46 protein-coding genes are annotated in these 49,813 nt (G+C 56.7%); 23 read left to right on the top strand and 23 right to left on the bottom strand.

Annotation, left to right across the window (positions count from 1 at the left end; genetic code table 11):
• Positions 1–660, top strand: a 660-nt coding sequence (locus WCS52_17130; GenBank protein ID MEI6168907.1) for a hypothetical protein, incomplete at its 5' end; no start/stop codon positions are given.
• 7 nt (positions 661–667) lie between these two features.
• Here the strand turns inward: WCS52_17130 and WCS52_17125 are convergent.
• The 6 genes from WCS52_17125 to WCS52_17100 all read right to left on the bottom strand — a co-directional run bounded on the left by WCS52_17125 (position 668) and on the right by WCS52_17100 (position 7,050).
• Positions 668–1,054 (bottom strand): hypothetical protein, encoded by a 387-nt coding sequence (locus WCS52_17125; GenBank protein MEI6168906.1) that lies wholly within the window; start codon positions 1,052–1,054, stop codon positions 668–670.
• A 377-nt stretch (positions 1,055–1,431) separates the two neighbouring features.
• Entirely contained in the window at positions 1,432–2,295 is an 864-nt protein-coding gene (locus WCS52_17120) for a leucine-rich repeat domain-containing protein (GenBank protein MEI6168905.1), read from the bottom strand.
• A 129-nt stretch (positions 2,296–2,424) separates the two neighbouring features.
• Positions 2,425–4,413, bottom strand: coding sequence for an endonuclease/exonuclease/phosphatase family protein (locus WCS52_17115; GenBank protein MEI6168904.1), 1,989 nt, complete (start codon positions 4,411–4,413; stop codon positions 2,425–2,427).
• A 7-nt stretch (positions 4,414–4,420) separates the two neighbouring features.
• On the bottom strand, positions 4,421–5,170 hold the full coding sequence (locus WCS52_17110) for an AAA family ATPase (GenBank protein ID MEI6168903.1): 750 nt from the start codon (positions 5,168–5,170) through the stop codon (positions 4,421–4,423).
• A 71-nt stretch (positions 5,171–5,241) separates the two neighbouring features.
• Entirely contained in the window at positions 5,242–5,931 is a 690-nt protein-coding gene (gene lepB / locus WCS52_17105; protein MEI6168902.1) for a signal peptidase I, read from the bottom strand.
• A gap of 36 nt (positions 5,932–5,967) precedes the next feature.
• Positions 5,968–7,050 carry a tetratricopeptide repeat protein gene (locus WCS52_17100; protein ID MEI6168901.1) on the bottom strand — a complete coding sequence of 361 codons (1,083 nt, stop codon included), beginning with the start codon at positions 7,048–7,050 and terminating at the stop codon, positions 5,968–5,970.
• A 241-nt stretch (positions 7,051–7,291) separates the two neighbouring features.
• Between WCS52_17100 and WCS52_17095 the strand changes: the two genes are divergently transcribed.
• Positions 7,292–8,440, top strand: a complete 1,149-nt coding sequence (locus WCS52_17095) for an XRE family transcriptional regulator (GenBank protein ID MEI6168900.1) — start codon at positions 7,292–7,294, stop codon at positions 8,438–8,440.
• A gap of 214 nt (positions 8,441–8,654) precedes the next feature.
• Here WCS52_17095 and WCS52_17090 read toward each other — a convergent pair whose 3' ends face one another.
• From WCS52_17090 to WCS52_17060, 7 genes are all read right to left on the bottom strand, one after another.
• Positions 8,655–9,002 (bottom strand): hypothetical protein, encoded by a 348-nt coding sequence (locus WCS52_17090; protein MEI6168899.1) that lies wholly within the window; start codon positions 9,000–9,002, stop codon positions 8,655–8,657.
• 12 nt (positions 9,003–9,014) lie between these two features.
• Positions 9,015–9,752, bottom strand: coding sequence for an AAA family ATPase (locus WCS52_17085; protein MEI6168898.1), 738 nt, complete (start codon positions 9,750–9,752; stop codon positions 9,015–9,017).
• A 128-nt stretch (positions 9,753–9,880) separates the two neighbouring features.
• On the bottom strand, positions 9,881–10,090 hold the full coding sequence (locus WCS52_17080) for a DUF5808 domain-containing protein (GenBank protein ID MEI6168897.1): 210 nt from the start codon (positions 10,088–10,090) through the stop codon (positions 9,881–9,883).
• 23 nt (positions 10,091–10,113) lie between these two features.
• The gene (locus tag WCS52_17075; GenBank protein ID MEI6168896.1) at positions 10,114–10,671 is read right to left on the bottom strand and encodes a DUF4395 family protein; all 558 of its coding nucleotides are present in this window, start codon (positions 10,669–10,671) and stop codon (positions 10,114–10,116) included.
• Positions 10,672–10,763: 92 nt separating this feature from the next.
• A complete protein-coding gene (locus tag WCS52_17070; protein ID MEI6168895.1) occupies positions 10,764–11,993 on the bottom strand; it encodes a hypothetical protein in 1,230 nt (409 codons plus the stop codon).
• A gap of 137 nt (positions 11,994–12,130) precedes the next feature.
• Complete coding sequence (locus tag WCS52_17065; protein MEI6168894.1) at positions 12,131–12,589, bottom strand: putative toxin-antitoxin system toxin component, PIN family; 459 nt, start codon at positions 12,587–12,589, stop codon at positions 12,131–12,133.
• Positions 12,586–12,861 (bottom strand): hypothetical protein, encoded by a 276-nt coding sequence (locus WCS52_17060; GenBank protein ID MEI6168893.1) that lies wholly within the window; start codon positions 12,859–12,861, stop codon positions 12,586–12,588. Before WCS52_17060 ends, WCS52_17065 begins: the two co-directional genes overlap by 4 nt.
• 150 nt (positions 12,862–13,011) lie before the next feature.
• Here WCS52_17060 and WCS52_17055 point away from each other — a divergent pair, with 150 nt between their 5' ends.
• From WCS52_17055 to WCS52_17040, 4 genes are all read left to right on the top strand, one after another.
• Entirely contained in the window at positions 13,012–13,728 is a 717-nt protein-coding gene (locus WCS52_17055; protein MEI6168892.1) for a hypothetical protein, read from the top strand.
• Between the two features lie 15 nt (positions 13,729–13,743).
• Positions 13,744–14,460, top strand: a complete 717-nt coding sequence (locus WCS52_17050) for a hypothetical protein (protein MEI6168891.1) — start codon at positions 13,744–13,746, stop codon at positions 14,458–14,460.
• 535 nt (positions 14,461–14,995) lie between these two features.
• Positions 14,996–15,406, top strand: a complete 411-nt coding sequence (locus WCS52_17045) for a zinc ribbon domain-containing protein (GenBank protein ID MEI6168890.1) — start codon at positions 14,996–14,998, stop codon at positions 15,404–15,406.
• A gap of 144 nt (positions 15,407–15,550) precedes the next feature.
• Positions 15,551–16,468, top strand: coding sequence for a hypothetical protein (locus WCS52_17040; GenBank protein MEI6168889.1), 918 nt, complete (start codon positions 15,551–15,553; stop codon positions 16,466–16,468).
• 9 nt (positions 16,469–16,477) lie between these two features.
• Here the strand turns inward: WCS52_17040 and WCS52_17035 are convergent, their stop codons facing one another.
• A complete protein-coding gene (locus WCS52_17035) occupies positions 16,478–17,452 on the bottom strand; it encodes a hypothetical protein (protein ID MEI6168888.1) in 975 nt (324 codons plus the stop codon).
• A 398-nt stretch (positions 17,453–17,850) separates the two neighbouring features.
• Between WCS52_17035 and WCS52_17030 the strand changes: the two genes are divergently transcribed.
• Together WCS52_17030 and WCS52_17025 are read left to right on the top strand one after the other, a co-directional pair.
• Complete coding sequence (locus tag WCS52_17030) at positions 17,851–18,009, top strand: DUF3309 family protein (GenBank protein MEI6168887.1); 159 nt, start codon at positions 17,851–17,853, stop codon at positions 18,007–18,009.
• A gap of 753 nt (positions 18,010–18,762) precedes the next feature.
• Complete coding sequence (locus WCS52_17025) at positions 18,763–19,233, top strand: hypothetical protein (protein ID MEI6168886.1); 471 nt, start codon at positions 18,763–18,765, stop codon at positions 19,231–19,233.
• Between the two features lie 88 nt (positions 19,234–19,321).
• On the opposite strand, the gene WCS52_17020 is transcribed toward WCS52_17025, so the two are convergent.
• The 5 genes from WCS52_17020 to WCS52_17000 all read right to left on the bottom strand — a co-directional run bounded on the left by WCS52_17020 (position 19,322) and on the right by WCS52_17000 (position 22,767).
• Positions 19,322–19,573: a hypothetical protein gene (locus WCS52_17020; protein ID MEI6168885.1), complete on the bottom strand. Its 252-nt coding sequence runs from the start codon at positions 19,571–19,573 to the stop codon at positions 19,322–19,324.
• 139 nt (positions 19,574–19,712) lie between these two features.
• Entirely contained in the window at positions 19,713–20,072 is a 360-nt protein-coding gene (locus WCS52_17015; protein MEI6168884.1) for a hypothetical protein, read from the bottom strand.
• A gap of 33 nt (positions 20,073–20,105) precedes the next feature.
• Positions 20,106–20,345 carry a hypothetical protein gene (locus tag WCS52_17010; GenBank protein ID MEI6168883.1) on the bottom strand — a complete coding sequence of 80 codons (240 nt, stop codon included), beginning with the start codon at positions 20,343–20,345 and terminating at the stop codon, positions 20,106–20,108.
• A gap of 34 nt (positions 20,346–20,379) precedes the next feature.
• A complete protein-coding gene (locus tag WCS52_17005) occupies positions 20,380–21,090 on the bottom strand; it encodes a plasmid pRiA4b ORF-3 family protein (protein ID MEI6168882.1) in 711 nt (236 codons plus the stop codon).
• Positions 21,091–21,408: 318 nt separating this feature from the next.
• Positions 21,409–22,767 carry an aminotransferase class I/II-fold pyridoxal phosphate-dependent enzyme gene (locus tag WCS52_17000; GenBank protein ID MEI6168881.1) on the bottom strand — a complete coding sequence of 453 codons (1,359 nt, stop codon included), beginning with the start codon at positions 22,765–22,767 and terminating at the stop codon, positions 21,409–21,411.
• Positions 22,768–22,901: 134 nt separating this feature from the next.
• Between WCS52_17000 and WCS52_16995 the strand changes: the two genes are divergently transcribed.
• The 4 genes from WCS52_16995 (at position 22,902) to WCS52_16980 (ending at position 28,389) form a co-directional block, all read left to right on the top strand.
• Positions 22,902–23,792, top strand: coding sequence for an EamA family transporter (locus tag WCS52_16995; protein MEI6168880.1), 891 nt, complete (start codon positions 22,902–22,904; stop codon positions 23,790–23,792).
• A 96-nt stretch (positions 23,793–23,888) separates the two neighbouring features.
• Positions 23,889–26,102 (top strand): hypothetical protein, encoded by a 2,214-nt coding sequence (locus WCS52_16990; protein MEI6168879.1) that lies wholly within the window; start codon positions 23,889–23,891, stop codon positions 26,100–26,102.
• 35 nt (positions 26,103–26,137) lie between these two features.
• Positions 26,138–28,051, top strand: a complete 1,914-nt coding sequence (gene speA, locus WCS52_16985; protein ID MEI6168878.1) for a biosynthetic arginine decarboxylase — start codon at positions 26,138–26,140, stop codon at positions 28,049–28,051.
• 17 nt (positions 28,052–28,068) lie between these two features.
• On the top strand, positions 28,069–28,389 hold the full coding sequence (locus WCS52_16980; protein ID MEI6168877.1) for a hypothetical protein: 321 nt from the start codon (positions 28,069–28,071) through the stop codon (positions 28,387–28,389).
• Between the two features lies 1 nt (position 28,390).
• On the opposite strand, the gene WCS52_16975 is transcribed toward WCS52_16980, so the two are convergent.
• Genes WCS52_16975 through WCS52_16965 form a run of 3 tightly spaced genes read right to left on the bottom strand, consistent with a single transcriptional unit; the run spans position 28,391 to position 35,174 of the window.
• Entirely contained in the window at positions 28,391–29,539 is a 1,149-nt protein-coding gene (locus WCS52_16975; protein MEI6168876.1) for an ABC transporter permease, read from the bottom strand.
• A 9-nt stretch (positions 29,540–29,548) separates the two neighbouring features.
• A complete protein-coding gene (locus WCS52_16970) occupies positions 29,549–33,577 on the bottom strand; it encodes an archaeosortase/exosortase family protein (protein MEI6168875.1) in 4,029 nt (1,342 codons plus the stop codon).
• Complete coding sequence (locus WCS52_16965; GenBank protein MEI6168874.1) at positions 33,567–35,174, bottom strand: hypothetical protein; 1,608 nt, start codon at positions 35,172–35,174, stop codon at positions 33,567–33,569. Before WCS52_16965 ends, WCS52_16970 begins: the two co-directional genes overlap by 11 nt.
• A gap of 341 nt (positions 35,175–35,515) precedes the next feature.
• On the opposite strand from WCS52_16965, the gene WCS52_16960 reads away from it, so the two are divergent.
• The 11 genes from WCS52_16960 (at position 35,516) to WCS52_16910 (ending at position 48,784) form a co-directional block, all read left to right on the top strand.
• Positions 35,516–36,106 (top strand): Hsp20/alpha crystallin family protein, encoded by a 591-nt coding sequence (locus WCS52_16960; GenBank protein ID MEI6168873.1) that lies wholly within the window; start codon positions 35,516–35,518, stop codon positions 36,104–36,106.
• 109 nt (positions 36,107–36,215) lie between these two features.
• On the top strand, positions 36,216–37,202 hold the full coding sequence (locus WCS52_16955; GenBank protein MEI6168872.1) for a MoxR family ATPase: 987 nt from the start codon (positions 36,216–36,218) through the stop codon (positions 37,200–37,202).
• A gap of 41 nt (positions 37,203–37,243) precedes the next feature.
• A complete protein-coding gene (locus WCS52_16950) occupies positions 37,244–38,134 on the top strand; it encodes a DUF58 domain-containing protein (protein MEI6168871.1) in 891 nt (296 codons plus the stop codon).
• A gap of 2 nt (positions 38,135–38,136) precedes the next feature.
• Positions 38,137–39,135: a hypothetical protein gene (locus WCS52_16945; protein ID MEI6168870.1), complete on the top strand. Its 999-nt coding sequence runs from the start codon at positions 38,137–38,139 to the stop codon at positions 39,133–39,135.
• 3 nt (positions 39,136–39,138) lie between these two features.
• A complete protein-coding gene (locus WCS52_16940) occupies positions 39,139–40,170 on the top strand; it encodes a VWA domain-containing protein (GenBank protein ID MEI6168869.1) in 1,032 nt (343 codons plus the stop codon).
• Positions 40,167–42,956 carry a VWA domain-containing protein gene (locus tag WCS52_16935; protein ID MEI6168868.1) on the top strand — a complete coding sequence of 930 codons (2,790 nt, stop codon included), beginning with the start codon at positions 40,167–40,169 and terminating at the stop codon, positions 42,954–42,956. The genes WCS52_16940 and WCS52_16935 overlap by 4 nt, the downstream gene beginning before the upstream one ends.
• Before the next feature lie 16 nt (positions 42,957–42,972).
• Positions 42,973–45,549 carry a BatD family protein gene (locus WCS52_16930; protein MEI6168867.1) on the top strand — a complete coding sequence of 859 codons (2,577 nt, stop codon included), beginning with the start codon at positions 42,973–42,975 and terminating at the stop codon, positions 45,547–45,549.
• Positions 45,546–46,082 (top strand): nitroreductase family protein, encoded by a 537-nt coding sequence (locus WCS52_16925; protein MEI6168866.1) that lies wholly within the window; start codon positions 45,546–45,548, stop codon positions 46,080–46,082. The genes WCS52_16930 and WCS52_16925 overlap by 4 nt, the downstream gene beginning before the upstream one ends.
• On the top strand, positions 46,073–47,020 hold the full coding sequence (locus WCS52_16920) for a TIGR01777 family oxidoreductase (protein MEI6168865.1): 948 nt from the start codon (positions 46,073–46,075) through the stop codon (positions 47,018–47,020). Before WCS52_16925 ends, WCS52_16920 begins: the two co-directional genes overlap by 10 nt.
• Before the next feature lie 2 nt (positions 47,021–47,022).
• Positions 47,023–48,066: a radical SAM protein gene (locus WCS52_16915; GenBank protein MEI6168864.1), complete on the top strand. Its 1,044-nt coding sequence runs from the start codon at positions 47,023–47,025 to the stop codon at positions 48,064–48,066.
• 100 nt (positions 48,067–48,166) lie between these two features.
• Positions 48,167–48,784, top strand: coding sequence for a DJ-1/PfpI family protein (locus WCS52_16910; protein MEI6168863.1), 618 nt, complete (start codon positions 48,167–48,169; stop codon positions 48,782–48,784).
• A gap of 6 nt (positions 48,785–48,790) precedes the next feature.
• Here WCS52_16910 and dapA read toward each other — a convergent pair whose 3' ends face one another.
• On the bottom strand, positions 48,791–49,660 hold the full coding sequence (gene dapA / locus WCS52_16905) for a 4-hydroxy-tetrahydrodipicolinate synthase (protein MEI6168862.1): 870 nt from the start codon (positions 49,658–49,660) through the stop codon (positions 48,791–48,793).
• Positions 49,661–49,813 lie beyond the last annotated feature (153 nt).

The following is a 49,813-nucleotide window of genomic DNA, read 5'->3' as shown; positions in this document are numbered from 1 at the left end:
CCTCCGGTCTCAACACCTACCGACCCAGCAACTCAGCCACCGTCCGCCGAGCCGCCGGTGTCTGTCCCTGCCGTCGAGGCGCCAGCAGAAGAAAGGCCGGCACCCGAGCCCGAGGCCGAACCGGAACCCGTGACCCCCGAGGAACCGGCGACACCGGATTCGGAGCCTGAGCCGCCTGCGATTGAGGACCCACCGCCTCCGGCCTCAACGACTAACAACCCAACAACTCAGACACCGCCGGCCGAGCCGCCGGTGTCTGTCCCTGCCGTCGAGGTGCCAGCTGAAGAAAGGCCGGTACCAGAGCCTGAGGCCGAACCGGAAACCGTCATCCCCATGGAGCCGGTGACACCGGACCCGGATCCTGAGCCGCCTCCGGCCTCAACAACCACCGACCCAGCAACTCAGACACCGCCTGCCGAGCCGCCGGTGTCTGTCCCTGCCGTCGAGGCGCCAGCAGAAGAAAGGCCGGCACCTGAGCCTGAGGCCGAACCGGAACCCGAAACACCAGTTGAGACGGTGACACCAGATCCAGTCCCAGAGTCTCCTGTGATTGAGGGCCCAACGCCTCCGGCCTCAACAACTAACAATCCAGCAACTCAACAACCGCCTGCTGAGCCACCGCCTGCCGAGCTGGCACCCATACTCGGGACTCACCCATGACGGCATCTTACCGGGCAGGTTGAGAAGCAGGTTGGGACGTCATCCATTCCTTCATTCCCTGCCTCACCTTGGCATTTGCTTCTGCCTGAGCGGAGCTGTCCGGGAGGGTTAAATTGTTATTCAAGACATGGCTCTTCTTGTCGGTCTTCCAGATCCTGATGACGCTCCACTCCGCAGTTTCTTCCTGTTTCTCGACGATGAACCAGTAGATGGCATCCCTGTCGTTCAAATTCACTGCAAGCCTGGCGGAGAACGGATAGAAAGCGGTCTGCGACGGGTTCACGACAGGCATCGTCTCGATGTTTCCGTGTTCACCTTTCTGCTTTAATTCAGGAAGCACGCCAGCATCTTTGAGGACTGACAGATACATGCCGGCTTCAGCCAATTGCATCATGGTCTGATTGTTTTGAGGCATCACTGTGCAAGGAGGTGATGTCCTACACCCACTGATGGCGACTCCGAGAACAAGGGTTGTCAACAAGGTGAGGTATCTGGTCATGGTCTTCTCCTTTACTCTTATCATCGGATTCTCCTCCTCCGGGAGGGATTGTCAAGGGAGAGGCATTTCCAATCGGGTGATCACCATATCAACGTCCCCAAATAGCCCAACTGCTCACCTTTCCTGCATTTCCTCTTCATGATCACATACTGCCCTGCCCGCTGCTCGTCATCCCAGATCTTCATCACGACGGGAGACCATCCCATTTGCACCAGTTGTGCCCTGATACCCGCGTATGATACTTGCCAGGGCATGAACCATCTGCATGGATTTCACGGGGCACTGAACCGGTAGAAACGGGAAGGGCGGTTCGTCCAGGAGGAATCACTGAAATAAGCCGAACCACTCGTGAGGGTGTTGGTTTTCACATCCGACCAGTTTGGACTGCCCAGGTTCGTGCAGACTTGTACCACGATCTCCAGGTTGCTGGTTCCTGCAATGGTGAACCCGAATCCGTTGGTGCTAACACCAAACTTGGAATCTGCATTCGCGTGAGGATTCCACAAAACGGCAGGACGACCGGCATAGGTATTGGTCCATCCGATAGTGTCAGGCATATAGTAGACCGTGGCACTTGAAGAGTCACCGAACAATGATGCCCCCGGAGCAGGAGTATTGCCGGTGAAATAGACTTTCTGCAGCCCGCTGCAATAATCAAACGCATTACTCCCAATCGTCACAACGGAGCTTCCGATAACAGCACGGGGAACCGAGAAGCAGTAACGGAAGGCTTTGTAGCTGATATTGGTCGTGCTGTTGGGAATGTTTATATTTTTTAGATTGTAGCACTGGTTGAATGCCCTGTAGCCAATGTTCGCGACGTTCTTTCCGATGACGACATCAGTCATCCAGCATTGATTGAACGAATCAAATTGTATATCGACGACACTATCGGGGATGACCACCTTTGTCAGCCCTGACAGACCATAAAACGCCAAAGGTGCAATGGCGGTGACGGGACAACCGCCCAACATGTTGGTGATCGCCAATTCCCCTGTGTAGGAGGAATCGCAGGATATAATGGTAGCCCGTCCATTGGCGAGGGTGTAACCGTATGGGGCAACGTAGTCGGCAGAACAGATGACCGGCATGGCGATCAACATCAGGCATGTAATCAACATTCCGAACAGTTTCATGCGATTCCTTCTATCAGATTGATGTGTCTGGTCATGATATCTCCTTTATCGGCATCCCCGGATTCTCCTCCTCCGGGAGGGATTGTCAAGGAGGAGGGTCCCAATCGGATTGGAGTCAGGACAAGATTGCTAAGGCATGATGGCTGGATCCGGGAGTGTCCCTGACAGCACAAACCGTATTCCCTTGGGAGACCATACAAATCTCGTGTGAACTTTTCTCTGACTGATTACCGCCTCATTATTCTTGTCGTCGACCGATTTCTTGGTGATCGTATGCAATACCGTCACTTCCGCCAATCCCTGCGAGATGTCCCCTTCAATCTGTGATACCTCATACTCGTCGAGCATCCCTGGGGCAGTGAAATGGTCACCTTCAGAGTAGAACCTGGCAAAAGACATATATGACAGGTCAATCTTGCTGACATCGTCCAATGGATGCCAGTCCTGCCCTCTCATGAAGACGCCTGTGCCATACTCCGTGACATGCGTAATAGTCACCCATTCGCGATTCGAGATCGAAATGTACTCACACTCCGGCACCTCATAATGGGCATCCTTCACATCCACACTCCCGGCAAATTTCCAATTTCCCTTTGTGCTACACTTGAAGATCAGGAACTGGCAATTGGATGGCCATATGTCAATCAAGGAGAGGATCGAAATTCGTGGAGTGAGGGTAAGCACTTCGGCTTTTGGTGGTTTCTCAAACAGCCTGCTGTCTCCCTTCATCCCGAGGGCTTGCCACAACCGCACATGGTCAACAGTGCCGTCGGGGTGGCCAAAACGATCCAACAGAGTATCGGGAGTGGTTTTCTTCAGGGAGGATATCGTCTCCCTGAATTCTTCGTCAGAGATCACGGGGATGTGAGCCCTGTAAAGGATCTCGCCACGATCCGTGCAGCAACAGATCAGTTTTGATCGCGTTGCCCCCTCCGGCAGACCCACCTCATGTGCTTCATTGAGGATTGTGAACGCCATGTCCCGGACGGTAATTTCCGTCCCATCCAGGTCGACATAAATCACTTTCGTGTTAGTCAACAGGGGAGCGAAACCGGACTCCAACGACCGATCCTTCGCCAGGGCAGACGCCTGATCATAAATGGCTCTGGCGAGGGCATGGCCATCTGAATAGATTCGAGTGTGCCACGGCAACAAGTCACTCCTCTCCTTCAGGCCGAACTCCACAATCACCGGTAAATGGTCGGAACCGACGGACCTGCCGACCCGCTCCGACTTGATGGCAATGCCCGTGTTGTGCAGGCAGTGGTCGATGGGGATGAGGAACAGGGGCGAGAATGACGGCCAGGACGGGTGAATGGCCTTTCCCCGGGAACTGTTCTCCAGTCCACTCCTCCTGATAAAATCCCCATAGATGGGTGACCAGGGGGTGATGTTGAGATCACCAAGGAGGATCAGGGGGCCGTTGTTCGTTTTGACATAGCCAGCCACGCAGTCAAGCTGCTCATTCCTCAACCGTGAGTATTCAGCCCCTCCGGGAGGCAGGGGATGGGTTGCGACGAGGGTGAATGGTTGTCCTCCAAGGTCCATCGTGGTAACGATCGATGGGAGATCCGCCGTGCCGAAATAGACCACCTGAGTCGAGAGGATCCCAGTCCGGGCGAACACACCGATGCCGAAATTGTCATCCCTGGTCTGGACGATCCGGCCAGGATAACTGTTCAAGGAAGGGGCGAGGCGTCTCATCCAGTCGTCGTTGATCTCCTCCAGAATGACCACATCAGGGTTCTCCTGTTGCAGGAACCTGGCCACCTCGTCAGGCTTGCCCATCTGGGTGTTGACGTTCATCAGGGCTACCTTCATGGATGGCCCTTTGACCCTATCGTACTCCCTTGTCGGGAAACGATAGGCCGCCACGGGGATAAAGTTGATGGCCGCCAGCAAAAGGTAGGCAAGTGCCCATCTCCGTTTCTTGCCCGCCAGGTAACAGGCAGCGAGCACGGCAAACAGCATGGTGTATTGGACACGGAAATGAGCGCCGATGTCCAACCACCAGGCGTGCCGGCCAAGGAAACCTGCAAGCGATCCCAGAAGGCCAAGGAAGCCTGCCGCCGTCAGGAACCCCCAAGGCCTGATCCTCAATTTGAAGAAATCACGCATATCTCGTCTATTCCCCGAGAAGTTCCTTGAGTATGGTTTCGTGCCTGTTCAGGAATTCACGGGTAACGGCATAGTGCTCGGTGTCCGTATACCGCACCTTGGTGATCGCCTGCTCCGTCAGGGAATATATCACCGCATCCGGGTAGGCCATCAGGATGGGCGAATGGGTGGCGATGATGAACTGGGAGTTCAATTTGACCAGTTGATGCAATCGGCTGAGCAGAGCAAGTTGCCTGCTGGGAGAGAGGGCGGCCTCCGGCTCATCCAGAAGATAGAGTCCATTCCCACCGAATCTTTTGGTGATCAACGTGAAGAAGGATTCCCCATGGGACTGCTCGTGCAGTGAGACACCCCCGTAAGAAGCAATGATTGGCGGTCCTCCGAATGGCTCAGCATCGAGCCGCTCAATTTCCGTGGCCACATTGAAGAAGCTCTCCGCGCGGAGGAAGAAGCCGTCCCTCGGTCGCTTGATCCCCCTGCTCAGGTTCAACACCTCGTGCAGCGGGGAATGCGAGGCTCTGGTCGAGAAGTTGAAATTCCTGCTCCCGCCTTCAGGGTTGAAGCCCGAAGCCACCGCGATGGCCTCCAGCAAGGTCGACTTCCCTGTGCCGTTCTCTCCGACGATGAAGGTTACGCTGGGGTGGAACTCGATGGTGGTCAAGTTGCGGATCACGGGGAGACAGTAAGGGTAGTCGGTAAAGGACGGTACCTTGTCCTTTCTCAGAGACAAACCCAGCAGATAGTGTTTTGCATCCAGTGCCCGTGTCATTTCGTCGTCCTCAACTCAGTCGTATCTTCGATAAGATGTATCTAGTCACGGTCATCTACTTAATTCGTCATGGATTCTCCAGGCAGGATAGATGGTAGAGTGGGGCCATTACTGGTCACGGTTTGGAGCCTGTTAAGCGGCCAATAAATAGCGATTACACGACCGACGATGTTCTTTCGGGGTACAGGCCCCCAGTATCGGCTATCCCAGCTGTTTCTCGTGTTGTCACCCAGGACATAGAACTCCCCTTCGCCAAGGAAAACCTCATTGGTCGGCGAAGTCAGGAGAGCCCCCGGGGTGACGGGATCCGCAGGGGAAAACCCTCCATACCCGCCCCGGCATGAAGAGATTGTGGCAAATATGGCAGGCTCCTTGAGTGGTTGGCCATTGACGATGAGATTGGGCGGAACGATCCCGATCCTGTCACCCGGTATCCCGGCAACCCGCTTGAAATAGTAGGTGGACTTTATTACTCCAGGGGTTGGAATACCATCTGTCCTGAACACGATAATGTCACCCCGTTGCGGATCATGAAACATATAGGTCAGTTTCTCGATGTAGAAGCGGTCATGGGGCCGTATTGTCGGACTCATGCTCCAGGCGGGGCTCTTGAATGGCTTGATGAACATAGCCGCTGACAGGTAGACCAACAACGCGATTGCTGCGACCACCACAGTGGTGAGTAGGTTAGGCGTTCTTGTCAGGGGGGTGTCATCAACCGGCATAGGGGGTGGGGTTTCGCGTGTCATGATCGTATCAGTTTGCGTTTGAGGGCTCGGCACAGGTCATGGTTTCCCCTTGGTCAACGACTGCTTTCCTTTTGCCCTTAACTCACATTTATCCCTCTCCCGCTGATAGTACTTGCTATCTGGGACAAGGGTTGCAGCAGTTGTCCAATCCCCCAGAGCACTGTCATATTGGCCTTGCATAGCCTTGAGCTTGGCCCGTTCTGCGTAGGCCATCCCGCTCTTGGGGTCGATTTCTATCGCCTTGTTCAGGTCGGCAAGGGCCAACTCATGTTTGCCTTGGCGGGAGTAGTAACCGCCTCGCTCGCAGTAGGACATCGACTTCCCTGGCTCGACCTCGACTGCCTTGTTGAACTCGGCAAGGGCAAGTGAGTTCTCGCCCCGTACTGAATACATGGTAGCCAGTCTGCGGTGGGGAAATGCCGATGATGGATCAAGAGCGATGACCTTCCTGTAATCGGCCAGTGCCCGCTCCCAGTTCCTTGAGGAATAGAACTCGGCACGGAAAAGCAGGGTGTCAATATCGCCTGGGGCAAGTTCTACAGCCCTGTTCATGTCGGCTTCGGCCAACTTGTCAGTAACTTGTGCTCGATCACAGTCGCCTGACATCATGGCCTGAGCACTCCAGAGACCGTAGAATTGTGACCTGTCTCGATAGGAACGTGAATTTGTGGGAGCCAATTCAATGGCCTTCTGGTAGTCAGCCTGTCCCTGTTCAAATTTACCATACGTAGCTTGAATGAGGCCCCTCTGCACATACACGCGGGGATTCCGCGAATCAAGTTCAATGGCCTTGTTGATGTCGGCCAACGCCAGATCGCTCTTGTCCTGGTGAAAATGGCTGTTCGTGCTTCCAAGATACATGTCTTCAGCACTCAACCCTAGGTACAGGCCGCTTCTATCCGCGTACCACTCTGACTGCTTCGGGTCAATCCCGATGGCCTTGTTGATGTCGGCCAACGCCAAACCCAGCCTACCCAGTCTCCTGTAGGCCTTCCCCCGGGTGTAATAGTTCCGTGCGTTGCCGGGATCACGTCCAATTGCCTCGGTCGCCGTGGCAATGACAGCCTCCGGTGATGCGTTGGTCTGAGACTCTCCAGCGGCGATGGCACCCGCAGTCATCCCAGACAATAGGCAACACATGAGAATAAAGTTTTTGAACATGGTGAAAACCTCCTGTGCTTGACGAGTAGGATTCTCCTCCTCTGGAAGGGTTTGTCAAGGCAAGGGGCCTTCAATGATGAGCTCTATGTTATTCGAATACAATATGCGGGATATCGATAACTTGTCATTATCTCTTTATATTGACAAAATGACAAGTTGTGACATACTGGTTTCAGTGAATAGCAACCAGGGAAATCAAATGAACAGCGTCATATCCATCAATCTTCGTCGCCTTCGCAGTATTAAGGGAAAGACTCAGGATGAGATCGCGGCCGCCGCCGGCATCAGCAGGGTGGCCTACAGGAACATTGAAACGGGTTCTTCGGTACCTCGCTCAGGCACTCTGGATGCCATTGCAGGGGCCTTGGGGGTAGATATCCTCGCATTGGCTACGCCCGTACCCCAACCGACCACGCTTCGCTTCCGAGCCCACAAAGGACTGTCTGCCCAGGAGCGGGCAGAAAGGACTCAACTGGTTACGGATACCCTAAACTGGCTGACGGACTTCAAGGAACTTGAAAACATGCTGGATGACCGAATTTCTTCCGTCCTAACGTCGAAGAGCAGGGCTAACTCAGATATAGCAACCTTGGCAGAAGAAGTCCGTCGTGAGGATTTTCATGTCGAATGCTCGGACTGTCTTCCTGATATATGCGACATTCTTGAAGCCGGGGGGGTCAAAGTTCGTGTTCTTCAGTCCAACATCAAAGGATTCTCCGGTTTCTCCGTCGGCAAGGCCGATGGCGGACCTGCCGTCGTGGTCAATACCCTTTCCACCATTCCGGTCGAACGGCGGATCTTCACGGCAGCCCATGAGCTTGGCCACTTGATCCTTCATCGCAACTCCTTCGACCCTACTGTCGAAACGGAGGACAGCAACGAGGAGCATGAGGCTGACATTTTCGCATCATACTTTCTCATGCCGAGCAAACAGTTCCAGGACGAATGGTCTCGCAACCGTGGCCTTCACTGGGTTGATCGGGTGCTGAAGACCAAGAGGGCATTCCGTGTCAGCTGGATGACCGTCCTTTTCCGCCTTTGTGAACTCAAGCAGGCTGACAGGAAAAAGATCTTCTGGCAGTTCTCATCGGCCTACAAGAGCAGGTTCGGCAAGGAATTGAGCTACAAGCATGAGCCGGATTCACAGGCGACCACGATGGCTGCCACCCAACCAAGCCAGGAGCCCGACCGCCTGACCGAATATGACTTCTACGAGGATAGGTTTGACCGGCTAGTTCGCAAGGCACTTGAAAAAGACGAGATCAGTGTCAGCAGGGCCGCCGAGATGTTGGCGATAAGTGTCAAGGAAATGCAGGAATTGGTGTTGGAATGGAGGGAACACGAGTGACCTCCCCGCAACCTGCATCCATAAAATCGATCCACATTACATCACAACAGAAGTGTTGGAGGACTTCTTCAGGAAACTGACAATGTTGAAAAAGTAAAAAGGGAGGGAGGCAACCGTCCGCTTAAGAGAAATTCCGTACGGGAACATTCGGATTCCAACGCGGCAACCAGCCAGAAAAATCTCCACCTGACCGGTGCCCCTTCACCGGTGCAGTTCACGGGTGCCTTTTCCATGGTCGCCACACCCAGTCATTTTTTGTCTTTAGTCGGCTGATGACCGCCTGAATTGTTGTCGCCCAGAATACCCCGCTCAGAATGTAGAGGGTGATAAAGAGCGGGACGGCAACCCATTCGGGAATTCTCATGCCAAGACGGAAAAGCAATACCATTCCAGCCCACAGAGGCCAGCCGAGTATCGTGATGAGCACTCGTGCACATTCCTCCCATAGGGTCCACGGTCTGGTTTGCCATGGTTCTGGAGCAAATACGATCACGGCAAAAAGCCACCCGATGGCCAGCATGGCAACAACAGTCATTATCAGAAATTGGATTAAACGTTTCATCTCTAGACAAACTCATTCTTCGAGAAGGTCCTTCAGCATGGCTTCATGCCTGTTCAGGAACTCACGGGTCACGGCAAAGTGCTCGGTGTCCGTGTAACGCACCTGGGTGATCGCCTGCTCCGTCAGGGAATATATCACCGCATCCGGGTAGGCCATCAGGATGGGCGAATGGGTGGCGATGATGAACTGGGAGTTCAATTTGACCAGTTGATGCAATCGGCTGAGCAGAGCAAGTTGCCTGCTGGGAGAGAGGGCGGCCTCCGGCTCATCCAGAAGATATAGCCCATTCCCTCGGAAACGCTCCATAACCAAAGTCAGGAATGATTCGCCATGGGAGAGTTCATGAAGCGACCGTCCGCCATAGGAGTCTGATACGCCCAGCCGCTCAATTTCGGTGGCCACATTGAAGAAGCTCTCCGCCCGGAGAAAGAAGCCATCCCTCGGTCGCTTGATCCCCCTGCTCAGGTTCAACACCTCGTGCAACGGGGAATGCGAAGCCCTGGTCGAGAAGTTGAAATTCCTGCTCCCGCCTTCCGGGTTGAAGCCCGAAGCCACCGCGATGGCCTCCAGCAGGGTCGACTTCCCTGTGCCGTTCTCCCCGACGATGAAGGTCACGCTGGGATGGAACTCGAGGTTGGTCAAGTTGCGGATTACGGGAAGGCAGTAAGGGTAGTCGGTAAAGGACGGTACCTTGTCCTTTCTCAGAGACAAACCCAGCAGATAGTGTTTTGCATCCAATGCCCGTGTCATTTTACCGCCCTCAACTCAGTTTCCTAAAGGCCCGTGTCCACCTCGTAGGCGTCAATTGCAGTCCCGAGACCCTGTACACGTTCACGACCTGGCGAGATCCTCAGGGGGCAGGGGTTCTGGTGCAATGATTACGAGAGCAGAATGATGAGGACAGGCAGGCCGATGATGAACCCCAACAGCCAGCACGCCCCTGCCGGTTTACCGATGTTCAGCGTCCAGCCCATCCACGGGATTGACTTCGGCACCCATGTCCGGCTGTCCTTCTTGCTGAAGTAGAAGCCACAGGACCAGTTCGCGGGATCACTCCACTCCGCTTGGTTGATTTCCTTCTGTTCCATAGAGACCTGTCTTCAGTTTTCGATCAGTTCCGGCAACCTGCCTTTGGGTCATGTTCCCGTTCAAATAGCCAGGCATAGATGGCGGAGGCAAAACACCATTGGGTCAATCCCGCTATCGTCGCGAATACGACCATGAACACAGCAGGGATGAACGCCAGCCAGTAGTTGCCGAGAAGGAACCCTATGCCGCTCAAGACATACATGATCCCCCCGATGGCACAGCCGAACTTCCTCGGCGAACCGTGCTGGGGGATGGGTGGTGTGCGAAACAGGTGTCTCAAGGTGGCATTATAAAGGCGGTCATAGATACTCCGGGCAGTCATTCCTCCTGTAAGTGTCAGAAGACCGAGGGCAATGAAGAACCATCCGCTCCCCAGCCACAGCCCCGTGATGCCCGTTATCACGCAGGGGCAGAGGAAGCCGCCGATGGGAAGGATACCTTGAAGCCAGATTCCCACCGTTCCGAAAGCAGCACAACTCAATGGCGTCCACCTTGCCAAGGCACCGAGTTGAGGAACGTCCTCGATGTCCTTCCGCCGGAAACCCTGCATCAGGAGTAATCTTTTTGCTTCTTTTCTCATGTGATTATCGCAGGAATCGTGAATACCATCTTCACCACAAGTCGGATTCTCCTCCTCCGGAAGGGATTGTCAAGGAGCGGGGGCGTAGCCCTCTATCTTTGCCATCCTTCAATCTTGAAGATCTTCTCGATCAATTTACGTTCAGGTTTGCCGGAATCCGGCACAAACCACAGTTCAAACCGGGCGGGATAGTAGACCCCCCAGTCACCTTCATATACGGTGATCTCGCTGCTGTAGAGGAACTGCTCCCCGGGGGTCTCGGACCAACCGACATATTCAGTTGAACGTTCCGGAAGGCGACTCGCCGACAACGGGGTATTCCGGGTTGCCTCAAAGACTTTCAGATAGGCAAAGCCCGGCTCGCCGGGATTCAGGTAAGCATGGACAAAATAAATACCCCCCTGCATCCCGTTCTCGATGTGAATCTCAGAATCACCTGACTTGACGGACTCAGGGGGCATCAACGATGGATCGAATCCGCGTTGCTGTGCCACTGGTGATGAAACAACAGCTTTTAATTCTCTGTCTATCTGTTGCAGAGTCAAGGGAGTGAAGGGGCGATCATGACTCTGCGACTGCTCGAAAATCTCCAGTGCCGCCCCTTTTGATCCCAATACCAGATAGGATTCTATGCCCTGACTGAATCGTTTATCTTCGGCAGCCACCACTCGGATAACCCGGTTCGATATATTGGCCACGGTCGCCTTGGCTCTCCAGGGATGGCTCATGACAGGGCCATCAGGGCCGATAATGATTCTGAACTGGAATCTTTGATTGCCCCACATGTCGAATGTGCTGGCGGAATAAAAACCATTGAGGCTGTTCTGCCACCGGCCGTTGATCACGCACCTCCGATAGGCATAGATTTTGCCCCGCTCCTTCGTGACAAACCATTTGGCACTTGAGGCCAGATGACGCAATAACAAAGCCCTGTTCTGTCCGGCAAACTCGTCGAGCACGGGTATATCAACGGAGATATCATTGCTTCCATGGTCGGCATGGTTTGTTGAGAAGGAGTCTATCAGCGCCATCCCTTCCGTGTCGCTGGCAGGGCGATTCGTGATGGCCTGCGGACCAAGCGGGATCTCCAGCTTCATGTCGGGAGGGATGACGATATCCTTCCCGAATCCATCTTCACTCGGGCCGAACATCGAGGCAAACACGATGAACCCAACAGCGAAAAAGCCCACGATTCCGCACAATGGAACAGCCAGGAGATTGGCGACCCCATTGCCCCATCTTCGATGGCCGAGGTTCCACAAGGCCGCCACGAGCATCCCCAAGAACGACAGACCAATCACGATGAAGAGGGCGATGGACACGGAGGTTAGAGGTTTCCATCTTGGTAATGCGGTTATCACAAATGCGGCGAAGGTGGCCAAGGTTGTGAGTGTCGGAACCCACCGGCTGTTGAAGTAGAGCTTTAGGAAAGATTTTAGGCGGTGTCGCATATCATTCATTAGAGTGTTCGCTGCGGCTTGGGAAGCGCCCCCTTGAGATCGCGCACCGAGCCGTCAAGTTGTTCGAGGAAGCGGGCGGGAGTGAGCACGTCGGCTGTACGACAAAGTTTGGACGGGAAGTCGTCCATGTTACCGGTAACGAGCGGCACGCCGGCACTGAGGGCAACCTCCAGAAAAGGGGTGTCATCGGGATCGGGGAGGTTGGTCACATGGATGGTGGATACAACATAATGCGCATTTTGCTCCAGGAAAATAAGGATGTCGCGAACGTCATGAGCGTTGAAGTAAGTCCGGAATTTTGGACGGTTCAGTACGTCGGTGTATTCGGCGAGGAGCCGGTCATCCACGATGAGTTCGATGTTTCCCTCGCGAACGAGGTCGATGATCCGTCCGGGCGCCCCGAAAGCGTTGATCATGCCGGACACGAGAACACTGGTGTCGAGGACAATGCGTGTCATTTGGATCGTTCGCTCCGCGCGGCATTCACCTCCGCAGCGATCTCCGCTTCAGTTATCGGTTTTCCGCGGGCTCGGCGGCGGGCACGTAGTATGACGGATGAAAATAGGGCACGGCGCACCTCCCGCAGGGTATCGTCAGCAGAATCAGCATCAATGCCGACCATAATCGCGAAAGGGTGTCCGTCTTTGGTCACAAACACCTCGTGTTCTTGCGTTAGCATTTCGCGCAATTCGCGGGGCCGCTTCAAGTCTTGTATGGCGATTGAGGTCATATAAATATCCTTAAGATATCATCAATATACTGCGATATGACTACTCGATGCAAGGGAAAGTGACAGGTGGGAAAACACGTGATATTTTCTGGATTATCAGTGACGAAATCCTGGAGTGACTGGCACCCTGAATGTCGTTAAAGTGACGACATGGTAAGAGCAATGGTATTGCCTGTCTTGTTATTAAAAGATCGCGAGGCGTTTTGGGAGCATGTTCGTGCTCAGGATCTCCGGTGGGGCGACCTCATTGACCTGGCTGCCTTCATCGTGATGGCCTGTGCCGTCTATGGGGCCGTCCTGGCGGGGTGGCGGTCCCCTCAATTGAGCCTCTATGTCGCCATCAAACTGCCTGTCCTGTTTTTAGGGACGACCACGCTGGTTGCCGGATTTAACTGGATGACGGCCAGCATGCTGGGATCCGGCCTCTCGTTCAGGTCGACCGTATTTGCCGTGTTTGCGGCCATGACCATCAGCGGTTGGATTTTGTTGAGCCTGGCCCCTGTGGCGTTGTTTTTCCTGATGTCAGGTGTTCCCGTCATGGGTTCACATGACGAACTACGCACGGCACATAATTCGATTTTGGTCACCCACATCATCATTCTGTCCCTTGCGGGGTTCGGCGGTAACGTTGCGCTGTTGAAGGGGTTGCGTCAGGTGGTGACCCCCCGTTGTCCGGCGGGTGTATTGTTCGCATTGTGGGTAATGGCGTTTGCGTTCGTGGGTTGCCAGTTGTCGTGGATCCTCCGGCCTTTTGTGGGAAGCCCGTTCTTTCCGGTCGCCTGGCTCAGGCCGGATTGTCTGGATCGTAATTTTTACGAGTTTGTGTTTCGAGAAGTAATGCCGTACTTGTTGACGGGTGCAAAATAAGAGGGAGAGCCGACCATGAATGAAGATCCGGTAAAAATAGGTTCAGGAAATTTGGTGCCGCCACCGTTAGATGATGATCATATGCCGAAGCCCGACAACATTGTAACGGCACTGCTGAAATCCCCTGAGACCGTTGTGGAGGGGATTGCCAACGGGCAGAACCCGCTCCGGAACGGACTGACGTTGCTCGTCGCCGCCGTGGTATTCCATGCGACGTTCGGTTTGGCGATGGGGCTGTTCGGGGGCTGGTCGGTGGCGTTCATGGATGCCGTAAAGGTGCCGTTGACGGCGTTGTTCGCGTTGGCACTCTGTTACCCGGCACTCTATGTGTTTGCCTGTGTGGGAGGTGCTCCTTTGACCTTTTCACGGGCGTTTGTACTTGGGGCGGCTTGTCTGGCCATGTTGGGATTGATCCTGGTCGGGCTGGCGCCAGTGGCGTGGTTGTTCTCAGTTTCGACGGAAAGTGTATCGTTTGTGACCATGCTGGTGGTGTGTATCTGGGGTGTAGCTGTTTCGTTCGCGGTTGGGTTTATTGCGAAACTGCAGGATCATGCGTTATTCCGTAAGGCGGCAGGGGTTAAGACATGGTTCTTTATCCTGGCGTTGGTAACCCTGCAGATGGCGACCTGCCTGCGCCCGATGCTGGCAAAGCCGAAGGACGGGTGGTGGACAGGCGGGAAACTGTTTTTCCTGTCTCACTTCGGTTCCACATTTGATGAGCCGAAACGGTAATGATCAGCGTGGATAGGAGGCTATCCCCCTTGCTCCTCAAGGAGAATGATCTTCGCCTTGATCTTATCCAGGTCCCGTTTAACCCGATTCAATTGAGCCAGGGTGAAATCTGCTTCCTGTTGAGTGCTCCGCCGTTGTTTCTCAAATTGGACGATTATTTTCTCCACCTCCTCAGCATTGACTTCATATTTGAGGCTTTCTTCTGGCAGGTAGCGGTTTAGTGGGGCCCCCGGCCGGGTGCGGGGTTAAAAGGAAAAAACAAGGGGATTCCCGACTAGAGCAAAGCACAGGTTGAGTGTATCTCTGAGTTGTGGGGCGGATGTCCCCATCCGCCTGTATGAGGGTCCAACTGGCAACAAGGCGGATGGGGACATCCGCCCCACAGTGAGAGCCAAAACAAAGGGATACACTCGTCACCATTTTAAACATTCCGTGAATTCTGTCCGATTATCCTAATTCTGTTGAATGTTTAGATGCATCTGCCCTGGACCTTTTCCCTGTTGCCGTATCCATCGAAAATCCTATGATGATTCCCATGAAACACTGTCGTTGTTGCCAACATGTTGTGAGTGAGGAGGCGCTTGCCTGTCCAAGCTGCGGGGCGCCTCATCCTGCCAGGCAAAAGTGGGATGGCTGGGGATATGAATATAAATCCCCGACGGAGATATTCGGGCTTCCGTTGGTGCATATCTCCTTCAAGTACCGGCCCAATAAGGTGCCCGTGGTTGCCCGGGGGGTGATTGCCATCGGCCAGTTTGCGGTGGGACTCATCACCATTTCGCAGTTCGGGATCGGGCTCATCAGCCTCAGTCAGTTCACGATCGCCCTCTTTGCTCTGGCCCAATTTGCCTTTGCCTACTCCCTCATCGCCCAGGTCGGCCTCTTCCTTCATCAGGGGCATGGGCAGGCGGTCTATAACCTCATGGAATTGTTGAAAAACCTGTAAAGGTGTCTCGCTCAGATGCCACTTTGACGCCTGCTCTGCGCATGATCGGCAGGTTCTCAACATATCACCCTGGCACTTAAAATAGGTGGTGAACCTTTTTCTCATTGCTCACGTTTATACTTTCAAATTTAAACAGGAGAACCAATGAGAGAATCGAAGCCCCTTTGTGAAGTGATGGCGGTATTGACTGGTCTGATGGTTTTTGCCGGCGCCAGTACGGCTCAGATCGCCAACCCGGCTGATGCCATGCGAAACCAGGCACCTGCCCCCCAGCCTCAGCCCGTGGAAACCCGCTACCGTTCCTGGGAATACCCGGTCATTCAGGTCAATGCGACGCGGCTTCCCGCGTTGCGGGAGGAAGGGCTCATCGGGTCATATGAACAACCGCTTTGGGCGGCCACCCGGCGTTTTCCCACGACCCGTGTCTATATCATTCCGGAAGGGAAGATGGACGTTGAATACTGGTTGCGAACAACGTTTGAAAAGGATGGGACGACGAGTTACCGGAGCCTGTACGAGGCCGAGTTCGGATTGCCGCACCGGTTCCAGCTCGACATCTATGCCCGCACCGACCAGTCCGGTAGCGACGGGACAATCTACAACAGCGAGCAATTGGAACTCCGTTATGCCTTGGCCGACTGGGGCCGGTTGCCCGGGAACCCGACCTTGTATCTGGAATGGATCCGGCATGACCGCGAGTATGGGCCGGACCAGATCGAGCCCAAGATCCTGTTTGGCGGGGAGCTGGCCCAACGTTGGCACTGGGGGGTAAACTTCGTGGCCGAATGCGAGACCGGCGGCGAATTGGAGCGGGAATATCAGATCTGTAGCGGCCTGAGCTATAGCGTGTTGGATTACAAACTGGCGGTGGGCGGCGAGTGCAAGGCCGCTTTCACCGACACCAAGGAAGCCCGGGGCGAATTTGAAGATTCCGTCCTGATTGGCCCCAGCATTCAGTACAGGCCCTTTCCCCAGATGACCATGAACTTCGCCCCGCTGGTTGGCGTGACATCGGATTCACCCGATGCGCAAGTCTGGTTCAACGCGGGCTGGGAATTCTAAATACAGGAATTATTGGAACTCAATCTCGATCTTCTTTTCAGTCTCTATCTGGATGCCGGGCAGATCCATCAGGATCTTCCTGGCATCCGGCGAATCACCCATCGACTGTAATTCTTCCAGTTTGCTGCCATATTTCGCGAACAGTCCGGGGTCGCTCATGATCTTGCCGAGCTCCACATTATACAGGGTGACATATTGCTTCTTGTGGCTGGTACCGCCGACCTGGATGAAGGCGGCATTGGATTTCCGGATCTCGCCATCCACCTTGATGCGGAGTGACATGCGGAAATCCTTCAGCATGGATCTCATCGAGTTCTCCATGGCTTTATCATTCGGCTCTGAAGCGGGCTGACCTTTTTCATCGCCCCTGGCAACCCCATTGGTCTCGGTTATCACGACGGAGCCGGCCGCCCCGCCTGGAGCGGCGCTTTCATCGGGCGGCATTGTGATGATCAGTTTGGCGGTGGGTCCGGCCGTAAACGCAAATGTCATGGGTTTATTCCTTTTTGCCGGTTTCTCAGTTTCCATTCCCCCGCTACCGACGCCCAGGGTTGCCTCAGGGGATGAGGCAGACTCTATCTTGAGTTTGGTGATATCCTTGAAGCTGTAATCCACCCGGACCCCGCTGGCCCCATCCTTGCGGGTTACCTCGGATACGTTGGCCACCGACACGCCGTCCCCCATTTGCATGGCTTTAATCTCGTACTGCTTGCGATCCAGCATCTTGGCGCTACCCGACTTCGTGACACTGAGCTCAGCCTTTCCTTCAGCCCCGGAGGTGGTGTTGGACATTCCGGACATCAGGCCTTGCATCATCTGGTTGATCATCTGGTCCATGGCGGGACTCATATAGGTCACTTCCGACACCATGCCGCTGCCATCCTTCCGGACCTCGACCACGGTCGTGTTATCGATACAGCCCGACAGGATTCCCGCCATCAGGATCATTGCCACCACACCCAGCTTTGCAGATAGACGTATCATTGTCTCACTCCTGTTCTTGTCATCATTTGTCCCGGACGAGAGATATAAAGGAACTCTTGTCTCATAAGGCTAATTAATACGCTTCCCTGAATATTTTGTCTATCAGCAGAACCGTTCTTAAATCTGCTGAAGAAATATACCTATAGACTCGTGTCCGCCTCATAAGGACGGCTCGGCAGGGACGCCTCGCCCTACCTGATTAACATCACGTGATGAGTGTGGGATTGGGTAGGGCGAACCGTCCCGGTGAGCCGCTGTGGCTGCTGAGAGACTGTTTTGCCCCATCTCGACCAACGGGGTTCCGTTATCTTGGTAGGGTTAAACCCCATCAAACGAAATCCGTTTATCATGTAAACTGGTCTCAATCAAAAAGGAGAAAAACTATGTTCATCGGAACGATAAATGTCGGAACAATCCTGTTAATTGTATTAATCCTGCTTCTGGTGGGGGCATTGCCCACATGGTCTCATAGCAAGAACTGGGGATATTATCCAAGTGGGGGATTGGGCTTTGTGGCTTTGATCCTGCTCATATTGGTTCTTATGGGTCGGATTTGATGGATGAAGAGGACAGAAGAAGAACTGCCCTCGAAATGGATAAGATAAAGGCCGGGTCGTTATGAATACACGCAAAAACATATTTCATATTGTGGTGGTCTTGATATTGGTCGCGTCAGGCCTAATGCTGTCGGGCTGTTTCATCATGGGGGGCGACCATTTCCTTTGGTTTTAGATGAAGGGCGTGCATCAGCAAAACCCTGATGCTGATTCAGGATTTTACCCATTGCTGAATATCCGTCCGCGGCGCATTATATCCGCAGTCAACGGAAGGTGGTGAGGTCTCCCCCGATACCGAACCCCCCTTTGGTAGATGAAGCCGTGCCCTCCGCAAGATGTCCGGCAAGCATCCCCACCACTTCCCGTTGACTTTTTTATTATCAACCGGCGTGAGAAATTTATACACACGATGATCATAATTGGTGGATGCGTGTTTGCGATCGGCACTTTCCTGACAATGGTTCCCATGATCAGGTTCGCTGCCGGGCCTGTGTTAGTTGTAACGGGCGGAGTGATTTGCTTAACAGGCATACTCCTGAAATAGCTGAGAACATGGCGCTTTCCGCCGGTCTTATTGTTTCCAGCCAATTCCCTTCTCGGGTCTGCGCCCCCCCCCGACCGTTCTTCCATGCGCCCTCGGCCCATTGTCTAGGCCGTGAGAAAGGCGGTTGCGAGATCAGGAGGATGGTGGTATTTTCTTTTGAAGATTTTGATTCAGCAGAGGGGCAATTATGGATAACCCCACAGGACCATATGATTCATAAACCGTTTAAACATAAATTTTCCCGCCTGAAACAGGATGGGTTTTTCATGGTGGCGTTCTGGCAACTGCTGGCGTTTGTCATGATGATCCTGCTCGTTTGGGTGAATGAAGTCCTGGATTTATCTGCGTTGTGGTTTGGGGTCTGCCCGGAGAATCCGCACTTTTACAGGGGCTGTGTTCTGACGATCGGGGTGATCCTCGTTGCCATCATTACGGTTGGGCACACCTATCTCCAGCAGAAGCGGATCATCAGGGGACTGCTCATCATCTGTTCAAGTTGCCGGAAAATGCGGGTTGATAAGAAAGCGTGGGCCCATCTTGATCAATACCTTCAAGACTATTCCCTGGCCCGGATCAGCCACGGACTCTGCCCGGATTGTTTCGAGCGGGCGAAGCAGGAAGTGGCCGATTTCGTGGTAGAGTCTCCGGAACCGCCTCCCGCCCCGAAAACGCGCGGATGAGATAGTTGTCCGGAATCCAATCAAAAGAAAGGGACTGACTTGAAGAAGTCAGTCCCGTTTCAAACAAACGCGCCTTCTTAGGTAGTACTTATTTGGCCGCCGGTTTGTCGGTTTTGACCTTTACATCGGTGGCCGTCATGGTGTACTCGATGGTCACCTTGGCCCCGACTTTGAGTTCACCGGCTACCTTGGTATCCGCAGTGCGGATGATCTCCCACTTTTCCTTGCCCTTCTCGACCACGATCTTGGCATCAGTCAGCTCGAGAACCGGACCTGTTACCTGGTAGGTCTTTCCGGGACCCGCCATCACCGAGGTTGCCGCGCCCAACACCACTGCCATCACCACACCCGCCATTATTTTCTTAACCATATCTGTTCTCCTTTCTTGTTTCTGCCTGCATTCTCCGGTTTCCCAACCGGAAAAACCATGTCATTGCCATATCAGATTTTCATCACCGTGAATCCAGGTATTCAAAAAGCTATCGGGCCAGGATCTTAAAGGTTCTCAGGAAGGACATCACCATCAGGCCGATCCCGGCAATCCCTGCGATCAGCGAAAACAGTTTACTGATATCAAGTGTCGCAGGGGCTCCTTTAGCTTCAGGGTTGGTGCGGGACGTGGTCTCCGCTCGCTCTCTATCCATCCGGCTGCAAAACCGGGTGACGATCATGACAAACAGCAGTCCCATGCCCAGCACAAAAGGGAGGGTATCGCTGTTTTTCAGGATCCCGCTTCCGCGACTCGGCTTGATGGCCACCAGAAATCCGACCAGAAAGCCAAGCATCAGTCCGAGAATAATCTGGTAAATCCAGGCCATCCAAGATCTGATCTTATCCATGTTCAAGCTGCTTTCTGTGGTTGCCCCGGGGCGTTATGTGTCGAAAACTTCGATGGGGAAAATATGCACGCAATGACAAAAGGCACAGCGAATGGTCAGGGTTTTAGCGGATATTTTGAATGAAAGGTCTTTGCTGTCACCACAATGTTCGCAACACTTGCCCTTCATGATCTTCAACAGGTAATCATCACTGCCCTCCACGATCGAATGCCAGCCCAGGGAATCGGCAGCCACGACGGCATCAATGGCTTCAACAGGCGCGATGTCATTCATTCATTTTCTCCTTTTGGATTTTGATCACCTTGTTTCAGTTTTTCTTCATGCGATGATACTGAACCATCCTGATATGTTTAGGGCACGGCTTATCCTGGAAGGCGATTTCCCATCTCAGACGCGGGTCTCCGAACCGGACCAGCCCCATCTCAAACCAGTCAGGGTCAAACCAACCGCCCGCCCAGTTCAGTAAAGCATCATGATCGACCGCATTGTGATAGGAGATGGCTTTTTTGAACCGACGGTAGCCTGTGGCCCCGCCGCTGTCTTCCGGCGGACAGGCGTTTTCCCCGCCTGTGCAACAGGGGTAGGCCACGCCGTCCAGCTTGGGGAGAATCTCCTCTAATGTGACGCTGTGATGCCATCCGTCCCCGAAATCATACAGGTAATCGGCCTGAATATTGTCTGGCTTCAAGGTGAAGTAGCGGGAAATGTTGGATTTCCAGCCTGGCAATGTGATGTATCCCATCATTTCTGAATCATCAATTCCGCAAGTTCCATCATCAGGAATTCCAAAATGGTCTTCCATCGTGGTCCTGGGGTTGCGAAGCGTGAAGAGATGGAGATGGTAGTCAAGCCATCCGAACGCATCGGTGATGGCGCAATGCAGATCCCAGAAAGAATAACATCCCGGCACCTGAATGCGGCGCCAGACAGGAGGATCGGTCCCGAGCAACGTCACTTTGAACTGAAACACCTGTGCAAAGGGAAGCTGGCAGGAATACACCTTTTGGAGTGGTTTCATATCCATAAGCATGACGGAAAGAGGCGGGGAGGTCAAGATGCGGTAAAGCAGGTCGGCGTTGGATCGGAAGAAACGAAAAGTCAACGGGAGGTGGTGAGGATGCTGTTGCCGTTACTTGCGGAGGAACGGCTGAATTCATCTATCACAGGGGGGCTGCGATATCGGGGGAGACTCGCCACCTCGTCCGTTGACTGCAACCACTATCGCAATAAATTTGCCCCTCCGCAATGGCCAAAACCCTGATTCGGCATCAGGGTTTTGCTGATGCCGAAAGTCCCTGTTGTTCATTCCGTAATGACATCACTCCGCGTGGTGGCGTTACCGCATGATCTTCAGTTGGAACTGGGCGAGCTTTTCAATCACCGCCTCGATCTTATTGATCGGGGGCAGGATAGTGGTCCTGAAGTGAAACGTGCCGGGGGCCTGGCCGAACCCGGAGCCGGGCACGACGCAGATCCCGGTCTCCTCCAGCAGGCGCATACAGTACTGATCATCGGTCATCCCTTTTGGGAGGGTGATCCGGGGGAAGGCGTACATGGCGCCGGCGACATGCTGGCAGTTGATTCCCGGAATCCGGTTGAGCCCGTCCGCCACCATTTTGGCCCGGATCCGGAGGGATTCAAGGACTTCGGCACGTTCCCCGGTATAACTTTCAAACGAGGGCTGGCCGGGTTGAGGCGGGCTGACCATCAAAAAGGTGGTTACCTGGCCGACGGTGTTGGCGCACAGGGAGACCGACTGCATCTTGGTGATTTCAAACAGAACCTCATCCGGGATATTGCGGCACTCGAAATATCCTCCGCGGATGCCGCATTCGCCCAGAAGCCCCTTTGAGCAGGAGTGAAAGCTGAACAGCGAGACATCTTTGATGTGGTTCTTTTCCAGCACCTTGGCAAATGAGATAAACGAGTCCGAGTTCAGGTAGATGTTATCCTGATACACCTCGTCGGCAAGAATGGCGAGATGGTGCTTCCGTGCGAAATGGATCACCATCTCGATGTTTTTCTCGTCCAGAACGGCTCCGGTGGGATTGCCGGGATTGATGACGCAAATGGCGCGTACCCGGATGCCTTCTTTTTCAGCCTTTTGGTGGGCCTGCTCCAGTTGTTCCAGAGTTAACTTCCAACCGGTGGCTTCATCCAGGTAATAATCAACCCGACGCCCCCCGTACAGGGTGATGGTGGCGGAGTAGAGGGGGTACTGCGGGATGGAGACCATAATCCCGTCACGCTCAGAGGAGATCAGGACTTCCAGAATCGCCTGAACGCCCTTGCTGGCTCCATCCGTTAGATAAATGGTCTCGGGATCAGCCTTGATGCCGTCTCGTTTTTCAATGAACTTGGCGATGGCCTCGCGGATAAAGCACAGGCCTTTACTTTCGGTGTAAGCGCCAAAGCCATGCCTGGTCTGCTGAAGGACCCGCCCGGCCATCTCGACCACATCGGCGGGAAACAGGTCTTTGCCGCTGATCAGCAAATCCGGATACGAAAGAATCGCCAGAACCTGCCTGATCCACGTCAGCGGCTTCTGGCCGAAAGAGTGGGGGTTTCCGATATTGCAGTAAATGATTTCGCGCCCATCGCGCTCCAGCTCGGCGGCGCGTGCAACAATGGGCCCACGAACAGCATATTGGGTTTCCCGCACCGTTTTACCGAGATCTTCAAGCCGTACCACCATGACACCTATCCTTATTAAAATCTTATTATGAAGAGGGGGAAGTTTGTACATAACCCGCTGATTATCAAGTCATTATTTTCTGCTGGAGCCATGCCATTGACTTTTCGGGGGGCTCTCCCTACCCTGCGCCCATCATGTGGTTGATTCTAGGCCTGATATCCGCGGTATTTCTGGGGCTCTATGATGTCTGCAAAAAGGCGTCTTTGAGGGAAAATGCCGTTCTTCCCGTCCTGTTTCTGGCGACAGTGTCCACGGCCCTGCCGTTTGCGGTGCTGACATTGCTTTCGCAGTGGGTGGGGCAGGAGGGTCTCGGCCGGGCCTATGTGGCGTCAGTCCCATGGCGGGTGCACGGCTTGTTGATGCTGAAATCCCTGATCGTCGCTGCTTCCTGGGTGTGTGCCTACTTTGCCTATAAACATCTCCCGCTTACCCTGGGGGCGCCCATCCGTGCGGCTCAGCCGGTGTTGACCCTGGTGGGGGCCATGATCCTTTTCTCGGAACGGTTTTCACTGCTGGGCTGGTGCGGGATGCTGACGGCAATAGGCTCCTATTTTGCCCTTTCGCTCGCAGGCCAGAAAGAGGGCATCCGGTTTGCCCGCAATGGCTGGGTCGGACTCCTGTTGCTGGGAACCTTTTTAGGCGCCGTCAGTTCGCTGTACGACAAGTATCTGCTCTGCCGCTATGCCCCGATGGTGGTGCAGGCCTATTTCAGTCTTTATCTGGTGGTGATTCTGGGGCTGGTGTTTGTCTTGTGCTGGTGGCCCCAACGGCGCCAGCATACGCCGTTCAAATGGCGCTGGACCATTCCCGCCATCGGGCTCCTGCTGGCGGTAGCGGATTACTGTTATTTCAATGCCCTGGCCCTGCCGGGCTCCCTCATTGCCATGCTGAGCGTCGTCCGGCGCGGGAATGTGCTGGTGTCATTCGGTCTGGGGGCCCTGATTTTCAAGGAAAAGAATATCCGGCGCAAGGCATACGCGCTGATCGGGATCATTGTGGGGATCATTCTGATCGGACTGGGATGACGCGGCTTTGGTTCCGCCCGTGAATGCGCTGGCATTGGTGGGGAAGTTGGTGTAAGGTGCCTGCTAAATTTCGTTAGATTCGGGAGAAAAGTGCCGATGAAATGGTTAAGGATTACAGTGTTGTTTATCGCTTCCGCCGGCCTGGTCCAGGCGGCTTCGAATCCCTTCGGATTATTGGGCGGGTTCTCACCGACTTCGGCCATCCCTGTGGACGTCTCTGCCCCCAGCGTGGACTTTGAGCAGGGTGGCAAGAAGATGATCGCCTCAGGTGGCGTAACAGTCATCCGCGGCAATGAGAAGCTGACGGCCAACACCATTGTTTTCGACAAAGTCGCTGAAACGGCCTTGGCTTCGGGCAATGTGGTGTTCACCAAGGGGACGGCGGAGTGGCGCGGCGAGACCTTTTCTTACAATCTCAAGGACGGCACCTGGTCGACGGGTGGATTTGATGCGATGTATGACCCGTTCCGCATGACGGCGGAGTCGGCCACCCGGACCAATGATTATTTCCTGCTGGAACACGCGGTGGTCACCACCTGTACCAATGACCCGGCGCATCAGCACTATTCCATGAACTGCCGCCGGGTGCGAGTCTACCCCAATGACCATTTTGTCGCCCGGCACATGGTGCTTCGGTTCGGGGGGATCCCCTTGTTCTATGTGCCTTACTGGTACAGTTCCCTGGGTGACCGTTCGGTCGGGGTTTCCGCGAAGGCCGGATATAAGAGCCGGATGGGGCCTTATCTTCTGACGTCGACCAAGTATTGGATGGCACCCAATCTGAGGGGTATTACCCACATGGACTACCGGGTCGAGCGGGGTCCGGCGGTCGGTCAGGAAATAGGGTGGGTCAACGATGCCGATACGGGTAAAGGCCGTGTCTACGGGTACTATACCGATGACCAGGGCGTGCAGAAGGATTTCGACAAGGGCCATCGCAATGAGGTGATTGACTCCCAACGGTATCGCCTGACGTTTGATCATACGCAAACCTTCGGCAGCAAAGACTATTTCCTGACGGATTTCACCTATCTCAGCGACCAGTACATGCTGGAGGACTTCTTTGAGTCGGAATATCGCAATAGTTTCCAGCCTGAAAACTTTGCCACCTATGTCCACCGGGAAGATAATGTGACGGTGAGTTTGTCAGTCTATAAACGGTTGAATGATTTCTTCGAAGCCGTTGACCGCGTGCCTGAGTTGTCGGTGGATGTGCAGCGGATTCAGATTGCCGATTCCCCGTTCTACTATGAGAGCCGGAACTCGGTGGCGTATCTGCAGAAGCTGTATCCGGATGGCTCCGGATCGGAGGATTATTCCTCGGGTCGGGCGGACACCAGTCATGAACTGTATTATCCCACCCGTCATTTCGGGTTCCTGAATGTGACCCCGCGTACCGGTTACCGGGCGACGTATTATACGGAAACGGTGGATTGGGGGAGCGTCACGCAGCTCGTCAGCACGGTGACGTCCAACAGCAGCGGGGGGGTGACCAGCGGGACGACGACGAATGTTTCACGAGTGGCTAATTCCAGGGGAAGCGATCTGCGCTCGCTCGTCAATGTCGGGCTTGAGACGTCGCTTCGCGCCTTTAAAGTGGTGAACAATGAAGAGAACATGTTCGGCACCGGGTTGCGGCACGTGGTGGAGCCTTACACGGATTATACGTTTGTGCCTGAACCCAACTTGAGGCCCGGCCAGCTGTATCAGTTCGATGAAATTGATGCCTTGGACCGCCGGAATGACTTGCGGTTTGGATTGCGCAACCGGCTCCAGACCAAACGGCAGAAAGAGGTGAGCGACATTGCCGATCTGGATGTCTTTACCACCTACAGCTTCGAAGAGGCCGACCGGGATCAGCCGATGTCGGAGGTGGGGCTCAAGGCGGAGTTCAACCTGGCCTCATGGTGTCAGATTTATATGGATGGCACCTACGACTTGTATGCCGATCAGATCAAGACCTTCAATACCCAGGCCCGGTTCACACAGGACTCGTGGCGGGCGAGTGTGGAGCAGCGTTACCTGGTGGATTACAGCAGCTTGTTGATCACGGATCTGGCCTGGATGCCGAATAAACGCTGGGAATTCGGGATCTATGACCGGATGGAGTTCCAGACCTCCATCCTGGAAGAGCAGGGACTTTCTGTAACCCGCAAATACGATTGCATGTCCGTGGCGTTGGGCGGGAGTTATCTGCCCCAGTATACCCGGGATGATGGAACCCAGCATGCGTCGGATTATCGTGTGATGTTCGAAGTGACGTTCCTGGCGTTCCCGGACTTGAAACTGGGCTCGATGGCGCGGGATTAATTCCGACAGGCGGCAGGGTAGAGGAGATAGGGCTTATGAGGCATGAAGCGTTGACGCGATGGACGGCGGAGAACTCCGCTGACTTATACGGGATCCGGAACTGGGGGCAGGGCTACTTCGATGTGACGCCCGGGGGGGAAGTGATTGTCCGCCCGAACGGACCCAAGAGCCAGACCGAAGTCAGTCTGATGCATTTGATTGATGAGTGTCACAGCCGCGGCCTGAATATGCCGGTATTGCTCCGCTTCTCCAACATCCTGGCCTCCCGTATTAAAGAGATCAACGAGAGTTTCCGCTGGGCGATCTTCGATGCCGCCTATCAGGGGCAGTATCGCGGCGTGTTCCCCATCAAGGTGAATCAGCAGGATGAGGTGGTGAGCGACATTACGGAATACGGGCGCGAATACCATCACGGGCTTGAGGCCGGTAGCAAAGCCGAACTGATTGCCGCGCTGGCCCTGATGAAGGACCCCGAGGCGTTTGTCATCTGCAACGGGTACAAGGACGAGGAGTTTGTGGATCTGGCCTTGCAGGCGCTCAAGATGGGGACCCGGACCGTTCTGGTGATTGAAATGCCCAGTGAGCTGGAATTGATTATCGAACGCGCCCACCGGCTGAAGGTCCGCCCGGTGGTGGGGATCCGCGCAAAACTGTCCAGCCGTGCCGGTGGACATTGGGATTCCTCCGGCGGGGACCGCAGCAAATTCGGATTGGATGCCAGCCAGATTATCGCGGTGGTGGACGGCTTGCGCCAGCACAAGATGCTGGATTGCCTCCAGATGCTCCATTACCACCTGGGGAGCCAGGTGTCAGATATCCGGCGCGTCCGGAATGCCTTGCGCGAGGCGTGCCGGTTCTATGTCGAGCTCGTACGGGAAGGGGCGGGCATGGGGATCCTGAACATGGGCGGCGGGCTAGCGGTGGATTATGATGGCTCCCATACCAATTTTGCCTGCAGCACCAACTATTCCACGGCCGAATATGCCTCGGTGGTGGTGGAAACGGTGATGAATACCCTGGATGAATGCGGGGTGCCGCACCCGACCATTGTGACTGAATCCGGCCGCGCCACGGCCGCGCATCACTCCGTATTGATTTTCAATATCCTGGATGTGCGCCGGTTTGAGCCCCTGCGGATTCCCGAGAAGTTATCGCCGGAATCGCATGAGATGTTGCAGAACCTGATGGAAGTCTGTCACTCCCTCTCTCCGCGCAACATGCAGGAAGCCTATCATGATGCCGTCTATTACCGGGATGAGTTGCGCACCCTGTTCCTCCACGGGAATATCTCGTTGCGCGAGCGCTCGCTGGCGGAAACCATCTTCTGGCATGTGGTGTGCAAGGTGTCGGAAATGACCCGGGGGCGGAAGTATACGCCGGATGAACTGGAGGGACTGGACGCCGCCACCGCGGATGTCTATTACGGGAACTTCAGCGTTTTCCAGTCCATTCCCGATTTCTGGGCCATTGATCAGCTATTCCCGATCATGCCGATCCACCGCTTGAATCAGCGTCCGACGCGCAAGGCGGTGCTGGCGGACATCACCTGTGATTCAGACGGCAAGATCGATAAGTTTATTGACCTGCATGACGTGAAGCATGTCCTGCCGCTCCATGAATGGGATGGGCGCGACTACTACATGGGGATCTTTCTGACGGGGGCCTATCAGGAGACCATCGGCGATATGCACAACCTGCTCGGGAACACGAATGTGCTGCATGTGCGGATTGATGACAAGGGCCGGATTGATGAAGCGACGCAGATCAAGGGCGACCGGGTGGATGAGATCCTGGAGTACATGGAATACAGCCCGAACAGCATGGTGGAGACCATTAAGGCCCGTGCCGAAAAGGCGGCGAAGAACGGCTTGATCACCCACCGCGAAAAGAACACCTTTGTCAAAGACTACAAGGTGGGAATCCGCGGCTATACGTATTTCGAGAAATAAATAAAAAGGGGCGAAACATGAAGCGCAGGGTCCGGTCTGTGATGGCCATGGGAGTGTTGATCGGGCTTGCCGTGTCGCTGTGCGGGTGTCTGGGACTGCCCCGGGGAACCCGGGAAACCGTCCAGGTGGGCAAGCTTCAGTTGTCCATCAAAGGCGCGGGACTGGTTAAGGCGGATACGGAAAAAACCACCTTCCGGATCAAGTGCGGGCGGTGCGGTAACGAGCCTGGGGATCTCACTGTCGATACCCCGTCGGTGGGAAATCCGTATACCCTGAACTGGGTCTGTCCCCAATGCCGACATCCCCAGCCCCTCATCATCGAAGCCTCCGGCTTATGAGTTAATCCAGTCGCTTCCTGAAGTTCAGGGCGGCAATAGTCAGGATACTCACCCCCCAGAGCAGCAGGGTGAGGGCAGGCGGCCAGAGTTCGTTCCAGCCTGTCCCTTTCAGGAAAAGCCCGCGGACAATTTCCAGATAGTACTTGAGCGGAATCAGGGCGGACAGCGCCTGGATGGCGGGCGGCATATTTTCCACGGGAAAGATAAAACCCGACAATAGCACAAAAGGCATCAGGACAAAAAAGGCCGCGACCATCATGGCCTGCTGCTGGGTCTTGACGAGGGTGGAGACCAGCAGGCCCATACCCAGCGTGGTCAGCAGGAATAAGCCGGAGAAGCCGTAAAGCAGGAGCACGCTGCCGCGCAGGGGGATGCCGAAGACCCCGCGGATCACGCCCAACGCAAGGGTTACTTCAATCAGGCCAATGAGGACAAAAGGCAGGAGCTTGCCGATCATCAATTCCACGGGGCGCAGCGGAGTGACAATCAACTGCTCCATGGTGCCGTCTTCACGCTCTTTGACTAAGGACATACTGGTGACCAGCATGGTGGTCACCAGCAACAGCACCCCCATCAGGGCCGGAACCATGTAAACCCGTGAGAGCAGATCGGGGTTATACCAGGCCCGTGTTTCTGCCTCGACCGACGGGAGCGTGACGCCCTGTCGCGCCAGTCTGTCCGTTACGAGGCGGATCGTCCGGGTGGAGAACAGGCGGTTGGCCTTTTGGAGGGTATTCAGTCCATTGACCCCGAAGTTGCTGTCGGAGCCATCCACCAGGACCTGGAGGGAGGCGGGTTGATTGGCCAGAAGGTGTTTGCTGAAATCAGGGGGGATTGTGAGGAGGAGACTGCTTTTGCCGGACACCAGAAGCGCGGCATCATCCCGGTCCGGTCCTGAGGCGAATGTGATTTTGAAATAGCCGGAGGCGCCGAGGGAGTGGATATAGTCCCGGCTGTAAAAAGAGCGATCATTATCGCGGATGGTCAATTGGATGTCCCGGATATCCGTATTGGCCGCAAACCCCATGATCAGGAGCTGGAACAGGGGCGCTACAATGAGGATCCCGAGGAGACTGCGATCGCGTTTGATCTGGGCGAGCTCCTTGACCAGGAGAATGCGGATGCGATGCAGAGAGGCGGGGATGTTCATCAGGTTAGGTTAGAACCACTTCGTTTGTTCCCGTTCCTTGCGTGAGAGTTCATCCTGAAGTTCACGGGCGCGGGCATCGATGACAGAGGAGCGTTCGGGGCTTTTCAAGATCAGGGTCAGACTCTCACGGGCGTCCCGGAGTTTTCCCATCCGGAGTTGGGCCTCGGCCGCATTCAGATAAACCTCAAGCCAGGCATAATTCCCCTTTTTAACGAGGGTGAGCGCCTTCTGCATATGCTTTTCCGCCTCGATCAGATTGCCTGACCGCATATAGACCAGGGCGGCGGTATCATGAATGGCGAAATCATTCTTCTGAGTGGCGAGCAGGGTAGGCAGCAGGGTCAGGGCCTCGGAGACATACAGCGGGTCCTGCGCCAGGGTGAAGATGAGATTATTCAGGACGTTCAAGTCGGCGGGATAGCGGACATAGGCGGACTTGAGGATCTTGATGGCACGCGGAATATTGCCTTCGCGTCGTGCAGACTCGGCCGCCAGCAGGTAGGTACGCGGCACCGCCTGTTTCTGTCCGGCCTCCCGTGCCAGGGCATCTTCCAGAACGCCTAGTGCCCGGTCGGTTTGACCCTTCTGGAAATACACTTCGCCCAGCCGCTCCGCCCAGATGCTGTCCTCGGGATAATGGGAGGCCAGTCCTTCCAGGGCCCGGATGGTGTCCGGATCAGCGTTTCCTGAGCGCGTTTTCAGGCCGATAATAATCTTATAGAATGGCCAGGGCTCAAGGGCGTGTTCCGTACCGGCCCGGGCGCAGGCCAGAGCCCAGGCATTGTCTTTAAGCTTGATGGCAGTGGTGACCCCCAGTACGTCAGCCGGAAGCAAGCCCTGTCCGTCCTTGATGGCGGCTCGGGCCAGGATGGCAGCCGCATTGGTCTGGCCGTTCCGCAACAGGAAGTCGCCGGCCCGGACCAGCGTACCGGGCGCATAGAGGCGGTTGTCAACGGCCTTGATGATTTCGCGGTCAGTCCAGGCCGGGGTGGCGCCCGCGCGGATGTTGGTTACCAGATACGCCAGCCATAATTCACCATCCAGGGGTTGGGCGGCCAGCGCCTGACCGGCGGTGCGTGCATCCTTTTTAAGCAGCACATTGAGACGGTTGAGCAGCCCCGAGGCGGGTTGTAGTTCAAGCGCCCGGGTGATGGCGATCCCCGCCTCATTAGTACGGTCCTGTCGTAGCAACAGGAGGGTGAGTTCTCCCAGTGCCAGGGCCTTTTCCCGTGAGTCACGGCCGATGCCCGTCCACTTCGACAGCTCCGAGGTGCCGCCCTGGCCTCTGGCCGAATACCAGGAGGCCTTGTTCCCTTGCAGGGCTTTCAGGAATGGGGATTGCCTGGGTTTTAATGCTTTCCGCTCAAGCGCATAATCCTCGTCCGTGAGTTGTCCCCCGCGCCATTCCAACGCCCATTCCGCAGGCGGAAGAAGTTCGGTTTGACGTTTAGGGATGATCACATCGTTAAGATTCTCGACCAGCACCAGTTTCTGGCCTTCCACCACGCGGCCGGTGGCCAGGAGCAATTTGGCGCGCAGGGCGGGGTGCGGGGCATGTTTCATGTTATTGACCACAAAGAGGGCATCCTCGCTGAAGCCGAAGAAACTCCACATGCCGGCGATGGCCAGCGACCATTCTTCCGACTCCGGGTAATCCCGGCGTGCCTCCTCCATGCATTCCATGGCATAGGAACCGAGATCCAATGACATTGCGGCCTGGGCCAGATCAAGCCAGACGGTCAATGGCGGGTGCGGCTCGGTGCGCACATATTCGGAGAGGGTTTCGTACCCCATCTCCCAGTCCCCCTGCGCCTTGTAGAGTTCCGCATGCGCAACCAGGTAGAGGGGGTGCTGGTGAGTGGACTCGCGCTCGAAAGCGGTCAGTTTTTCATGGGCTTCATCCCAGCGTCCCAATTCCCCCAGGACACGACCCCAGAGGAGTTTAAGGCGCATATCCAGCGCCTTCTGGGTTTCAATTTTCTTCAGGGCGTCCAGGCAGAGTTTCAGTTGGCGCTCATAGCCTTCCCTCGAAATGAGGCCACCCAGCTCGCCGGCCAGGGGAATCCGTTTCCATAATTCCTTCCAGGGGGGCAGGCCGGCCGCGAGTTGGAAGAAGGGTTTGGCGTCGATCAGGGCATCCCCGTATCCGCCCGCCCCCAGGACTTCGTGACGGAACTGGAACCACTTCCGGCCATATTCGGCAGGGGCAATCAGCAACATGGGGTCCCCGGGGGCGATGGCGGTCAGGCGGGTAAATGCCAGCCAACCGATATCCGGTCGACCGATCGAGAAGGCGCCGTCCATCGCCAGCGTGAGGTCGGGGGCTTTTAACGTTTTCAGGTTGGTCATGAACAGGGTTTCAAACAAGCGCTGCCACTCGATATCAGGACGGTCACGCATGATCCGTATGGCCGGGTTCAAAAACGCGGGCTCAAGCGCGCGGTTCTTCATGGCGCGCCGCAGGACATTGGCGGCGCTGGTGGTGTCGCCCACCCGGAGCCGTGATTCCACGGCAATCAGCCCTTGAAGGGTGGTGGCATAGGGAAGGTCTGAGTCCGAGAGACGGATCGATTCCCAGAGGTCGCGTGCCGCCATATAGGGAAATAGGCCGCGGATGCGTTCCTGTGTGCCGACACCCCTGGCCGCCAGAACGACATAGGTCGCCACTTCGGTCGGCTTGTTCAGCATGGCGTAGAATTCCGCCAGCACCAGGGCCACGCCGGGTAAGCGGCGTGATTCGGCCGGGAACAGGGCGATGGTCTCGCCGGCCTCCGTGATACGTTTCAGTTCCAGCAGGGCGCGGGCTTCAAGGACCCGATCCTCAAGGGAGCGGTCTTTGGCCGGTTTCCGCTGGATAATGCGCAAGGCTTCCTCCTGTTTCCCCCTGCCGATTTTGATCCTGGCCAGATCCCGCAGGAGGTCATCATCGCCCGGGACCAGAAGCAACGCGGCCTGAATCGCGCGCTGGGCGGTCTCGGGATCGGAGGTGGAAATTCCCTGGGCGACGCCCCGGATCATCTGGGCGCGGTGATAGGGCCCCAGGTGGAGACGGAAAAAAGCGGCAATCGCCAGAACGACCAGAATGGCCGTGCCTTGTTTCCACCATCTGAAAGTGAATCGCCAGAAGACCGGCCAGCGCCGGATTTTCTCGTCATCCTCCCCGATTTCGTCGTTCGAGGCGGCGAGGGCCTTTTGCCGTTGCCGGAACGCCAGCCATTGACGGAGCAGTACGGCGTCCAGATGAATGAGGCCCACGGCGAGCAGGAGGAAAATACCCATGGTGTCATGCAGGGCCTGATCATTCCAACCCGGGGGCTTGTCTTTGCCGAACCAGACCATGCCTGAAATGCGGATGACATTGAGAATCAGGACTTGAATCAGCCCCAGTCCCAGCAGACCGGCCATGGCCCATTTGCCCAACCGCATGATCAGGCCCACGCCCATTCCGCAAAAGAGCACCGTGATGGCCGTCTTCATTCCGCTGCAGGCTTCCGGGACGCCGAACACCCGTGTTCCCACGCGCAGGACGAGGTCATCCCCCCACACGCGGACATTCAGCGCCTGTAGCAGGCCCTCACTGAGTTTGACCGACAGGGACTGCATGGCCAGTTGGAACGGCCCGAAGATCTGGCCTGGCAGGGGGTGAATCCAGTAGATCAGGAGTAAGGCGAGGATCAGGTCCTTCCCGTAGCGCCGGGGTAAGGACCAGGCCAGGGCGGCATACACGATCAGCAGGATTCCCAGCCATTCAGATTGGTGAACGGGGATAATCATCCCCAGAATGGCAAGCAGCGCCCCTCCCGCGCCGATCATGCCGAGGCTCCAGTCCGGTAATTTAAAGTGTTCGTCAGGAAGCTTGGTCCGGAAGATCAGGATAAGCGCAAAGAGGGTTCCAAGAAAAAAGGACAGGACGCCATTTTGACCGGCAGCCAGACGCGGCAGGTTCGCCCAGACCCATGCGGTGACGAGAATAAACACCGCAAAAAGGACGGCCCGGTGCGAAAGGAGCATTTGATTCTTTTGACGCTTAGAAATCATAGTAATACCCCAGCGTCATGCCGATGGTATCCCGCGTACCAGCCAGCAACGGATTGCTGCTGAGCCGTTCCAGATGTTCGGCATAGGTGTAGAGTTTGAGTCTATCCGTCAGGGTCTGGATCAGGCCTACGGTGGTGGCCCAGGTGTCGTAATCATTACTCATGAAGAGATCGCCGTCACCGATTTGCCCTGAGCTGGGGGTGTCATTCATCCGCATGATGTAGGCCGTGGCCATCGTCAAGACCAGGCGGCGGGTGAGGGGGCGCGACGCCGAAATCTGATTCTCCCAATCGGTGTAGGCGGTGGCATTGGCCAAGGCGGGGGTGACGGATTCGTATGACGAGGCGAACCCGATCGCCCATGTTTCAGGATCGGCGTATTTAATATGATAACGGATGGCATCTGTAACTTCAAAGCCCGCCATGAATCCGGCGCGCTGATAGCGCTGATAGGAAATCCCGTGGCTGATCGTTTCAGTCAATCGGGTTTGCACGCCCGCTCCGCCAATGATCACGTCCGATGTCCCGTTGGTCTCGTAGGCGCCGCCGGTGGCTCCGGATAAACTACCCAAACTGTACCCTAGGGCGAGGTTGATCGAGGTGTCCTCAGTGAGGTCGGAATTCATGTATCCGAGATAATCCTGCTGGAACTGTGAGCCGCGCTGGTCGAGATAATCCCGCCAGTAATAATCGGCCCGGACGCCCCCCGTCGTGAGGGGCGTGAAACGCTGGCGATAGTCCAGCATCTGATGATAGATCACGCTGCGATCGATGTTGTAGTTGTTGTCCTGCGGCACGGTGTCGGTCCGGTTGAAGGTATAGCCAAGGCTCTTGTCCGGCGCCATCTGCCAGTCCATATCCACTCCCGCGATGTTTTCGAACACCGGGTAACGCTGGCCGCTCAGGTTGTCCGTGTAGCCGCGGGAATCCACATAATCGACCCGATAGGAGGGGCGGTCATAAATGCGCCCTCTGATAAAGGGGGTGAGTTCAAAGTCGGCCGAGAGGTTCGCCGAAAAGCCGGAACTCTCTTTGCCAGTATAGGCTTCGGCGTTGCGTCCGTTGAAAGAGCCCATCCAGGCGTCTTTTGAAGCGCCGAAAGTAAAAGAGCCCATCGAGGCGTAAAAGCCGGGGTCGATGATCTCGACATCGAAGGCGTTGTCCTCCGTGGCATTGGGGAAATAGCGGTACGTCAGGGCGAAGGAAATATCGACGGCAAAATATTTACTGATCAGGAAATAATTCCTAGCGGTTAACTGGGAGATGATCGGGAAGTCGAGACCATCGGCCTTCACGCGCCCGTAGCTGGAGGGTTGATGGTAGGTGCCCGCTGGCTGGACGATGGTGGCATCGGCGCCGCCCCCCCCGGTATACAAGTATTCCATGCCGGCGCCGGAACTGCGTATGTAGCGGACTCCGGCTGATTGGAAGAATGAAAGATCGGAAGAGAAAGGGCCGATTTCCACATTGGCATTTTCGGGAACATTGGCCAGTCCATAGGTGTCAAATCGAGCCATCTGGGCGTGGGCCGTGAAGAGGGTTGGCGTCAGTGTGAGAAAAGCCAGAGAGATCAAACTCCAGCGTCGTATAACTGTCATGATGAAGGCCCCCATTGCATTGGGTTATATTTGTACGTCCAGCCGCCCTCAGAGGCAAGGAAAATACCAGTGGTGGAAAGGGGGCGGGAGTGACGAGTGATCAGGTGGTGGAATGGGGAAAATCCGGCATTTTGTCGCCCGCATCGGACATTTTGTCCGAAAAAAAGAATCGGGGAAGGCTACGCTCTGTCGGCGCTGTGGGCGGGAATCGGTTTTGACAGAGCAAAACCCTCCATAAAAGGCGAATTCTCTCAAATGGAGGGTTTTGCTCTGTCAAAACCGCTCGTAATTGGCACAGCCCCTGCTAATACTTAACCGTACAGGATGAACAGGAGGAGAAAATGACGGAACTGATGGCAAAATCCAGGACAACGCGCCTGCTGGCAGAGGTGGTTGTTTTATTTTGCGTCATCATCCTTCTCCAGCTTGGGCTCCTGCTTCAGCGTCATCTGGGACGGCCGGCCTCACCTCCCGCCCCCCCGGTGGCTCCTTCAGTTTGGAGTCAGGCGGATGAGATTGGCGCCATGTTCGCCCGTGCGCTGGATGAAGCGGAGCGACGGAATGCCGCTTTCGACGAGGGGTGGGCCCGGCTCCAGGTGACGCCTGACTTCAATATTCAGGATCATGATACAGCCTATGAGGTCGCGATCCGTCTGCCGGGGGTGGACAAAGCGGGGATTCGGATCACCTTGAACGGGGCCGTGCTGAGCATTGTGGCGCAACAGGAGTATCAGCAGACGGCGGAGAGTTCACCTCGTGGCACCCGCCAGATCCGCCGGGCGAGTCAGCGGTTTGAGCGGCATCTCAGGTTGCCGGGGGCCACTTTGGAGGCGTCGAAAATAAAGGCCGCCTTTACCAATGATCTGCTGGTGATTATGATTCCCAAGGAGGCCTCGCCTGATCTGGTGCCGAGGCCGGTTCAGGTGTATTGAGACGTGGAAACAAGGAGTAATTGTGTTACAACTCAGCCCGGAGCCGGGATGAGTGAAATTGAGAGGGAAGCCGTTGAACGGAAAAGCCGGTTGAAATGGAGAGACACTTATGAGTACTGATATTGCCGCTACTGCCAGCATCATTAATGAGCAAAAAGACATCGTCGACTCGGTGCGACAGGAAGTGAATAAAGTCCTGGTCGGACAGGAGCGTCTGCTGGACCGGATGCTCATCGCCCTGATTTCCAATGGGCATCTCCTGATTGAGGGGGTGCCGGGCCTGGCGAAGACCACGGCCATCAAAACGATGGCCCAGGCCCTCGGCTTGAAGTTCCAGCGCATCAGCTTTACCCCGGACCTGCTCCCTGCCGATGTGATCGGGACCATGGTGTTCAATCCGCGGGAGGGGACCTTTTCTCCGCGACTGGGGCCGATTTTCACGAACCTGCTGCTGGCCGACGAAATCAATCGGGCGCCGGCCAAGGTCCAGTCCGCGCTGTTGGAGGCCATGCAGGAACATCAGGTGACCATTGGTGATAAAACCTATCCCCTGCCTGAACCCTTCATGGTGATGGCCACCCAGAACCCCCTGGAGCAGGAAGGCACCTACCCGCTGCCGGAAGCCCAGATTGACCGGTTCATGCTGAAGTGCCGCGTGGATTACCCTTCCAAGGATGATGAGCGCCGCATTATGAACCGCTTCACCCGTAAGTCGGACATCAAGATCAATCCCATGATGTCCGGAAAGCAGATTCTGGAGATCCGCAGTATTCTCGATCAGGTCTATTGTGACGAGAAGGTGGCCGACTATATCCTGGACATCGTGTTTGCCACCCGCAAGCCGGCGGATTACAAGCTCGATATCGGGCACCTCATCCAGTATGGCGGTTCTCCCCGCGCCAGTTTGTTCCTGAATATTGCCGCCCGGGCGAATGCCCTGCTGCATGGCCGCGGTTATGCCACGCCCCAGGATGTCAAGGAGATCGCCTATGATGTCCTGCGCCACCGGTTGATCCTGACCTATGAAGCCGAGGCTGAGAATCTGAAGAGCGAGGATATCATCGCGAAAATCCTGAATGAAATCCCGGTGCCGTAATACCGATTTGAAATCTCAGATTTAATATTTGAGATCAACCTATGGCTATCAACGTCAAAGAATTGATGAAGCAGGTGGGGAAGATCCGCCTGGTGACCAGTCGTCTGGTCGATGAGCATCTCTCCGGTGAATACCATTCGGTGTTCAAGGGGCAGGGGATTGAGTTTGACGAGGTCCGTGAGTATGTGCCCGGGGATGACATCCGGTCGATTGACTGGAATGTCACGGCCCGGATGGGGATGCCCTTCATCAAGCGCTACTGCGAAGAGCGCGAGTTGACGGTCATGTTCCTGGTCGATGTCTCGGGCTCCCAGTCGTTCGGTTCCGGCCAGCGTGCCAAGGCGGAACTGGCGGCGGAAGTCACCTGCCTGTTTGCCTTGTCCGCCATTAAAAACCAGGACAAGGTCGGGCTGATTCTGTTCAGCGACCGGATCGAGGCCTCCTTCCCGCCGAGGAAGGGGCGGACGGCCGTCATGCGGTTGGTGCGGGAGGTGTTGGCCGCTGAGGAGACCCGGCGGGGGACCAATCTGGCCGGGGCGCTGCGGTTCCTGAATCAGGTCCAGAAACGCCGTACCGTGGTCTTTATCATTTCAGACTTCATGGACAGCGGATTTGAGCGTGAGCTACGGATTACCGGACGGCACCATGATGTGGTCTGTGTGTCGATAGCCGATCCGCGCGAATCGGTCCTGCCCGATGTGGGGCTGGTTGAGATTCAAGATCCGGAAACCGGCGAGGTCGAACTGCTGGATACCTCCTCGCCCCAGCTGCGCCAGGCCTTCTTTGAAAAAGCGGCGCAGGAGGCCGATGCCCTTAAGCGGTTGTTCAGGAAAAACAAGATTGATGCCCTCCACCTGTCTACGGAGCGTCCGTTTATTGATGATATTCACAAGTTGTTCCGGCAGCGGCAAATCAGGGCGGCACGGGGATGAATATGAAGTCCGGGATTAAGCGTATCAACTGGATCGTGATGGGCCTGCTGGCGGGCGTCTGTCAGGCATCGTCGCCGGAGACTGCGGCCCAGCCGCTGGTTTCAGAGAACGCTCTGGGCCGGGTTGAGGTATCGCTGTCGTTTGATCCGCCCGTGGTGCGGCTTGACCGCGATACCCTGCTGACCATCCGTATGACGTCGCCGACCAATGTGGTTGTCAAGCTGCCGGCCATTGACTCCCGGGTGAAGGGGTTTGCGGTGTCGGGTTGTTATGATAGCCCGGCCGCCGTCGCCGGGGGCAAAACGGTCCGGACCCGTAATATCCGCCTCACGCCCCAGATTGCCGATGAATACCGGATTGCGCCCATGGCCGTGACCTGGAAAGACCCGGCTACCGGGCTGGAACAATGGTTCCCGACCAAGCCGGTGATGCTGGCCTCTGAAGCGCTTCAGAAGGAAGCGCCCGGCAAGGATATCGCCTCTGCCTGCGGGCCGGTATGGATTTATCCAGGACTCAAAGGGCTTCTGGGCTACGCCCTGGTGGTCGTGGGGCTGGGCGCCCTCGGCTATCTGCTCTGGCGGCTGTTCCGGAAAGTCCGCCGGGCCGTTCAACTTCGCCGGATGTCGCCGAGGGAGCGGGCCCTGTTTGAACTGGCGGAATTGATGGCGCGGGATCTGGTCGGGCATAACCGGGTTAAGGATTTCTACTTTGAACTGACCATGATTGTGCGGGCGTACATTGAACGCGCCCACGCGATCCGCGCACCGGAGCAGACCACGGAAGAGTTTCTGTCAGTCGTGACAAGTGATGCCCGGTTTTCGCAGGAGGTGGTGAAGCGCCTGCGTGACTTTATGCAGGCGGCCGACCTGGTCAAATACGCCGGTGTCCGGCCCGATCCTGCTTCTGTTACAACGGCCACCTCGACCGCCAGGAATTATATTGAAACGGACGCTGATTCTGGCGCCCCCTCTCAAATCTCGAATTTAAAATCTCATATCTAACCCATGCACCTCGGCAGTCCCTATTATTTGTTGTTGTTCCTGGCCCTCGCGGCGGCCGGTTGGTTTGTGTTGCGCCGCCAGGTGCGGCAGGCCCTGCTGTTCTCCGCGTTTCAACGGCTGCCGGTCAACCGGGCGACGTGGCGGACGCGCCTTCAACCCCTGGCGCCCCTGCTGGTCCTTGCCGGACTGGCCCTTCTGATTGTCGCCCTGGCCCGGCCCCAGACCATTTTTTCAAGGACGATACGCAAGTCGGATGCCATTGCGATCCAGATGGTGGTGGACTGTTCCGGCTCCATGCAGGCGCTGGACTTTGCCACTTCCGATAAGCAACGGACCCGCCTGGATGTCGTGAAGGAGACGTTTGCCAAGTTCGTTGAGAAGCGGCCGGGCGACCTGATCGGCTTGGTAACCTTCGGCGGATTTGCTTCCAGCCGGGTTCCGCTGACGCTCGATCATGCCGCCCTGCTGCATAGTCTGCAGGGCGTGGAGATTGCCCGCGAACAATTCAGCAAGGAAGGCCAGCTGCTGAACCAGGAGGAGATGCTGACGGCCATCGGGGACGCGCTGGCCACGGGGTGTGCCCGACTGGACGAAGCCGGCGTGAAGTCACGGATCATGGTGTTGCTGTCGGATGGCGAATCCAATACCGGCCTGATCAAGCCCGAAGAAGCCGCCAAGGCCGCCAAAACGATGGGGGTCAAGATCTACAGCATCGGGATCGGAACCACGGGGCGGGCGCCGTTTCTGGCCCGCGACATGTTCGGGCGTCAGACGGTCGGCTATGCCGAGGTGCGGTTGGATGAGGACCAGCTTCGTTCGGTGGCCGCGACGACTGGTGGACAATACTTCAATGTGACGGATGCCAAAGGGCTGGAGCAGACGCTGGCGGCGATCAACAAACTTGAAAAAACGACGATCAACACGGAGCTGTTCAACAAATATGACGAGCATTTTCCGGCGTTCCTGCTGGCGGGTCTGGTCTTGCTGGTGACGGGAACGGTGCTGAACGCCGGCTTAGGCAAAAACATCCTATGAATCTGCAATTCCAATATCCCTGGATTCTCTTTCTGATCTGGCTCGTGCCGGTCATTGGAGTGGCATGGCATATCCTGGCCGGCCGCCGGGTGGCCGGTCAGTTATTTGTCTCGTCGGCGATGGCGGTCAAGTTGGCGCCCGCCCCGGCGGCCACCCGGCGCGTGTGGCAGCTGTCTCTGTTCATGGCGGGACTGGTGCTGTCCCTGCTGGCGGCGGCCCGTCCGCAGTGGGGAATGCAGGAGGAGACGGTCTATCAGCGAGGCCGGGATTTGATGGTAGTGCTTGATGTCTCTCGCTCCATGTTGGCCCGGGATGTTCACCCCAGCCGTCTGGGGCGGGCCAAGGTGGATCTCCTGGATCTGGTGAAGGAACTGCGTGGCGACCGGGTCGGGCTGCTGGCGTTCCGTGGCCGTCCCGTTCTGTTGTGCCCCCTGACCACGGATTATGGGTATATGGCCCAGACGCTGGAAGGGGTGGGGGTGGATTCGGCGCCTGCCGGGGAGACCGATATCGGCGGGGCGGTCGTGGAGGCCCTGCAAAATTTCGGCGATGAGGAGGGATCGCACAAGGCCATTGTCCTGATCACGGATGGGGATGATCTGGCCGGGAAGGCGCTGGAGGCCGCGAATAAGGCGAAGGAAAAAGGGGTCGCCTTGTTTACCGTGGGCTTCGGGAGCAGTGAAGGCGCGCCGATTCCGTCGGTGGCCAATAAAAAAGAGACGCTGAATTACCAGGGACAGGAAGTGGTGTCAAAGCTGAACAACGCGTTGTTGCGTGAGATGGCCGAAGCGACCGGCGGGGCGTATGTTCCCGTGGGCCTGGCCAACGTCAAGCTGGGAGATCTGTACCGGAATCATTTAAGCCGGATTTCCGCCCGTGATCTTGAGGAATCCTCGCAGCGTCGCTATGTGGAGCGCTATCAGATTTTCCTGTTGCCTGCGGTCCTGCTGTTTCTGGCGGTCGCCTTTTTGAGCCGTGGCCGGATTGCCTGCGGGAAGACAAAATCTACTTCCCCCGTGGGAGGGGCGCTACGCGCCGCGACGGGGTCTAGCAAGGCCCCCTCTGATCTCCCTGTTGCGGCGCGTAGCGCCCCTCCCACCGGGGAAGACAGGGGTCAGCCTCCCCCCCTGCCTGCGGCGGCGACGGCGCTGGCGCTTTGGCTGGTGGCCAGCCTTCCGCTTCAGGCGGCCACCAACGCGGTGGAGTCAGCGTTACCTGCCACTAATCGCACGGCCGTGATTCCGGCCGGCCGGGATGGCGCCCGGTTGGCGCAACGGCTCTATCTGGCAGGAAACTACGAAGGCGCCGCGGAGGCGTACCAGGTCGCGGCCCGAACGGCCGCCTCGGCCACCCGCGAGGACTACGTCTTTAATGCCGGATGCGCGCTGCTCAAGGCGGGAAAATCAGAGGAGGCCGGTGACCTGTTCCGGAGCCTGACGGGCGGGGAAGGGGCGATCGGCGCGCAGGCCGCCTATAATCTCGGATGCGCCTTGTTTACGACCGGGTCTGCGCCTTTGCAGGAAAATGCAGCCACCCCGCCGGATCCCGCCGTGGCGGAACGCCGGGTCCAGGCGCTGAAGCAGGCGGGAACCGCCTTCCAGAAGGCGTTGCGCCAGCAGCCGGACAATGCCGACAGCCGCAAGAATCTGGCGGTGGTCGCGGGCATGGCCGGTCAGGTGGAGGAACAGGCGAAAATTATACGCCTGATGGCCGAGCATGGGCAGACCCCGCCGGGCGCTTTGGCGGATCTCATGTTGCTCCAGCAGCGGAAGCTTCTGCAGGATATTCCCGCCGCCTTTACCAATACCACGCCGGCCTTGATCGACGGCCTGGAATCGCTGGCCGCTGAGCAGGATCGCACGGCCGACCTGATGATTCCGTTGAAAGGCAAGTTGCTGCAGGCGATGTCCCAGTCCGCCGCAAACAACACGAATGCCCCGCAGCAGATGGCCCAGATCAATGCCTTTGCGGAATCGATCCGCGATGCGATGTTCGGGGTGGCCGCCGGGCTCCGTAATTTGGATCGTTCAGCCTATGCCCCTGCGCGTAAGGCGGAAGCCGCCGTCTACACACTCTGGAAAGGCATGGCGGGATATCCGCAGCTCCTGCGCGAAGATCTCCAGCGGCAGACGAACGCCATTACGGTAACGGTTCCTGTCGTCGCCGGTGCGTCGCCGGTGTCGGATGAACTCAGGCAAAGTGTCAACGCCCAGCAGGCCGAGGCACTGGAACTGACCGGGTTATTCAAGCAGCGGTTTGAACAGGAGGTTCCGCCGGAGGGGATCAGCCGCCCGGTTGAGCAGGCCTCCACCAATGCCGTCGCTTCCACCAATGCCGCGGCGGGAACCAATGCGATGGAGGTGGTGCTGTCCCCGGAAGATCGCAGGAAGATCGTGGAGCTGACGGGGCAGGCCGTGGCTCTGCAGCAGTTGGCGGAAGGGGCGATCACCAACGCCCTGGCCGGCAGTCTGGTGTATCAGCAGAAGGCCTATGCCGTGCTGAAGGAGATCGAAGCACTGCTGCCCAAGGATAAAAAGCCGCAGGACAATCAGCCGCAGAACCAGCCGCAACAGGATCAGCCCAAGCAGGAGCCGCCGCCCCCGCAGGATCAGAAGAAAGAGGAGCAGAAGCCGCCGCCCAAGTCGGAGGATAAAAAAGACCAGATGTCGGCGGAAGATCTGAAGCGGTTACTGGAAAAGGCCAAACAGCGCGAGAAGGAACATGAGCAGGAAAAGCGCGAGCGCGATTCCTATGTCCCGCTGTCCCCCGCCGAAAGAGATTGGTAGGCGAATGAATGGAGAAATGGGATTTAATGGAGGGCGCCGCTCCATCGGCGCCGTGGCCAGAATGAGGCGGTTGGGTCGATATGTCTGTCTGGCTTGTTTTTCCATGGCTACGATCGCCTTCTCTGCCACCCCGACCCTCTCCGTCAAGGCCAGCCGTGCGAGTGTCTATCTCGGGGAGTCATTCCTGCTGGAGGTCAAGGTGGATGGAGCGGATAATCCCGGGGCCCCGGATTTGTCTGCCATCCGCAATAGCACCGTTGAACTGCTGGGGAGCCAGTCGGCCAGCCATTACACCGTGGTGATTGTGAATGGCCGGATGCAGCGGGAAGATTTTTCCGGCCGGATTTTTACCTACCGGGTGACGCCGGCCGCTGAAGGTGGGTTCACCGCAGGCCCCATTACGGTCCGGGTGAACGGAGTGACGATCACCGGGACCGGTCCTCCCATTACCGTGACGGGCGTGACGCGTCAGGATGAGGTGATTGCCGAGGTGACGGCCTCCCGCACGACGGTGCTGGTGGATGAGCCGTTTGAGATCCAGGTGACCCTGCGCATCAAGGCCCTGCCTGTGCCGTATCAGGACACCGAGCCGTTGTATCCGGCAGACCCGCCCCATATCGAGGCGGCCTTTCTCAATGGCCAGGAGATGGACGGGCTCAAGGGGCCGGACTTCCAGAAACTGTTGAATGACCACCTCGTCCAGCAGAACCAGCCGGGCTTCACCCTGAATGAGTTCACGACGCAGGGCGATCCATTTGATTTCGACCGGATGTTCAATGTGCAGGGACGACCCGCCCGCTTTAAATTTGACCGGAAGAAGGTGACTCAGGCGGGGAAGAACTATTGGGAATATACGCTTTCCGTTCCCTATTCCCCGCTAACGGAAGGGGTCTATACCTTCGGCCCCCTGCTGTTCAAGGGGACGGTCCCCATTGAGGTCAAGGCCGATGGGAATGCGAATGGCCGCCCGGTCTTTGCGGTCGGTCCTGCCGCCACCGTGCGGGTGATTCCACCCCCTGAGGCGAACCGCCCGGATTCTTACATTGGCGCGATCGGCAGCAATCTGACTGTGGAGGCCGCGCTTGACGCCCAGACCTGCAATGTGGGTGATCCGCTCAAGCTGACGCTGACCCTCGCCGGGGCCATCCAGATGCGGAATATCACGCCGCCAAGACTGTCGCTTCAGCCGGCGCTGCTGGAACGGTTTGAGATCTATGATGATTCGGTTCAGGCCGTCAAACAGAATGGACAGTGTCAATATGCCTACACGCTTCGCCCGCGGCAGGCGGGCTCCTTTGAGCTACCACCTGTGGATGTCTCGTATTACGATGTCACCCTGCGGCGGTATCAGACCGTCCGGTCCCTGCCCATTCCCCTCAAAGTCAGGCAGGCCACGGAGATTACAGGCTCGCAAATTATCGGCGGCTCCACCAATGCGGGGTCCCGGCTCAGTCGTGAAAGGGAATGGGCCATGCTGCCTGCCGGCATCCGTATGGGGCTGGCGGGGGCCGAGGCGGTCCCGCTGATGGGCGATCCCCGCCGGCTCCTGCTCTATGCCGGCGCGGGCCCCCTGGTGTTTCTCCTTTGCCTGTCGGGTCTGTGGATCCGGCGCCAGGTCCCCGCCTGTAAACGGGCTCAGCGGAGGAGGCAGGCATGGTCGCGGGCGGAACAGTCGATCCATCAACTCGTACACCAAAGCGGAAGCGCTGGGCATCGGGAGATATGTGAGGTGCTGCGGCACTATCTGGCGGATCGATTTGATGTTCAGGCCGAGGCCCTGACTCCGGTTGAAGCTGAATCACTGCTGGTAGTGAAGGGCATTCCCTATGATCTGGCAAAACGGTTTTCCAGGATGATGCAGTTCCATTTTGATGCGTCCTTCGGGTCGAGCGGGGTTGGCGCGGATACGCCGGAGCTGCTGGCAATGTTGGCGGCCATTGAGGCCTATCGCAACCACCGGACGAGCTCGCGACTGGCGAGGACGACCCTGCTTGTGTTGCTGAGCGGACTGTGCGTCAGTAAGGTGAACGCCTCGACGCCGGCGGAACGGACGTTTATCTGGACGGAATCGCTCATGGAGTTGAGTTCCGCCCAGGAGCCCAAAGACTTTCTGGCGGCCGCCGCGACCTGTCAAAAGCTGGTGGATCTGGGCGTGAGAAATGCCGACCTCTTTTACAATCAGGGAACGGCCTTATTACTGGCCAATCGACCTGCCGATGCGGTGGCGGTCCTGTTGCGGGCCGAGCGGTACGGGGGAAGTACGGCGGACATTTCCAGGAACCTGGCGATTGCCGAAGCACGGAAGCAGGGATTGAAAGCCCCCGTTGCCTCATGGTTGAGATGGGTGCTCTTCTGGCATTATGCGCCGGACTGTGCCACCCGAGCGAGGATGGCGGCCCTCTCCTTCGGTGGCCTCTGGCTGGCCGGGGCCTTGAGTTTGGTCGGGTTGAAGCGGCTGGGGAAGGCCCTGCTGGTGGTGGCCGCCGTTATCGTTGTGTTGTCAGGCTCGAGTGTGCTGACCACCCTTCAGCAGGAAAGCCAGATCGCCCGACCCGCTTCGCTAAGCAACATGCTGTTGGAGAAACCCAGATGAGTGGATTTAAAGAGCTCTATGCCAAACGCTTCAGTTGCCGCGCCTATACGTCAGATCCGGTTCCCCGTGGGGACGTGGAAAAGATCCTGGATGCCGCGAGACGGGCCCCCTCCGCCTGCAATCGACAACCCTGGCGGTTTGCCGTGGTGATGGAGGAGGCCCTGAGAACCCGCCTGCTGGACGAGGGAACGCTGCCGGGCCTCGGGATGGCCTGGGCGAAGCAGGCTCCGGTCATTCTGGTGATGGGCATGAAGAGGTCGCTGATCACGCACCGGGTGGCACCCTTGCTGTCACAGGTCGAGTACCCGTTGCTGGATCTGGGAATTGCAGGAGAACATGCCGTGTTACAGGCGACCGAATTGGGGTTGGGCACCTGCTGGATCGGCTGGATCCGCCCGAAAGAAGTGCGCCGGATTGTCGGCTGGCCCTCCGACATTACGCCGCAGGCCCTGATCACCGTCGGCTGGCCGGCCGTAAAGCCGCAACGCAACTCTCCACGTCTTACCCTCAAAGAGATTGTGACGTGGTGCTAACCTCCGGCAACGACATGAACGGGAAACATATTATTCTGGCGGGGGGCAGTGGGTTTATCGGGAGCGCCCTGACTCAGCGGCTTCTCTCGGGCGGGGCGCGCGTCACCGTGCTGACGCGGTCAGACCGAATAGCCCCTCAAGCGGGAGTGAGATATGTGGTCTGGGATGGGCGTTCGCGGGGGCCTTGGACGGAAGTGCTGGAAGGGGCCGATGCCCTTGTTAATTTTTCCGGCAGGAATGTGAATTGCCGGCTGACCCCGCGGAACAAGCGTGAGTTGCTCACTTCACGTCTGGAGGCACTGAAGGTTCTAGGCGAGGCCGTGAGCCGGTGTCGCCACGAGCCCGGCGTCTTTGTCCATTGCAGTGCGGTCGGGTTCTATGGCGATACCGGCCGTTCATGTAATGAGGAGGCCCCGGCGGGATCCGGCATGCTGGCGGACATCACGAAAACCTGTGAGGCAGCCATCAATGGGATGGCATTCACGGATACCCGTAAAGTCGTGTTGCGGCTTGGCGTGGTGTTCGGACGTGAGGGCGGGGCCTTGCCGGTGCTGGCCAGACTTACGCGGTGTTTTCTGGGGGGTGCCGCCGGGAATGGCCGGCAAGGCGTAAGCTGGATTCATCTGCAGGACCTGAATCGGGTTTTTTGTGAAGTGCTCGAAAACGCCAAACTCAACGGGGTTTTCAATGCGGTCACCCCACAGCCCATCACCAATGCCGAACTCATGCAGACCCTGCGTCGCGTTCTGAATAGACCCTGGTCCCCGCCAGTTCCGGCCTGGCTGTTGCGTACCCTGAGTCTTGTGGTCGGGATCAATCCCGAGTTGATTCTGACCGGGAAACGCTGCCTGCCTACCCGTCTGCAGCAGGCTGGGTTCGAGTTCGAATATCAAGACCTGGAGTCTGCGTTACAGAACTTATTGGGAGTGGGCTCTTAAATATGCCCATTCTTCTCAAAGATTTAACGGCTTTGGAATTGCATGCCGCCTTGGCGCCGCTGGGGGTATCGCTTCATCTCGCGCGTCAGCTTCAGGCGGCCGCCGTGCGGCGCGATGAAATCCCTGACGCGCTCCACGCGGTCTCTCCCAAACTTCTGGAGCGGGTGCGTCAAGAGATCCGGCTGCCGCGGCTGACTATGCTGAACAAGGTCGTCTCGCCCCGTGATGGGTTTGCGAAATACCTGTTTTCCGGGGACGGCCCTGAGTCGTTTGAAGCGGTCTGCATTCCGATCCTGAACCGGCCGGGGGATGAGAAGGTGATCGTGTGCGTCAGCTCCCAGGCCGGCTGCGCCATGGGCTGCGCCTTTTGTGCGACGGGCCGGCAGGGCTTTTCACGTAATCTGGCCGCTTGGGAAATTGTGGATCAGGTGGTCCGGATTCAGGCCGACTCGGAGCATCCGGTACGCGGGGTGGTATTTATGGGGATGGGCGAGCCCCTGCTCAATTATGAGGCGGTGATCCGGGCGGCCCGGATTCTGTCGGAACCCTGTGGCATGGCGATTTCCGGGAAAGCCATCAGCATTTCAACGGTCGGAATCGTACCCGGGATCCGGCGTTTCACCATCGACCAGTGGCCGTTCCGTTTGGTGGTGTCGCTGACCAGTGCGGATCCCGTCCGGCGGCGCAACCTGATGCCCGTGGAGGCGACCTATCCACTTGCTGAACTGGTGGAAGCCATTCGCGACTACCAACTGACTTCAGGGAAACGGGTCACCTTGGCTTGGACGATGATTTCAGGCTTCAATACCCGGGAGGAAGATGCGGTTCAGTTGGCCGAGCTGATGCGGGGGATCCCGTTGACGCTGGATCTGATCGATGTCAATGATCCCGGCGGTCGATTTCTGCCGCCCCCGCCTGCCGAATTGGAGGCTTTCAGGGATGCCCTCCGGTTACATCTCAAGATGCCGGTGGCCCGACGGTACAGTGGAGGGCAGGACATTCATGCCGCCTGCGGGATGCTGGCGGGGCATCATCAGGGTGAATGATTAACCGGTATCGGGTTAATCTTGTGTGTGAATCAGGGAATCCCTGATTGTCAAAAGTTCTGTATTCAATACCGTGTAAAGCAAAGCAGGAGTGTGTGCCATGAAACTTTGGTTGCCTGGGATGATCATTGTATTGGGGATTCTGTTTGGAGGGATTGGTTTTGGAAAGGAGCCGGATGTGAAGACACTAATGGGGAGGAAAGTGGTGATGGTCATTGCCTTCCGTGATTTCCGGGATGAGGAGTTCTTCAAGCCTTATGCCGCCCTGACGGAGGTAGGGGCCGAGGTGGTTGTTGCCAGCACGCAACTTGGAAAGGCCAAAGGGATGCTGGGGCAAACGGTGTCAGTCAATATGCTGATTGAGGATGTGGTCGCCACCCGTTTCGATGCCATTGTGTTTGTGGGTGGCGGGTGCGCCCAGATCTATTTCGACAATCCCATTGCCCACCGGCTGGCACAAGACGCCGTTCTTTATCGTAAAGTCCTGGGCGCCATCTGTGTTGCCCCTGAAACGCTGGCCCATGCGGGGGTGTTGAAGGGCGTTAAGGTGACAGGGTTTTCATCCATCAAGCCCGCGCTGGGAAAGGCGGGTGCGCTGGTTCAGAATCAGCCCGTGGTCCGTGATGGCAACCTTATCACCGCAGATGGCCCCCAATCGGCCGGCGGTTTTGCTGCGGCCATTATCGAGGCGCTTGAACAAAAGATCCCAGCCCCCTGACCCTGTTTACTTGAGAATCCCGACCTGCTTTAAACAGTCGGCCAGTTTTTTCTTATTGGCATCGGAAGTCTCGCAGAGGGGGAGCCGATAGGTCTCCTCGATCATGCCGGCCATGGCCATGGCGGCCTTGATCGGAATCGGATTGGTGTCAACGAAGAGATCGGTGAACAGCCGGTAGTATTTCATGTGCAGGGCGCGGGCTTCATCCCAGCGTCCGGCCGCGGCGGCATGAACCATGTCGGCCACCGGCTTGGGTGCGATATTGGAGGCCACGCTGATAATCCCCTTGGCGCCCAGGATCATCATCGGCAGGGTCAGGGAGTCATCCCCGGACAGGACGGTGATATTACAGGCACTGAGGATCTGGCTGACGCGATCGGCGCTGCCGCCGGCTTCCTTGACGCATACGATTTTCGGATGCTTGGCAAGACGGGCAATGGTCGCCACGTCGATTTGGAGGGAGGAGCGGCCGGGGACATTATACAACACGACGGGCAGACCCAGGTCAGCCACGGCGGAGAAGTGGCGATATAAGCCTTCCTGATTCGGCTTGTTGTAATAGGGCGTTACCTGAAGGGTGCCGTCAGCACCGGCGTTCAGGGCGTGACGGGTCAGGTCCAGCGCCTCGGACGTGGAGTTCGCGCCGGTGCCGGCAATGACTTTGACTTTGCCGCGGCAGGCGGCAATGGTGACTTCAATGATCTTCTCGTGCTCTTCCACGTCCACGGTCGGGGACTCCCCGGTGGTGCCCACCGGGACAATGCCATCGATCCCGGCCGCGATTTGCATGGCGATCAAGTCGCGCAGTTTATCGTAATCCACACTCCCGTTCGTGTTGAACGGCGTGACAATGGCTGTATAGGCACCTGTAAACATAACGGTCTCTCCCTTTGCGTTGAAAAGGACGATAGATCATCCCGGCTCGAATCACCAATAAAAAAAAGAATTCAGAAGTCAGTAGTCAGAATACAGAATTGTCACGTCCTGATTTCCGTTTGACACTTTTCCATTGTTAACTGATCTGCTTTT

The sequence above is a fragment of the bacterium genome (assembly GCA_037128595.1).
Lineage (GTDB): Bacteria > Verrucomicrobiota > Kiritimatiellia > CAIKKV01 > CAITUY01 > JAABPW01.
The sequence above is the reverse complement of the archived record's forward strand: the minus strand, read 5'-3'. Positions and strand labels throughout refer to the sequence as shown.

Bases quoted from the DNA above. Each gene is read 5' to 3' on its own strand.
- WCS52_17025 (MEI6168886.1), top strand. From the start codon at position 18,763: ATGATTCATAAACCGTTTAAACATAAATTTTCCCGCCTGAAACAGGAT.
- lepB (MEI6168902.1), bottom strand. From the start codon at position 5,931: ATGACACGCGAAACCCCACCCCCTATGCCGGTTGATGACACCCCCCTG.
- WCS52_17080 (MEI6168897.1), bottom strand. From the start codon at position 10,090: ATGGAACAGAAGGAAATCAACCAAGCGGAGTGGAGTGATCCCGCGAAC.
- WCS52_16925 (MEI6168866.1), top strand. From the start codon at position 45,546: ATGAGTGGATTTAAAGAGCTCTATGCCAAACGCTTCAGTTGCCGCGCC.
- WCS52_17120 (MEI6168905.1), bottom strand. From the start codon at position 2,295: ATGAAACTGTTCGGAATGTTGATTACATGCCTGATGTTGATCGCCATG.
- WCS52_17040 (MEI6168889.1), top strand. From the start codon at position 15,551: ATGAGAGAATCGAAGCCCCTTTGTGAAGTGATGGCGGTATTGACTGGT.
- WCS52_17055 (MEI6168892.1), top strand. From the start codon at position 13,012: ATGGTAAGAGCAATGGTATTGCCTGTCTTGTTATTAAAAGATCGCGAG.
- speA (MEI6168878.1), top strand. From the start codon at position 26,138: ATGAGGCATGAAGCGTTGACGCGATGGACGGCGGAGAACTCCGCTGAC.
- WCS52_17010 (MEI6168883.1), bottom strand. From the start codon at position 20,345: ATGAATGACATCGCGCCTGTTGAAGCCATTGATGCCGTCGTGGCTGCC.
- WCS52_17000 (MEI6168881.1), bottom strand. From the start codon at position 22,767: ATGGTGGTACGGCTTGAAGATCTCGGTAAAACGGTGCGGGAAACCCAA.
- WCS52_17035 (MEI6168888.1), bottom strand. From the start codon at position 17,452: ATGATACGTCTATCTGCAAAGCTGGGTGTGGTGGCAATGATCCTGATG.
- WCS52_16970 (MEI6168875.1), bottom strand. From the start codon at position 33,577: ATGATTTCTAAGCGTCAAAAGAATCAAATGCTCCTTTCGCACCGGGCC.
- WCS52_16930 (MEI6168867.1), top strand. From the start codon at position 42,973: ATGGGATTTAATGGAGGGCGCCGCTCCATCGGCGCCGTGGCCAGAATG.
- WCS52_16945 (MEI6168870.1), top strand. From the start codon at position 38,137: ATGAAGTCCGGGATTAAGCGTATCAACTGGATCGTGATGGGCCTGCTG.
- WCS52_16955 (MEI6168872.1), top strand. From the start codon at position 36,216: ATGAGTACTGATATTGCCGCTACTGCCAGCATCATTAATGAGCAAAAA.
- WCS52_16915 (MEI6168864.1), top strand. From the start codon at position 47,023: ATGCCCATTCTTCTCAAAGATTTAACGGCTTTGGAATTGCATGCCGCC.
- WCS52_17060 (MEI6168893.1), bottom strand. From the start codon at position 12,861: ATGACCTCAATCGCCATACAAGACTTGAAGCGGCCCCGCGAATTGCGC.
- WCS52_16995 (MEI6168880.1), top strand. From the start codon at position 22,902: ATGTGGTTGATTCTAGGCCTGATATCCGCGGTATTTCTGGGGCTCTAT.
- WCS52_17015 (MEI6168884.1), bottom strand. From the start codon at position 20,072: ATGGATAAGATCAGATCTTGGATGGCCTGGATTTACCAGATTATTCTC.
- WCS52_17095 (MEI6168900.1), top strand. From the start codon at position 7,292: ATGAACAGCGTCATATCCATCAATCTTCGTCGCCTTCGCAGTATTAAG.
- WCS52_16990 (MEI6168879.1), top strand. From the start codon at position 23,889: ATGAAATGGTTAAGGATTACAGTGTTGTTTATCGCTTCCGCCGGCCTG.
- WCS52_16960 (MEI6168873.1), top strand. From the start codon at position 35,516: ATGACGGAACTGATGGCAAAATCCAGGACAACGCGCCTGCTGGCAGAG.
- WCS52_16935 (MEI6168868.1), top strand. From the start codon at position 40,167: ATGAATCTGCAATTCCAATATCCCTGGATTCTCTTTCTGATCTGGCTC.
- WCS52_16965 (MEI6168874.1), bottom strand. From the start codon at position 35,174: ATGACAGTTATACGACGCTGGAGTTTGATCTCTCTGGCTTTTCTCACA.
- WCS52_17090 (MEI6168899.1), bottom strand. From the start codon at position 9,002: ATGAAACGTTTAATCCAATTTCTGATAATGACTGTTGTTGCCATGCTG.
- WCS52_17050 (MEI6168891.1), top strand. From the start codon at position 13,744: ATGAATGAAGATCCGGTAAAAATAGGTTCAGGAAATTTGGTGCCGCCA.
- WCS52_16910 (MEI6168863.1), top strand. From the start codon at position 48,167: ATGAAACTTTGGTTGCCTGGGATGATCATTGTATTGGGGATTCTGTTT.
- WCS52_17045 (MEI6168890.1), top strand. From the start codon at position 14,996: ATGAAACACTGTCGTTGTTGCCAACATGTTGTGAGTGAGGAGGCGCTT.
- dapA (MEI6168862.1), bottom strand. From the start codon at position 49,660: ATGTTTACAGGTGCCTATACAGCCATTGTCACGCCGTTCAACACGAAC.
- WCS52_17065 (MEI6168894.1), bottom strand. From the start codon at position 12,589: ATGACACGCATTGTCCTCGACACCAGTGTTCTCGTGTCCGGCATGATC.
- WCS52_17005 (MEI6168882.1), bottom strand. From the start codon at position 21,090: ATGAAACCACTCCAAAAGGTGTATTCCTGCCAGCTTCCCTTTGCACAG.
- WCS52_17115 (MEI6168904.1), bottom strand. From the start codon at position 4,413: ATGCGTGATTTCTTCAAATTGAGGATCAGGCCTTGGGGGTTCCTGACG.
- WCS52_16950 (MEI6168871.1), top strand. From the start codon at position 37,244: ATGGCTATCAACGTCAAAGAATTGATGAAGCAGGTGGGGAAGATCCGC.
- WCS52_17085 (MEI6168898.1), bottom strand. From the start codon at position 9,752: ATGACACGGGCATTGGATGCAAAACACTATCTGCTGGGTTTGTCTCTG.
- WCS52_17100 (MEI6168901.1), bottom strand. From the start codon at position 7,050: ATGACTGCGGGTGCCATCGCCGCTGGAGAGTCTCAGACCAACGCATCA.
- WCS52_16940 (MEI6168869.1), top strand. From the start codon at position 39,139: ATGCACCTCGGCAGTCCCTATTATTTGTTGTTGTTCCTGGCCCTCGCG.
- WCS52_16980 (MEI6168877.1), top strand. From the start codon at position 28,069: ATGAAGCGCAGGGTCCGGTCTGTGATGGCCATGGGAGTGTTGATCGGG.
- WCS52_17075 (MEI6168896.1), bottom strand. From the start codon at position 10,671: ATGAGAAAAGAAGCAAAAAGATTACTCCTGATGCAGGGTTTCCGGCGG.
- WCS52_17125 (MEI6168906.1), bottom strand. From the start codon at position 1,054: ATGATGCAATTGGCTGAAGCCGGCATGTATCTGTCAGTCCTCAAAGAT.
- WCS52_16975 (MEI6168876.1), bottom strand. From the start codon at position 29,539: ATGAACATCCCCGCCTCTCTGCATCGCATCCGCATTCTCCTGGTCAAG.
- WCS52_17020 (MEI6168885.1), bottom strand. From the start codon at position 19,573: ATGGCAGTGGTGTTGGGCGCGGCAACCTCGGTGATGGCGGGTCCCGGA.